The sequence below is a fragment of the Streptomyces sp. NPDC091416 genome (assembly GCF_044756845.1).
Lineage (GTDB): Bacteria > Actinomycetota > Actinomycetes > Streptomycetales > Streptomycetaceae > Streptomyces.
In genome coordinates, this window is record NZ_JBIVTU010000014.1 from 110,552 (window position 1) to 167,139 (window position 56,588).

Annotated in this window: 52 protein-coding genes (2 of these 52 running past the window's edge); 28 read left to right on the plus strand and 24 right to left on the minus strand. The window is 71.2% G+C overall.

All coding sequences use genetic code 11. From position 1 onward, the window contains the following. The 3 genes from ACIQMX_RS33325 to ACIQMX_RS33335 all read right to left on the minus strand — a co-directional run. Window positions 1–1,524, minus strand: partial view of an ABC transporter substrate-binding protein gene (locus ACIQMX_RS33325; protein ID WP_402483746.1) — the 5' portion only. It extends 42 nt beyond the left edge of the window; the window shows 1,524 of its 1,566 coding nt (coding positions 1–1,524); the start codon lies at window positions 1,522–1,524; the stop codon falls past the left edge of the window. Next, window positions 1,517–3,637: a hypothetical protein gene (locus ACIQMX_RS33330; protein WP_402483748.1), complete on the minus strand. Its 2,121-nt coding sequence runs from the start codon at window positions 3,635–3,637 to the stop codon at window positions 1,517–1,519. Before ACIQMX_RS33330 ends, ACIQMX_RS33325 begins: the two co-directional genes overlap by 8 nt. Window positions 3,638–3,762: 125 nt before the next feature. Beyond that, on the minus strand, window positions 3,763–4,158 hold the full coding sequence (locus tag ACIQMX_RS33335) for a PLD nuclease N-terminal domain-containing protein (protein ID WP_363068989.1): 396 nt from the start codon (window positions 4,156–4,158) through the stop codon (window positions 3,763–3,765). A 526-nt stretch (window positions 4,159–4,684) separates the two neighbouring features. On the opposite strand from ACIQMX_RS33335, the gene ACIQMX_RS33340 reads away from it, so the two are divergent. The 4 genes from ACIQMX_RS33340 (at window position 4,685) to ACIQMX_RS33355 (ending at window position 8,762) form a co-directional block, all read left to right on the plus strand. Beyond that, the gene (locus ACIQMX_RS33340; protein WP_363068991.1) at window positions 4,685–5,401 is read left to right on the plus strand and encodes a lytic polysaccharide monooxygenase; all 717 of its coding nucleotides are present in this window, start codon (window positions 4,685–4,687) and stop codon (window positions 5,399–5,401) included. Window positions 5,402–5,631: 230 nt separating this feature from the next. Beyond that, complete coding sequence (locus ACIQMX_RS33345) at window positions 5,632–7,089, plus strand: menaquinone biosynthesis decarboxylase (RefSeq protein WP_219573355.1); 1,458 nt, start codon at window positions 5,632–5,634, stop codon at window positions 7,087–7,089. Then, window positions 7,086–8,003, plus strand: coding sequence for a menaquinone biosynthesis prenyltransferase MqnP (gene mqnP / locus ACIQMX_RS33350; protein ID WP_363068993.1), 918 nt, complete (start codon window positions 7,086–7,088; stop codon window positions 8,001–8,003). Before ACIQMX_RS33345 ends, mqnP begins: the two co-directional genes overlap by 4 nt. Before the next feature lie 93 nt (window positions 8,004–8,096). Then, window positions 8,097–8,762: a UbiX family flavin prenyltransferase gene (locus ACIQMX_RS33355; RefSeq protein WP_363069198.1), complete on the plus strand. Its 666-nt coding sequence runs from the start codon at window positions 8,097–8,099 to the stop codon at window positions 8,760–8,762. 11 nt (window positions 8,763–8,773) lie between these two features. Here the strand turns inward: ACIQMX_RS33355 and ACIQMX_RS33360 are convergent, their stop codons facing one another. Continuing rightward, window positions 8,774–8,908, minus strand: a complete 135-nt coding sequence (locus ACIQMX_RS33360) for a hypothetical protein (RefSeq protein ID WP_264302832.1) — start codon at window positions 8,906–8,908, stop codon at window positions 8,774–8,776. Window positions 8,909–9,040: 132 nt separating this feature from the next. Between ACIQMX_RS33360 and ACIQMX_RS33365 the strand changes: the two genes are divergently transcribed. From ACIQMX_RS33365 to ACIQMX_RS33390, 6 genes are all read left to right on the plus strand, one after another. Continuing rightward, entirely contained in the window at window positions 9,041–9,496 is a 456-nt protein-coding gene (locus tag ACIQMX_RS33365) for an Lrp/AsnC family transcriptional regulator (protein WP_311311891.1), read from the plus strand. Window positions 9,497–9,658: 162 nt separating this feature from the next. Then, a complete protein-coding gene (gene mqnE, locus ACIQMX_RS33370) occupies window positions 9,659–10,822 on the plus strand; it encodes an aminofutalosine synthase MqnE (protein ID WP_148022104.1) in 1,164 nt (387 codons plus the stop codon). Window positions 10,823–10,946: 124 nt separating this feature from the next. Further along, a complete protein-coding gene (locus tag ACIQMX_RS33375) occupies window positions 10,947–11,471 on the plus strand; it encodes a GNAT family N-acetyltransferase (RefSeq protein WP_363068995.1) in 525 nt (174 codons plus the stop codon). A 146-nt stretch (window positions 11,472–11,617) separates the two neighbouring features. Beyond that, window positions 11,618–11,869, plus strand: a complete 252-nt coding sequence (locus ACIQMX_RS33380) for a DUF4229 domain-containing protein (RefSeq protein WP_363069201.1) — start codon at window positions 11,618–11,620, stop codon at window positions 11,867–11,869. Between the two features lie 509 nt (window positions 11,870–12,378). Then, window positions 12,379–13,719 (plus strand): dicarboxylate/amino acid:cation symporter, encoded by a 1,341-nt coding sequence (locus tag ACIQMX_RS33385; RefSeq protein WP_363068997.1) that lies wholly within the window; start codon window positions 12,379–12,381, stop codon window positions 13,717–13,719. A gap of 206 nt (window positions 13,720–13,925) precedes the next feature. After that, window positions 13,926–14,561, plus strand: a complete 636-nt coding sequence (locus ACIQMX_RS33390) for a TetR/AcrR family transcriptional regulator (protein ID WP_363069203.1) — start codon at window positions 13,926–13,928, stop codon at window positions 14,559–14,561. Here the strand turns inward: ACIQMX_RS33390 and ACIQMX_RS33395 are convergent. Together ACIQMX_RS33395 and ACIQMX_RS33400 are read right to left on the minus strand one after the other, a co-directional pair. Beyond that, window positions 14,509–15,354, minus strand: coding sequence for a MaoC/PaaZ C-terminal domain-containing protein (locus tag ACIQMX_RS33395; protein WP_402483753.1), 846 nt, complete (start codon window positions 15,352–15,354; stop codon window positions 14,509–14,511). The two genes, ACIQMX_RS33390 and ACIQMX_RS33395, sit on opposite strands and share 53 nt — an antisense overlap. Before the next feature lie 5 nt (window positions 15,355–15,359). Further along, window positions 15,360–16,679: a 3-oxoacyl-ACP reductase gene (locus tag ACIQMX_RS33400; RefSeq protein ID WP_363069001.1), complete on the minus strand. Its 1,320-nt coding sequence runs from the start codon at window positions 16,677–16,679 to the stop codon at window positions 15,360–15,362. A gap of 76 nt (window positions 16,680–16,755) precedes the next feature. Between ACIQMX_RS33400 and ACIQMX_RS33405 the strand changes: the two genes are divergently transcribed. From ACIQMX_RS33405 to ACIQMX_RS33450, 10 genes are all read left to right on the plus strand, one after another. Next, window positions 16,756–18,033, plus strand: coding sequence for an acetyl-CoA C-acetyltransferase (locus tag ACIQMX_RS33405; RefSeq protein ID WP_402483755.1), 1,278 nt, complete (start codon window positions 16,756–16,758; stop codon window positions 18,031–18,033). A gap of 136 nt (window positions 18,034–18,169) precedes the next feature. Next, window positions 18,170–20,083: an AMP-dependent synthetase/ligase gene (locus ACIQMX_RS33410; RefSeq protein ID WP_402483757.1), complete on the plus strand. Its 1,914-nt coding sequence runs from the start codon at window positions 18,170–18,172 to the stop codon at window positions 20,081–20,083. Window positions 20,084–20,179: 96 nt separating this feature from the next. After that, window positions 20,180–20,776 (plus strand): hypothetical protein, encoded by a 597-nt coding sequence (locus ACIQMX_RS33415; RefSeq protein ID WP_363069007.1) that lies wholly within the window; start codon window positions 20,180–20,182, stop codon window positions 20,774–20,776. A 305-nt stretch (window positions 20,777–21,081) separates the two neighbouring features. Beyond that, on the plus strand, window positions 21,082–22,035 hold the full coding sequence (locus tag ACIQMX_RS33420; protein ID WP_402483760.1) for an LLM class F420-dependent oxidoreductase: 954 nt from the start codon (window positions 21,082–21,084) through the stop codon (window positions 22,033–22,035). 10 nt (window positions 22,036–22,045) lie between these two features. After that, a complete protein-coding gene (locus ACIQMX_RS33425; RefSeq protein WP_402483762.1) occupies window positions 22,046–22,828 on the plus strand; it encodes an SDR family NAD(P)-dependent oxidoreductase in 783 nt (260 codons plus the stop codon). A gap of 123 nt (window positions 22,829–22,951) precedes the next feature. Continuing rightward, window positions 22,952–24,073, plus strand: a complete 1,122-nt coding sequence (locus tag ACIQMX_RS33430) for an LLM class flavin-dependent oxidoreductase (RefSeq protein WP_363069013.1) — start codon at window positions 22,952–22,954, stop codon at window positions 24,071–24,073. 166 nt (window positions 24,074–24,239) lie between these two features. Continuing rightward, window positions 24,240–25,979 carry an amidohydrolase family protein gene (locus ACIQMX_RS33435; RefSeq protein ID WP_402483764.1) on the plus strand — a complete coding sequence of 580 codons (1,740 nt, stop codon included), beginning with the start codon at window positions 24,240–24,242 and terminating at the stop codon, window positions 25,977–25,979. Beyond that, complete coding sequence (locus ACIQMX_RS33440; RefSeq protein WP_363069017.1) at window positions 25,976–27,439, plus strand: aldehyde dehydrogenase family protein; 1,464 nt, start codon at window positions 25,976–25,978, stop codon at window positions 27,437–27,439. Before ACIQMX_RS33435 ends, ACIQMX_RS33440 begins: the two co-directional genes overlap by 4 nt. Before the next feature lie 108 nt (window positions 27,440–27,547). Beyond that, on the plus strand, window positions 27,548–28,387 hold the full coding sequence (locus ACIQMX_RS33445) for a hypothetical protein (protein ID WP_402483766.1): 840 nt from the start codon (window positions 27,548–27,550) through the stop codon (window positions 28,385–28,387). 251 nt (window positions 28,388–28,638) lie between these two features. Then, window positions 28,639–29,754: a serine hydrolase domain-containing protein gene (locus ACIQMX_RS33450; RefSeq protein WP_402483768.1), complete on the plus strand. Its 1,116-nt coding sequence runs from the start codon at window positions 28,639–28,641 to the stop codon at window positions 29,752–29,754. Window positions 29,755–29,841: 87 nt separating this feature from the next. On the opposite strand, the gene ACIQMX_RS33455 is transcribed toward ACIQMX_RS33450, so the two are convergent. Next, a complete protein-coding gene (locus ACIQMX_RS33455; RefSeq protein WP_363069023.1) occupies window positions 29,842–30,201 on the minus strand; it encodes a hypothetical protein in 360 nt (119 codons plus the stop codon). Between the two features lie 97 nt (window positions 30,202–30,298). Between ACIQMX_RS33455 and ACIQMX_RS33460 the strand changes: the two genes are divergently transcribed. Beyond that, window positions 30,299–31,144: a TIGR03619 family F420-dependent LLM class oxidoreductase gene (locus ACIQMX_RS33460; RefSeq protein WP_363069025.1), complete on the plus strand. Its 846-nt coding sequence runs from the start codon at window positions 30,299–30,301 to the stop codon at window positions 31,142–31,144. Window positions 31,145–31,212: 68 nt separating this feature from the next. Here the strand turns inward: ACIQMX_RS33460 and ACIQMX_RS33465 are convergent, their stop codons facing one another. From ACIQMX_RS33465 to ACIQMX_RS33480, 4 genes are all read right to left on the minus strand, one after another. Beyond that, window positions 31,213–32,712 carry a hypothetical protein gene (locus tag ACIQMX_RS33465; protein WP_402483771.1) on the minus strand — a complete coding sequence of 500 codons (1,500 nt, stop codon included), beginning with the start codon at window positions 32,710–32,712 and terminating at the stop codon, window positions 31,213–31,215. Window positions 32,713–32,953: 241 nt separating this feature from the next. After that, window positions 32,954–34,441, minus strand: coding sequence for a M20/M25/M40 family metallo-hydrolase (locus tag ACIQMX_RS33470; protein ID WP_363069031.1), 1,488 nt, complete (start codon window positions 34,439–34,441; stop codon window positions 32,954–32,956). Next, on the minus strand, window positions 34,434–35,504 hold the full coding sequence (locus ACIQMX_RS33475; RefSeq protein WP_363069033.1) for a DUF917 family protein: 1,071 nt from the start codon (window positions 35,502–35,504) through the stop codon (window positions 34,434–34,436). Before ACIQMX_RS33475 ends, ACIQMX_RS33470 begins: the two co-directional genes overlap by 8 nt. An 86-nt stretch (window positions 35,505–35,590) precedes the next feature. After that, window positions 35,591–37,255, minus strand: coding sequence for an OPT/YSL family transporter (locus ACIQMX_RS33480; RefSeq protein WP_402483773.1), 1,665 nt, complete (start codon window positions 37,253–37,255; stop codon window positions 35,591–35,593). 182 nt (window positions 37,256–37,437) lie between these two features. Between ACIQMX_RS33480 and ACIQMX_RS33485 the strand changes: the two genes are divergently transcribed. From ACIQMX_RS33485 to ACIQMX_RS33495, 3 genes are all read left to right on the plus strand, one after another. Continuing rightward, complete coding sequence (locus ACIQMX_RS33485; protein ID WP_402483775.1) at window positions 37,438–38,205, plus strand: IclR family transcriptional regulator; 768 nt, start codon at window positions 37,438–37,440, stop codon at window positions 38,203–38,205. 327 nt (window positions 38,206–38,532) lie between these two features. After that, window positions 38,533–41,124, plus strand: coding sequence for a S8 family serine peptidase (locus ACIQMX_RS33490; RefSeq protein WP_402483777.1), 2,592 nt, complete (start codon window positions 38,533–38,535; stop codon window positions 41,122–41,124). After that, complete coding sequence (locus tag ACIQMX_RS33495) at window positions 41,124–44,078, plus strand: FG-GAP-like repeat-containing protein (RefSeq protein ID WP_402483779.1); 2,955 nt, start codon at window positions 41,124–41,126, stop codon at window positions 44,076–44,078. Before ACIQMX_RS33490 ends, ACIQMX_RS33495 begins: the two co-directional genes overlap by 1 nt. A gap of 461 nt (window positions 44,079–44,539) precedes the next feature. Here ACIQMX_RS33495 and ACIQMX_RS33500 read toward each other — a convergent pair whose 3' ends face one another. The 6 genes from ACIQMX_RS33500 to ACIQMX_RS33525 form a co-directional block, all read right to left on the minus strand. Next, on the minus strand, window positions 44,540–45,064 hold the full coding sequence (locus ACIQMX_RS33500; RefSeq protein WP_402483781.1) for a S1 RNA-binding domain-containing protein: 525 nt from the start codon (window positions 45,062–45,064) through the stop codon (window positions 44,540–44,542). 216 nt (window positions 45,065–45,280) lie between these two features. Continuing rightward, window positions 45,281–45,838 (minus strand): DinB family protein, encoded by a 558-nt coding sequence (locus ACIQMX_RS33505; RefSeq protein ID WP_402483783.1) that lies wholly within the window; start codon window positions 45,836–45,838, stop codon window positions 45,281–45,283. A 125-nt stretch (window positions 45,839–45,963) separates the two neighbouring features. Further along, window positions 45,964–46,539, minus strand: a complete 576-nt coding sequence (locus ACIQMX_RS33510) for a hypothetical protein (RefSeq protein WP_363069047.1) — start codon at window positions 46,537–46,539, stop codon at window positions 45,964–45,966. A gap of 8 nt (window positions 46,540–46,547) precedes the next feature. Continuing rightward, window positions 46,548–47,516 (minus strand): helix-turn-helix domain-containing protein, encoded by a 969-nt coding sequence (locus ACIQMX_RS33515; RefSeq protein WP_402483785.1) that lies wholly within the window; start codon window positions 47,514–47,516, stop codon window positions 46,548–46,550. A 306-nt stretch (window positions 47,517–47,822) separates the two neighbouring features. Continuing rightward, window positions 47,823–48,068 carry a DUF397 domain-containing protein gene (locus ACIQMX_RS33520; protein WP_402483787.1) on the minus strand — a complete coding sequence of 82 codons (246 nt, stop codon included), beginning with the start codon at window positions 48,066–48,068 and terminating at the stop codon, window positions 47,823–47,825. Continuing rightward, window positions 48,065–48,931: a Scr1 family TA system antitoxin-like transcriptional regulator gene (locus tag ACIQMX_RS33525; RefSeq protein ID WP_402483789.1), complete on the minus strand. Its 867-nt coding sequence runs from the start codon at window positions 48,929–48,931 to the stop codon at window positions 48,065–48,067. Before ACIQMX_RS33525 ends, ACIQMX_RS33520 begins: the two co-directional genes overlap by 4 nt. 136 nt (window positions 48,932–49,067) lie before the next feature. Here ACIQMX_RS33525 and ACIQMX_RS33530 point away from each other — a divergent pair, with 136 nt between their 5' ends. Beyond that, a complete protein-coding gene (locus ACIQMX_RS33530; RefSeq protein ID WP_402483791.1) occupies window positions 49,068–49,526 on the plus strand; it encodes an ATP-binding protein in 459 nt (152 codons plus the stop codon). A 31-nt stretch (window positions 49,527–49,557) separates the two neighbouring features. Next, window positions 49,558–50,178, plus strand: a complete 621-nt coding sequence (locus tag ACIQMX_RS33535; protein WP_402483793.1) for a DUF4333 domain-containing protein — start codon at window positions 49,558–49,560, stop codon at window positions 50,176–50,178. A 104-nt stretch (window positions 50,179–50,282) separates the two neighbouring features. Here the strand turns inward: ACIQMX_RS33535 and ACIQMX_RS33540 are convergent, their stop codons facing one another. Both ACIQMX_RS33540 and ACIQMX_RS33545 read right to left on the minus strand, forming a co-directional pair. Next, on the minus strand, window positions 50,283–50,705 hold the full coding sequence (locus ACIQMX_RS33540; RefSeq protein ID WP_402483795.1) for a PIN domain nuclease: 423 nt from the start codon (window positions 50,703–50,705) through the stop codon (window positions 50,283–50,285). Further along, window positions 50,702–50,917, minus strand: a complete 216-nt coding sequence (locus ACIQMX_RS33545; RefSeq protein ID WP_363069061.1) for a type II toxin-antitoxin system VapB family antitoxin — start codon at window positions 50,915–50,917, stop codon at window positions 50,702–50,704. Before ACIQMX_RS33545 ends, ACIQMX_RS33540 begins: the two co-directional genes overlap by 4 nt. Window positions 50,918–51,070: 153 nt before the next feature. On the opposite strand from ACIQMX_RS33545, the gene ACIQMX_RS33550 reads away from it, so the two are divergent. Then, window positions 51,071–52,273: a serine/threonine-protein kinase gene (locus ACIQMX_RS33550; protein WP_402483943.1), complete on the plus strand. Its 1,203-nt coding sequence runs from the start codon at window positions 51,071–51,073 to the stop codon at window positions 52,271–52,273. Here ACIQMX_RS33550 and ACIQMX_RS33555 read toward each other — a convergent pair. The 5 genes from ACIQMX_RS33555 to ACIQMX_RS33575 form a co-directional block, all read right to left on the minus strand. Next, window positions 52,266–52,676 carry a hypothetical protein gene (locus ACIQMX_RS33555; RefSeq protein ID WP_402483798.1) on the minus strand — a complete coding sequence of 137 codons (411 nt, stop codon included), beginning with the start codon at window positions 52,674–52,676 and terminating at the stop codon, window positions 52,266–52,268. The two genes, ACIQMX_RS33550 and ACIQMX_RS33555, sit on opposite strands and share 8 nt — an antisense overlap. Window positions 52,677–52,780: 104 nt before the next feature. Further along, window positions 52,781–53,605: a hypothetical protein gene (locus tag ACIQMX_RS33560; protein ID WP_402483800.1), complete on the minus strand. Its 825-nt coding sequence runs from the start codon at window positions 53,603–53,605 to the stop codon at window positions 52,781–52,783. 198 nt (window positions 53,606–53,803) lie between these two features. Next, window positions 53,804–55,006 (minus strand): alpha/beta hydrolase, encoded by a 1,203-nt coding sequence (locus tag ACIQMX_RS33565; protein WP_402483801.1) that lies wholly within the window; start codon window positions 55,004–55,006, stop codon window positions 53,804–53,806. An 86-nt stretch (window positions 55,007–55,092) separates the two neighbouring features. Next, on the minus strand, window positions 55,093–55,548 hold the full coding sequence (locus tag ACIQMX_RS33570) for a VOC family protein (RefSeq protein ID WP_402483803.1): 456 nt from the start codon (window positions 55,546–55,548) through the stop codon (window positions 55,093–55,095). Between the two features lie 76 nt (window positions 55,549–55,624). Beyond that, window positions 55,625–56,203, minus strand: coding sequence for a dienelactone hydrolase family protein (locus tag ACIQMX_RS33575; RefSeq protein WP_402483805.1), 579 nt, complete (start codon window positions 56,201–56,203; stop codon window positions 55,625–55,627). A 98-nt stretch (window positions 56,204–56,301) separates the two neighbouring features. Between ACIQMX_RS33575 and ACIQMX_RS33580 the strand changes: the two genes are divergently transcribed. Then, window positions 56,302–56,588, plus strand: partial view of an ArsR/SmtB family transcription factor gene (locus tag ACIQMX_RS33580; RefSeq protein ID WP_402483807.1) — the 5' end (the start) only. 304 nt of this gene lie beyond the right edge of the window; the window shows 287 of its 591 coding nt (coding positions 1–287); it begins with the start codon at window positions 56,302–56,304; the stop codon falls past the right edge of the window.

Consider the following 56,588-nt stretch of genomic DNA (forward strand, 5'->3'; position numbering starts at 1 on the left):
CGCCCCCTCGGGCCACGCCAGTGCCGAGAACCGCTGGTGCGGCGGGTCCGGTGCCAGCTCCACCACCGGGACGGCCTTGTTGTACGGGTTGCCGTGGTTGTCCAGGCAGATCCAGCCGCTGGCCCCCCGCACCCGCAGCGAGCCCTTCACGCGGGGCCACTGGCCGCCCACGTCCTCCATGTCCGGCAGTTCCTTCCCGTCCGTGGTCGCCCGCCGGATCCCGGCGACCGCCAGGGTCATCGCGTCATGGGCGATGATCAGCTGCCCGTCGGTCAGGTCGTCGTGCGCGGTCGGCCCGATCGGGCCGACCGGCTTCTTGCCCACCTCGGCCAGCAGATCGGTGAACGCCCGGTAGTCCTGCGCCGAACCGCCGGCCGGCTTCTTCTTCCCCGCCGCCACCGCGGGCCAGGCGTCCGGGTGCGCCAGCGAGGCGTAGCGGACCGTCACCTTGCGGCGCAGCGCGTTCCGGTCGAGCTTCGTGTCGTCGCCCAGGTAGGAGCCCTCGTCGCCGGTGAGGACGGTGAAGCGGCGGTTCTGGCAGCCGCGCGCGCCCAGCGCGTTGACGAACTGGCGCAGCTGCACATGGCGCCCGGCGAAGAACACCGTGTCCGCGTCCGTGTCGCAGATGAGGTGGGTGATCTGCTCGAACGTGTTGGCCGTGGTCCCCTCGTCGTACGGATCCTTCCGCGAGGTGAACAGCTGCGGCTCGTACTTCGAGCCCTTCAGCAGCGTGCTGAACGCCGACTTCAGGGTGTCCGTGTAGTGGTCGCCGCTGCGGGTGTCCTGCACCAGCAGCGCCTTGTCGGCCTTGACCTCACCGAAGGAGGCCAGGGCGCGGGCCTCGTCCCGGTTGGTGGGGGACACCCGGGCGAGGCCCGGGAACGGGTCGCCCGAGGGGCCGTTGGCGATGTCGTCGGCGGTGATCGTGGAGCCCACCACCGGAATCCCGGCGCCGGTCAGCTCCTTCACCGCCTCCTTGGCCTGCGTACTGCTGATCGCGACCCCGGACACCGCACGCAGCCGGTGCGGGGCTCCCGTCATCGTCAGCAGCCGGTCCACCACGGGCTGCCACAGCAGGCTGTTGCTCCCGGTGTTGGCGAGGACCAGCCGGATCTGCGGGACCTGGCCGTTCGCCCGGTGGTTGGACCGGTACTGCGCGGCGAACGCGCCCTGGAGCTCGTGCAGCACCTTCGTCCGCATGGACGCGTCGGTCGAGGTCAGCGGGAGCAGCAGCGCGACCGTCGCGTACCGGCCGGCCTTCAGGGTGCTGTTCTCCCGGCCGATGGCCGCGGCGACCTCGGTCAGCTGCGGCTGCCCGAAGTCGTAGCCGTCCCCGGACACCCCGACGCACTCGTCGCTGTCCTGCGGGCGGGAGACCCCCGTCGCGCAGGACCGGTCCTCGGGCTCGGTCAGCCGGTCCGCCCCGTACCAGCCGGCCGTGACCAGCAGGGCGGCCACGACGACCGAGGTGATGATCTTCTGCCGGGTGGTCCACCACAGCCGGTACCGCAGCGGGTTACGCATCCGGGCCACCGTTCCCCGGACCCGGCTGCCCGGCCCGGACGGGCACGGGCGCGCCGGGCGGCATGGACAGTGCCCGCCAGTCGCGCAGGTCGCGCGGCCAGTGCGTCGCCGCGTCCCAGAGCACCGAGTGCCCCGTGGGATGCCTGCCGGACAGCTGCCGCAGCTCGTGCGCCATCTTGTCGATCACCTCTTCGTCGGGCAGGGCCAGCGGATCGGACAGCAGCCACACGGCGTGCAGCAGCCGCCGCAGCTGCAACTGGAGTTCGGCGGCCCGTTCGTCGAGCCCGGCGAGCGCGTCCCGTTCCTCGTCGGAGGCGGCCGCCCGGCCCAGCGCGACGGCCCGCCGCGGATCGGGCCCGGTGCTGCCGGGCGGGCGGGGGCAGGGGGCCGAGGCGATGAAGCGCAGCGCGTCGAGCCAGCTCAGCACGTCGGGCCGGGCGAACCGCACTCGCAGATGCGTCACGCAGTCCTCCGCCGCGCCCAGTACCAGCTCCTGGTGCAGGCGGTGCGGTTCGCTCGGGCAGCTGCCCCCGGCGGCGTACGCCGAACGCAGCGTCTCGTGCACCGCGCGCCACACCGCGTAGTACGGCGGGTCGTCGTCCTGGAAGCGCAGCCGGTGCAGCAGCAGCGAGCGCAGCAGCGGATCGGCGACGAAGTGCTCCGGCCCCACCGGCCAGTCCTCGGCCCGCAGCGCGTCCCGTACCCGCAGCGCCACATCGCCGTCCAGGGACTCCCCGCGCAGCCGGGTCGCGGCCAGCAGCCGGGCCGACTCCTCGCCGTGCGCGGCGGCCAGCACGCCCAGCACCTCCGGGCGCTGACCGGGCAGCAGCCGTTCCAGCAGCTCGTCGGCGACCCGGACGGGCGGCCGGTCCTCCCGCAGCTCCACCGTGCGCTCCAGCAGCGCCCCCGGCACCAGGCCGCCCTGGTCCGGCGACTCGCCCGCAGCCTGCGCCAGCAGGGCCACCCCCAGCGGGCGGCCCCCGGTCAGCCGGTGGATCCCGCGCGCCAGCCCGGCCGGGGTACGGCCGCGCGGGTCGTGCCGGTCGAGCGCGGAGCGCACATGGGCGGCGTCCAGCGGGGTGAGGCCGACGGCCAGGATGCCGGACGTCACCTCCGTGCCCCGCGTCCAGTGCGAGGCGTGTGCCACCTCGGGCAGCCGCCGGCGCACCGCGTGGCTCAGCCCCGCGTGGTCGTGGACGCGCGAGGACGCGAACAGGGCGATCTGATCGCGCACGCCGCCCGCGCGCTGCCGGAGGAGGGGTTCGACGAGCTGCCGGCCCAGTGGGGTGTGGGCGTTGTCGAGGAGCAGGACGGGGCGGCCGCGCCGGGCGCCGCGCGCCATGCCGCGGTAGGCCCGCGTCAGGTCCGCGACCAGGGCCAGCACCAGGTGGTCCTCGGCGCGGCGGCGCAGATCGCCGCCGCGTTCGAAGTCGACGGCGAGCTGCCGCAGTCCGATGCGCCCGTTGCCGCCTGCCTGCGGATAGGTTCCGTACCACTGCGCCGAGCGCCGCTGGAACCGGCTGAACGTCTCCTCCAGCACCGTCTCCACGGTCGCCTCGGCGACCAGGCCCGCCATCGGCGCCATCGAGTCGAACGCCCCGGCCGCGAGCTTCGTCAGGACCTTGGTGACCCAGCCCGTCGCGGTGTCGGCCCGGGTGTCGAGCGTCGCCAGGACGGGCCCGAGCGACTGGAGGTCGCGCTGGGCCCGGGACTCGTCCTCCCGCCGCCAGGACACCGAGGCCACCGCCACGAGACCCAGGGCGAGGCGGGGGAACTGCACCGGGCGGGCCGCGTGCACCCGCGCCGTGAGCTGTGTGGCCAGTTCGGGCAGCACGGCCGTCACGGGTGTCCAGCCGGGGCCCGGGTCCGCGGGCGGCCGTACGGCCTCGCAGTCCACGAGTGCGACCGGTGTGATCTCCCGGTACAGGCTGCGCAGTTGTTTGAGCGCGGCCGTCTTGCCCATGCCCCGGCCGCCGGTCAGCACCACGACGGGCGGGTCGTCTCCGTGTTCGCAGGTGACCCGTCGCGCACCGTGCGGAGTGAGACCGGTCAGGCGCGCCGCGAGTCCGTCGTCACCGAAAATTGCCTCGCGCCCGTACAGGTCTCGCTCCACAGCACCCCCAGCGCCGCCGCCCCGCCCCGATCTGTTGGCCCGTCAACACCAGGATATCGACCGGGTGTTGGAGGAGGGTGAAGATTTTCGAACGATCGTGATCGAGCGCTGCGGCGTGTCCGGGATCAGGTGGCGGGCGGGGGCGTCTCCGGGCCGCTCTCCCGCCGCTTGAGCTCGTCCTCGCGGCGGCGCAGGTCCGCCTCCCAGTCCTTGAGGACGGCCTCGTCCTTCTCGTTCTCGTCCTTGAGCGACTTCAGGAAGTCGGGGTTGTCGTCGGGTGCCACCCACTGCCGGCGGTGGCCGCGGTGCCATTCGGAGGGTGTACGGCCTCCCTCGGGCACCTGGCGCAGCTTGCCCGCGGCCAGCCACACGATCGGGCCGACGATCCAGAACAGCAGGATGATGAAGACCCAGGCGACCTTCGGCAGGTGCTTGGCCTCGTCCTCCGGGGTGTTCAGGCAGTCGATGAACGCGTAGATCGTCAGCGCCAGGGGCAGGAGATAGATCAGGGCCCGGAGCATGGTGGAGAGGTCCCCCCGAGGAGAGTTGGCGGGGCGATGCACCGCCCCGGTGACGCGCCCAGAGTAGCGGGTGTCCGTTACGTCCTCGGGGGAGCGGGCCGGGGTTCGGGGCCCGGCCGGGCGTGACCGGGCGTCGGCTGTCCGGGGCTCCGAAGATTCCTCGCTCTTCTCCCCGAAAGGCCTCATGGCCCCCGCGCGGGGGCCGGCTTCGCCGCGTGCCGTCAACAGGCCTACGCGGAAGGGGCATTGACGGTGGAAGGCCGCGATCGGCGTGACGCGGTCGCGGGTGGTGCGTCCTCTTGACGGACGTCCCGCCCCGAGTATGGTCTAGACCTAAAGGTGAGCCCCGGTCGACAGTGCGTGACCGGCGGCGCGCGAAGGGTCTGCGGGGCGGCGCCCCCCTCGCCACCGGCCGCACCCGTGTGTTCACCGTGCCCGGTACGCATCACGCCACGGGACCACGCCGGTGCGGGCGCGTCCTGACGCTGCCGTTGCCTTCGGCAGCCCCTTCAGCGAAGGAGTTGGCATGAACGCCAAGCGAAGACTGGCCCTCGTGATCGGCGCGGGCATCGCCCCCCTCATCGCGGTGGCCCTGCCCGCCACCACCGCGAGTGCGCACGGATACGTCTCCTCACCTCCGAGCCGTCAGGCCCAGTGCGCCGCGGGCGTCGTCGACTGCGGTCAGATCAAGTACGAGCCGCAGAGCGTCGAGGGCCCCAAGGGCCTGACGAGCTGCAGCGGCGGCCACGCGGACTTCGCGGAGCTCGACGACGACAGCAAGAACTGGAAGGCCACACCGGTCGGCAGCTCGGCCGACTTCTCCTGGCAGCTGACCGCCCGGCACGCGACGAGCAGCTGGCAGTACTTCGTCGGCGGGACCAAGGTGGCGCAGTTCAACGACGGCGGCGCCCAGCCCGGAGCCACCGTCACCCACCGGGTCGACTTCGGCTCCCTCACCGGCCGGCAGAAGGTCCTCGCCGTCTGGAACATCTCCGACACGGCCAACGCCTTCTACGCCTGCGTCGACGTGCAGATCGGCGGCGGCACCGGCCCGGGCGACCCCGGCGGCCCGGGCGACCCGGGCGACTGCGCGGCGTCCGCCTGGGAGGCCGGCCGGATCTACAACGGCGGCGACACCGCGTCCCTGGGCGACCACACCTGGCGCGCCAAGTGGTGGACGCAGGGTGAGCAGCCCGGCAGCACCGGCGAATGGGGCGTCTGGGAGGACCTCGGCGCCTGCTGACGCCGCCGCACAGGCCCGGCCCACGGGGGGCACGCCCGCCCACCGGTCGGCCGGCCCCATAGGGCCGTGCACGCCGCACCGGCCCGGCCCGCAGGGCCACGCCCTCGCGCCGGCCGGGCCCCGCGGCGCGGCCGCTTCTCCGCGGGACACCGCATCCCGCGGAGAGGCGCGGCCCGCGACCCGGGGGAGCCCCGGCGGCCGACGGCGGGCGGGATGACAGACTGGACGGCATGGCTTACGACGATCTTCGTTCCCTCCTCCGGGCCCTGGAGCGCGAGGGCGAGCTCAAGCGCATCAAGGCCGAGGTCGACCCCTACCTGGAGGTCGGTGAGATCGTCGACCGGGTGAACAAGGCCGGTGGGCCCGCGCTGCTCTTCGAGAACGTCAAGGGGTCCTCGATGCCCCTCGCCATGAACGTGTTCGGCACCGACAAGCGCCTCCTCAAGGCCCTCGGGCTGAAGTCCTACGCCGACATCAGCGACAAGATCGGCGGACTGCTCAAGCCCGAACTGCCGCACGGCTTCGTCGGCGTACGGGAGGCCTTCGGCAAGCTCGGCACGATGGTGCACGTACCGCCGAAGAAGGTGAAGAGCGAGAACGCGCCCGTCCAGGAGGTCGTCCTCACCGGCGACGACGTGGACCTGGACCGGCTGCCCGCGCTGTTCACCTGGCCCAAGGACGGCGGCTCCTTCTTCAACCTGGGGCTCACCCACACCAAGCACCCCGAGACCGGCGTCCGCAACCTGGGGCTCTACCGCCTCCAGCGCCACGACCGCCGCACCATCGGCATGCACTGGCAGATCCACAAGGACAGCCGCAACCACTACCAGGTCGCCGCCAAGCGCGGCGAGCGGCTGCCCGTCGCCATCGCCTTCGGCGCGCCGCCCGCGGTCACGTACGCCTCCACCGCGCCGCTGCCCGGGGACATCGACGAGTACCTCTTCGCCGGGTTCATCCAGGGCAAGCGCATCGAGATGGTCGACTGCAAGACCGTGCCGCTCCAGGTCCCGGCCAACGCCGAAGTCGTCATCGAGGGCTGGCTGGAACCCGGGGAGATGCTTCCCGAGGGGCCTTTCGGCGACCACACCGGCTTCTACACGCCGCAGGAACCGTTCCCCGCACTGACCATCGACTGCGTGACCATGCGGAAGCGGCCGCTGCTCCAGTCCATCGTCGTGGGCCGGCCGCCGACCGAGGACGGTCCGCTGGGGCGGGCCACCGAACGGTTCTTCCTGCCGCTGCTCAAGATCATCGTGCCGGACATCGTGGACTACCACCTGCCCGAGTCCGGTGGTTTCCACAACTGTGCGATCGTCTCGATCGACAAGAAGTACCCCAAGCACGCCCAGAAGGTGATGAGCGCGATCTGGGGTGCGCACATGATGTCGCTGACGAAGCTGATCGTCGTCGTGGACTCCGACTGCGACGTCCACGATCTGCACGAGGTGTCCTGGCGGGCGCTCGGCAACACCGACTACGCGCGTGACCTCACCGTCGCCGAGGGACCGGTCGACCACCTCGACCACGCCTCGTACCAGCAGTTCTGGGGCGGCAAGGCGGGCATCGACGCGACGAAGAAGTGGCCCGAGGAGGGCTACACCCGGGACGGGGGCTGGCCGGACATGGTCGAGTCCGACCCGGACACGGCGGCGAAGGTCGACCGCCGCTGGAAGGAATACGGACTGTGAGCGCCGCCGAAGCGACCCTGGGCTCCGGCCCCGCACAACCGAACAGCAAGGTCAGGGCGTTCCTGCGGCTCGTGATGATCGAGCACTCGGTCTTCGCGCTGCCCTTCGCCTACATCGCCGCGCTGACCGCGATGTTCCTGGACGACGGGTCCGTCCAGTGGATGACGCTGCTGCTCGTCACCGTCGCGATGGTCGGCCTGCGCACGTTCGCGATGGCCGCGAACCGGATCATCGACCGCGAGATCGACGCCCGGAACCCGCGCACCGCCGGCCGTGAGCTGGTGACCGGCGCGGTGTCGGTGAAGTCGGCGTGGACGGGCGCGCTGGTCGCCGTCGTCGTGTTCCTCGGGGCGGCGGCCCTGCTCAACCCGCTCTGTCTGGCGCTGGCGCCGGTCGCCGTGATCCCGATGGTCGTCTACCCGTACGGCAAGCGGTTCACGAACTACCCGCACGCGATCCTCGGTATCGCCCAGGCCATGGGGCCGGTCGGCGCCTGGCTGGCCGTGACGGGCAGCTGGTCGTGGGACGCGGTCATCCTGGGTCTTGCCGTCGGTGTGTGGATCGGCGGCTTCGACCTGATCTTCGCCTGCCAGGACGTCCAGGCCGACCGCGCCCACGGAGTGCTGTCCGTCCCGGCGCGCTTCGGCGTGCCGGCGGCGCTGTGGGGCGCGCGGGTCTGCCACGTCGTGACGACGGGCCTGCTGGTCTGGTTCGGCCTGGCCACGGAGGCCGGGCTCTTCTACTGGGTGGGCATGGTGATCGTCGCCGTGGCCTTCGTGTACGAGCACCGGGTGGTGCGGCCGCACGATCTGTCGCGGCTGAACCGGGCGTTCTTCCAGGTCAACGGGTTCATCGGGATCGCGCTCTTCGCGTGCGCGCTGCTGGATCTGCTGGTGCGCGGCCTGACGGTGTAATGCCCGTGGGCCGCCCGGCACGGCCGTGAACTCCTGACACCTCGCCGGATCGGGGTCCCGGATAGGCTCGGGGGTGTGGATTCCGGGACTTCAGTGAGTCAGCAGCGGCGAAAGCCTTGGATTGTCGGGGTTTCAGGCGCTTCGGGCACCCCGTTCGCCGCTTCCGTGCTGCGTGGCCTGCTGGCCGCGGGGGAGAGCGTCGACCTGGTGGTGAGCCGGGCCTCGCGGCTGACGCTGCTGGACGAGACCGGGATCGCGTTCCGCGACGCGCACTGGCGGGAGGACCTGGCCGCCTGGCTGGCCCGCGGGGCGGACGGGAAGCCGCACACCTTCGACGTGGACGTGTCCGGTGTACGGCACTGGGCGGCCGGTGATCTGGCCGCGGGGCCGTCCTCGGGGTCGTATCCGGCGAAGGGGATGCTGATCGTGCCCGCGTCGACGGCCTGTGTGGCCGGGGTGGCGCTCGGGCTCTCGAAGGATCTGCTGCAACGGGCCGCGAGCGTGACGCTCAAGGAGCGGCGGAAGCTGGTCGTCGCCGTGCGCGAGACCCCGCTGAACGGGCAGACGCTGCGGCACATGGTGGCCCTGGACGAGGCGGGCGCGGTCGTGCTGCCCGCCTCTCCGGCGTTCTACGCGGGGGCGACACACATCCAGGATCTGGTGGACTTCGTCGCCGGGCGGGTGCTGGACGCGGCGGGGGTGCCGCACCAGCTGTACCGCCGCTGGGAGGGAGAGCTCGGTGGCGGCTCTCGTGGCTGATCCGGGCGGGGTCAGCGCTTCTTGGGGGCGCGCAGCCTGCGCGTCAGTCCGGCCCGGTGGGCCGTGGCGGGCTGGTGGGCACGCGAGCGGTTGGCCAGGTCCTGCAGCTCGCGCATCCGGGCGTAGGCCATCTCGATCGTGTACACGGTGTATCCACTCCTGAAGATTCGAAAGCGTTTTTGGGAAGTTCGGAAAGATTTGCAGGCCGTGGAGCCTGCATGCCTTAGATTCTACACATAGACTCGCGAAACTGCTGAACAATGGAAGGTTTCAGTCACATGGACGCGGTGGACAGGCAGCTCATTCAGGCCCTCAGGGAGAACGGCAGGGCCTCGTACGCCGAGCTGGGACGGCTCGTCGGGCTCTCCGGGCCCAGCGTCACCGACCGCATCAACCGGCTGGAAACCGCCGGTGTCATCACCGGATACCGCGCCACCGTCGACGCGGCCTCGCTCGGCCTCGGGGTCACGGCCCTGATCGGCATCTCGCTCTCGGACGCCGCCGACCACGAGGACGTGGCCCGCCGGCTGAAGGACCTCGCCGAGATCGAGGACGCCTGGTTCATCGCGGGCGACGACTCCTACATGCTCAAGGTCCGGGTCGGTGACGTGGACGGCCTGGAGAAGACCATCCGCCGGCTCAGCGGCACCAAGGGCGTCTCCCGTACGCGTACGACGATCGTGCTCTCCACCAAGTGGGAGAACCGGGTCGGAGACCTTCCCGAAGAGGGCTGAGGGCCGTCCCGCCAGGAACTGCGGGACAGCCCCCGGGGGTCTCTCGTCCGGACCGGGCCGGGCCCGCGGGGTCCGGCACGCTGACCCGCCCTGATCCGAACGGGAGACCCTAGGCGTACGGTGATCTGAGTCTGTTACGAAGAGGAAATGGGAGGCGCCCTAGTGGACGCGGGACTCAAGCGCGAGCTGGAGCAGAAGGTCCGGGACGGCGAACGACTGTCCCGCGAGGACGGGATCGCGCTCTACGAGTCCGACGACCTGGCCTGGCTGGGCGGACTGGCCCATGAGGTGCGTACGCGGAAGAACGGCGACGTCGTCCACTTCAACGTCAACCGCCACCTCAACATGACCAACGTGTGCACCGCCTCGTGCGCGTACTGCTCCTTCCAGCGCAAGCCGGGGGAGAAGGACGCGTACACGATGCGCATCGAGGAGGCCGTCCGGCTCGCGAAGGCGATGGAGGGCGAGAGCCTCACCGAGCTGCACATCGTCAACGGGCTGCACCCCACCCTGCCGTGGCGCTACTACCCGCGTTCGCTGAGCGCGCTGAAGGAAGCGCTGCCGCAGGTCTCCCTCAAGGCGTTCACCGCCACCGAGATCCACCACTTCGAGACCATCTCCGGGCTGTCCGCCTCCGAGATCCTCGACGAGCTCATCGAGGCCGGTCTGGAGTCGCTGACCGGCGGCGGCGCGGAGATCTTCGACTGGGAGGTCCGCCAGCACATCGTCGACCACGCCACCCACTGGGAGGACTGGTCGCGCATCCACCGGCTCGCGCACGAGAAGGGCCTCAAGACCCCGGCGACGATGCTGTACGGGCACATCGAGGAGCCCCGTCACCGCGTCGACCACGTGCTGCGGCTGCGTGAGCTCCAGGACGAGACCGGCGGCTTCCAGGTCTTCATCCCGCTGCGCTACCAGCACGACTTCGTGGACATGAAGGACGGCAAGGTCCGCAACAAGCTCCAGGCGCGCACGACGATGGCGACCGGCGCCGAGGCGCTGAAGACCTTCGCGGTCTCCCGGCTGCTGTTCGACAACGTCCCGCACGTCAAGGTCTTCTGGGTCATGCACGGCGTGCAGACCGCCCAGCTCGCCCTCCAGCACGGTGCGGACGACATGGACGGCTCGGTCGTCGAGTACAAGATCACGCACGACGCGGACAACTACGGCACGCCGAACAAGCTGGGCCGTGAGGATCTGCTGGACCTGATCCGCGACGCCGGCTTCCGGCCCGTGGAGCGCAACACCCGGTACGAGATCATCCGCGAGTACCCGGGCCCGGACGCCGGGCGGCGCGAGTCGCCGCAGCCGATGCGGGTCTGACCCGTCGCGCGCCCCGTCGCGCGCGCAGCGCTGTACGAAAGCTCCGGCCGCCGTCCCCGGCCGGAGCTTTCTCGCGTTCCGGACGGTGGTTGGGCAGACGGCGAGTAATGGTTAATCTGTACCTATGGCACTTACATTTGAACTGGACCCGAAGTTCGACCGGTCGGTCCGCGACGGCATAGCCGAACTCTGGTCCGATGTGTCCAACGCGGGCGGAGCGGTGGGCTTCGTGCCGCCCGTCACGGCGGAGGACGTACGGCCCGCACTGGTCAAGCACCTCGTGTCCATGGCCGAGGGCCGCACCCGGATCCTCGTCGGCTACGACGAGGAGGGCGCCATCGCCGCCACGGCCTTCCTCACCCACAACACGCACCGGCTGATGGCGCACTGGCTCTGGATCTACACCGTCATGGTCCATCCCCGCCACCAGGGCCGCGGCTACGGCCGCGACCTGATGGCCGCGGCCGCCGACGCCGCCCGTTCCATCGACGGCATCGAGGCCATCCGCCTCACCTGCCGCGGCGGCACGGGCGCCGACCGCTTCTACAGTGCCTGCGGATACAAGGAGGTCGGGCGGGTGCCGGGGGCGATCCGGGTGGCCGACGGCGACGACCGCGACGATGTCATCATGCTGCTGCCGCTCGGCTGATCCCGCCCCCGGCGGGGTGGTTGGCGCAGCCCTCCGAACTGATCGATTGTGGGGCATGCTTCACTGGTCGGGCAGGACTGTCGTACGTAGAGAGAAGGCCAGCTGTGTCCGCTGCCAAGCCGAGTGCAACCGTCCGGTACACCGCGATGCGTCTGAGCATCTTCGTCGGCTGCCTCGTCGTCGCCGCCATCGCCGTCAACTTCGGGCTCATCCCCGCCGGCGCGGGAGGATCCAACATCGTCTGGGTCGTCCTGCTCGCGCTGGTGCTCTCCGCGCCGCTCAGCTACGTACTCCTGCGCAAGCAGCGTGACGAGATGTCCGAGCAGATCGTGTCCTCGGTCGACCGCGCCAAGGCCCGCCTCGAGGCGAACCGCACCCGCGAGGACGTCGCCCAGTAGGGACCGGAACCCGGCAGGGACCGGAACCCGGTCGGGAGTGGAACCCGGCAGGGACCGGAACCCGGCAGGGGTCGGAACCCGGTCGGGCAGGTCCCCGTGGCGGCGGCGTGAGGGCCGCGTAAGGACTTTGTAAGCTTCCTCACACCCCTCGCCTTTCTTCTCGAAACCCCAGCACCGGAGCGAGCGCTCCTGTACTGGGGTTTCTCGCGTTCCCGGGGCCGGTGGGCGGGGCCCGGCCCATTCTCCGGGCCCAAAGAAGACCTTTGAGGTTCTCAAAGTTCAAGTGTTAACGTGTTCGACATGAAGACAGCTGTGCGCCTCCGACCTGCCACGAGCATCCCGCTCGTGGAGCGCCTGCATGTCGATCTCTGCCGCTGTATGTCCGCGGTCTGTTGCCGCAACGTCTGATACCGGCATCATGCAGCGGCGCCGCCCCCGACGCGGGCGCCGCACCCCCGTCCCCCGCACCGTCCCCGTGCGTCCCGATGCGTCACATCTGGAGTGTGTCCGTGTCCGCGAACCCCGCGTCCACCACCGCTGAGCCCTCCGGCTCCGGTTTCCGCATACCCAAGGTCCCGTTCTGGGTCCAGATCGTCGCCGGCCTCGTGCTCGGCGTCCTGCTCGGCTGGCTCGCCCGCAGCCAGGACATCGACTGGCTCTACACCACGCTCGACAAGGTCGGCCACATCTTCGTCCAGCTGCTGAAGCTGGCCGTCGCGCCCCTCGTCTTCTTCGCGATCCTGGTGTCGATCACCAACCTGCGCAAGGTCAACAACGCCGCCAGGCTGGCCACCCGCACCCTGCTCTGGTTCATGATCACCTCGCTCATCGCGGTCGCCATCGGCCTCGCGATCGGCCTGATCACCAACCCGGGCTCCGGTACCGGCCTCACGCCCAAGGACGGCAAGCTCCCCGAGCACTCCGGCTCCTGGCTCGACTTCCTGACCGGCATCATCCCGGACAACGTGATCACGCCGTTCACCGAGCTGAACGTCCTCCAGATCGTCTTCATGGCCGCCGTCGCCGGTATCGCCGCCCTTCAGCTCGGCGAGAAGGCCCAGCCGATCCTCACCCTCAGCGAGTCGGTCCTGGAGCTCCTCCAGAAGGCCCTGTGGTGGGTCATCCGCCTCGCCCCCCTCGGCACCGTCGGCCTCATCGGCTACGCCATCGCCGACTACGGCTGGGACCTGATCGGCAAGTACGCGACGTTCACCGCCGACGTCTACATCGGCTGCGCCCTGGTGATGTTCGGCGTCTACCCGCTGCTGCTCGCCACCGTCGCCAAGGTCAGCCCGCTCCAGTTCTTCAAGGGCGCCTGGCCCGCGATCCAGCTGGCCTTCGTCTCCCGCTCCTCCGTCGGCACGATGCCGGTCACCCAGAAGGTCACCGAGCGCCTCGGCGTCCCGAAGGAGTACGCCTCCTTCGCCGTCCCGTTCGGCGCGACCACCAAGATGGACGGCTGCGCCGCGATCTACCCGGCGCTCGCCGCGATCTTCATCGCGCAGATCTTCGACGTGCAGCTGGGTGTCGGTGACTACATCCTCATCGCGTTCGTCTCGGTGATCGGTTCGGCGGCCACCGCCGGTCTGACCGGCGCCACGGTCATGCTGACCCTCACCCTGTCCACGCTGGGCCTCCCGCTGGAGGGCGTCGGCCTGCTGATGGCCATCGACCCGATCCTGGACATGATGAGGACGGCGACGAACGTGGCCGGCCAGGCTCTGATTCCGGTGATCGTCTCGGCCCGCGAGAAGATCCTCGACCACGACGCGTACAACTCGGCCTCGGCCTCCCCGGTCGACGACGAGGTGCCGGCCGCCGAGCCGGAGCGCGTGCCGGTCGCCGCGTAACCGCACACGCACGACACTCTGGAGCGCCTCCGGTCCCGACGGGTCCGGGGGCGCTCCCGTGCGTCGTGGGGCGGCGGCTTCCGGCCCCGCGGGCCGGGGCGGGCCTGCTCCGTACGACGGTGAGGCGCCCCGCGCCGTACGCTTACCGCGGAGTGGCGCATCGGGGGCGGGAGGAAGTCGACGTGGGTGCTGTGAAGAGCAAACGGATGCCGCGCGCGGTGCGTGAGCAGCAGATGATGGACGCCGCGGTGCAGATCTTCGGGCAGCGGGGGTTCCGTGCCGCGTCGATGGACGAGATCGCCGAGCTGGCGGGCGTGTCCAAGCCGTTGGTCTATCTCTACCTGAACTCCAAGGACGAACTCTTCTCCGCCTGCATCAGGCGTGAGGCGAAAGCGCTGGTCGCAGCCGTGCAGGCGGGTGTGCAGCCGGGGCTGCCGGCGGACCGGCAACTCTGGGAGGGTCTGCGGGCGTTCTTCACGCACACCGCGGAGAACCCGGACGGCTGGGCGGTGCTGTTCCGGCAGGCGCGGACGCACGGGGAGCCGTTCGCCGGTGAGGTCAACGTGATGCGCGAGGAGATCGTTGCGTTCGTGACGGGTCTGATCGGGGCCGCGGCGCGCGAGGCGCATCACGATCCGGCGCTTCCCGACCGCGATGTGACGGGGCTGGCGCAGGCGTTGGTGGGCGCCGCGGAGGCGCTCGCCGGATGGGCGAACGAGACTCCGGGCGTCTCGGCCAGGGAGGCGGCGGCGACCTTGATGAACTTCTCCTGGGCCGGTCTGGAGAACCTCATGAACGGCCGTCCGTGGCAGCCTCCCGGGCAGTCCGCGCCGTCCCGGTGAGGTGGAGGCGGCCGTCGTGGCCGCGCAGCTGGAAGGCGGCGCCGTCCGAGGCGTAGGTGACGGTGCCGGGCAGCAGGACGGGGGCCCTGAAGTCGGCGCGTACCGAACGGATCAGATGGGGCTGCGGGGCTTCGGCGAGGCAGCGGGCGACGGTCCACATGCCGTGGGCGATGGCGCGGGGGAAGCCGAACAGCCGGGCGGTCAGCGGGTACAGGTGGATCGGGTTGCGGTCGCCGGAGGCGGCTCCGTAGCGGCGGCCGAGGCCGGCGGGCAGCTGCCACTCGGCGACGGCGGGGAGTGCCGGTTCGGGAGCGGCGGGGGCCGGGGGCGTGGTGGTGCGGGTCGCGTGACGGGACAGGTATCCGCTGCGGGACTCCCAGACGAGCTCGTCCGCGCGCCGGGCCTCCGTGACCACGGTGACCTCGGTGCCGCGCCGGTGCGGTGTCATCGCCTCGGCGCGCACGGTGAGTTCGAGCCGGTCGGCGGGGTGGAGCGTGCGGTGTGCGGTGATCTCGATCCAGGTGTGGACGAGTCCGGTGACCGGCAGCGGGAAGCGGCGTCCGGTCATCAGGCCCATGGCGAGCGGGAAGCCCAGGACGTGCGGGTAGGTGACCGGGAGGGGGCCGGTCTCCGGGAAGGCGCAGATCCTGCGGTACGCGGCCAGGGGGCCGGGGGCGGCGGGTGCGGCCGGGCGGTGGTGGTGGTCGGCCGGCAGGGTGGCGTCCGGCCTGCCCGCGCGCTTGAACGGGGAGGTGACGGCGCCGCGCGCCAGGGAGAGCGACAGGTTCGGCATCCGCGTCACGCTCCCAGCAGGCTCTGGCCGCAGACCCGGACGATCTGGCCGTTGACGGCGCTGGAGGCGGGCTGGGCGAACCAGGCGGTCGTCTCGGCGACGTCGACCGGGAGGCCGCCCTGCGAGAGGGAGTTCATGCGGCGGCCCGCCTCCCTGATGAAGAGCGGTACGGCCGCGGTCATCTTCGTCTCGATGAATCCGGGGGCCACCGCGTTGACCGTGACGCCGTGGTCGGCGGCGGCGCGCGGGGCGAGCGAGCGGACGAGGCCGATGATGCCGGCCTTGCTGGCCGCGTAGTTCGTCTGGCCGTTGTTGCCGGCGATGCCCGCGATGGAGGCGGTGGCGACGATCCGGCCGCCGCGGTTGACGGTTCCGGCCTTCAGCAGGGCGTCGGTGGTGCGCAGGACGCTGTCGAGGTTGACGTCGATGACCGAGGCCCAGCGGTCGGCCGGCATGTTGGCGAGGCGGCGGTCGCGGGTGATGCCGGCGTTGTGGACGAGGATGTCGAGGCCGTCCGGCGCTGCGGCGGCGATGCGTTCGGCCGCGTCGTCGGCGGTGATGTCCAGCGGCAGGGCGGTGGCGCCGAGCCGGTCGGCGGTGCGGACCAGGTCCTCCTGGGCCTGCGGGACGTCCAGGCAGATGACGTGGGCGCCGTCCCGGGCGAGGACGGAGGCGACCGAGGCGCCGATGCCGCGGGCGGCGCCGGTGACCAGCGCGGTGCGTCCGGTGAGCGGGGCGGCCCAGTCGGCGACGGGTTCGGGAGCGGCGTCGGTCACCTCGATGACCTGGCCGCTGATGTACGCGGACCGGGGCGAGAGCAGGAAGCGCAGGGTGGACCCGGCACCGGCGACGGCGCCGGGGGCGATGCGTACCAGCTGCACCGTGGCGCCCTTGCCGATCTCCTTGCCCAGGGAGCGTACGAAACCTTCGAGGGCCTGCTGGGCGGCGGCCTGGTGGTGGTCGTCGGGTGACGGGTGGGTGCCGAGGACGACGATGCGGCCGCCCGGCGCGAGCGAGCGGACGACGGGGTGCAGTGCGGCGTGTACGGCTCCGAGTCCGGCGGCGGTGTCGACGGCGGTCGCGTCCAGGACGATTCCGGCGGGCCGTTCGGCGTGGGGCAGGATCTCCGGGCCGCAGGCGGCCAGGACGGTGCGGAGTCCGTCGGTGACGGCGGAGTCGCCGGCGGTGAGGTGGAGGACCGGGCCGGGCAGCGTCGGTGTCTCCAGGGTCCAGCGGCGCAGCCGCGCGGGCTGGGGCAGGCCGAGTCTGCGGGTCAGAAATCGGCCGGTTGCCGTGCTGGTGAGGTGCAGATAGCGGTCGGCCATTGTCCAGACTCCCTGCTCGGTCTTAGATTTACTCTGGAGTAAGGTTACTCAAGAGTCAGGAGTTGGTCGAGATGAGTTGGTCGAGTTGATCCCCCTCGCACTCCCGCAGCCCCGCAGGGTCGCGGTCATCGGCGGCAGCCGTATCCCCTTTGCCCGCTCCGACGGGCCGTACGCGCAGGCATCCAACCAGCAGATGCTCACCGCCGCACTGGACGGACTGGTCGAGCGCTTCGGGCTGGACGGGCAGCAGGTCGGCGAGTTCGCCGCGGGCGCGGTCCTCAAGCACAGCCGGGACTTCAACCTGGCCCGGGAGACCGTGCTCGGCTCACGGCTCGACCCGCGCACCCCCGCCTACGACCTCCAGCAGGCGTGCGGCACCGGCCTCCAGGCGGTGATCGCCGCAGCCAACAAGATCATGCTCGGGGCGGTCGACTCGGCGATCGCGGGCGGCGCGGACACCACGAGCGACGCGCCGCTCGGAGTCAACGACGAACTGCGCCGCCTGCTGCTGACGGCCCGGCGCGCGAAGTCGACGGGCGCAAGGGCCAGGGCCCTTGCGGGCGTACGGCCCCGGCACCTCGTCCCGGACATCCCGCGCAACGCCGAACCCCGTACCGGCCTCTCGATGGGCGACCACGCGGCGGTCACCGCCCGGCAGTGGGACATCGGCCGCGCGGAACAGGACCTCCTTGCCGCGACCAGCCACCAGCGGCTCGCCGCCGCGTACGAGCGGGGCTTCCTGGACGACCTCGTCGTCCCGTACCTCGGCCTGGACCGCGACCAGAACCTGCGCCCGGGATCCACCGTGGAGAAACTCGCCACGCTGAAGCCGGTGTTCGGCACGGACCACCCGGACGCGACGATGACCGCGGGCAACTCGACGCCGCTCACGGACGGCGCCGCGACCGTACTGCTGGCGAGCGAGGAGTGGGCGGAGCGCCACGGTCTGGAACCGCAGGCGTACCTCTCCCTGTACGAGAGCGCCGCGGTCGACTACGTGGGCGGCGAGGACGGGCTGTTGATGGCGCCCGCGTACGCCGTGCCGCGGATGCTGGAGCGGGCCGGGCTCTCCATCGAGGACTTCGACCTCTTCGAGGTCCACGAGGCCTTCGCCTCCCAGGTACTCGCCACGCTGGCCGCCTGGGAGAAGCAGGGGCTCGCGCCCGTCGGCCGGGAGAAGCTCAACGTGGCGGGATCCTCCCTCGCCACCGGGCACCCGTTCGCGGCGACGGGCGCACGGATCGTCGCTACGCTCGCGGGGCTCCTCGCGGAGCGCGGCGCCCCGGGCCGCGGGCTGATCTCGATCTGCGCGGCGGGCGGCCAGGGAGTCACGGCGATCCTCGAACGCGTCTGACCCGAAAGGCAGTTGAGCAAGGTTCGGCGCACGCGTCCGACCGGTACAGAAGTTGAGCACGGTTCGGCGCAGGCAGCAGGGCCTGTCGCCGGACGGACCAGGTGAACCGCCCGCCCCCGATGCCGAGGAGCCGCACGTGTCCACGCGATCCGCCCCATCCACCGCCCCCGCCACCCCCGTCCTGGTCGAGCCGACGAAGGTCAGGGCCGCCGACGGCACCGTCCGGCAGGTGTCCGTCCCGGCGTTCGCCCGTCCCGTGCGCCGTGGCTCGCTCGCCGAGATCCCGTTCGACAACGCCCGCGAGGCGCCCTCGGACGCCGTACTCAGCCGCAAGCAGCAGGACGGCAGCTGGCAGGACGTGTCGGCGGCGGAGTTCGCGGCCGAGGTCCTCGCCGTCGCCAAGGGCCTGATCGCGGAGGGCCTGCGGGGCGGCGACCGCATCGCGATCATGGCGCGTACGACGTACGAGTGGACGCTGCTCGACTTCGCGTCCTGGGCCGCGGGCCTGGTCACCGTACCCATCTACCCGACCTCGTCCGCCTTCCAGGCCCGCTGGATCCTCCAGGACTCGGGCGCGGTCGCCTGCGCCGTCGAGACCGCCGAGCAGGGCCGCGTCATCAGCCAGGAACGCAAGCAGCTCGGCGACCTCACGCACCTGTGGCAGTTCGACACGGGTGCGCTGGGCCGGCTGAAGAAGCTCGGCAAGGACATCCCCGACGACGCCGTGACCGCCCGCCGCGCCACCCTGGAACCGGAGACCCCGGCCACCCTCATCTACACCTCGGGCACCACGGGCCGTCCCAAGGGCTGTGTCCTGACGCACGGCAACTTCTTCGCCGAGGTCGACAACGCCATCGAACTGCTGCACCCGGTCTTCAAATCCGTCAGCAAGTACCCCGCCTCGACCCTCCTGTTCCTGCCGCTCTCGCACGTCTTCGGCCGGATGGTCGCGATCGGCTGCCTGCGCGCCCGGGTCCGCCTCGGCCACGCTCCCTCGATCCGGACCGAGGACCTGCTCGCCGACCTGGCCGGGTTCAAGCCGTCGTTCCTGCTGGCGATCCCGTACGTCCTGGAGAAGGTCTACAACACCGGCCGGGCCACCGCCGAGAAGATGGGACGCGTCTCGTCCTTCGACCGGGCCGCCCGGATCGCCCAGCGCTACGGCCAGGCCGTCGAGGCCGCCGAACACGGCACGGGCCCGGGCCCCGGCCTCGGCCTGCGGGCGGCCCGCGCCCTCTACGACCCGCTGGTCTACCGCCGCATCCGCGCGGCGCTCGGCGGCCACGTCCGCTACGCGATCTGCGGCGGCTCCCCGCTGGGCCGCCGGCTCGCCGCCTTCTACGCGGGCGCCGGGATCGAGATCTTCGAGGGCTACGGCCTGACGGAGACCACGGCCGCCGCCACCGTCACCCCGCCGCTCAAGCCCCGCCTGGGCACGGTCGGCTGGCCGATGCCCGGTACCGCGGTGCGCATCGCGGAGGACGGCGAGGTGCTGCTCAGCGGCGGCCAGGTGTTCCAGGGCTACTGGGATGCCGCCCGCGGCGAGGCCGTCCCGGTCCTGGACGGCGGCTGGTTCGCCACCGGCGACCTGGGCGCGCTCGACGAGGACGGCTACCTCACGATCACCGGCCGCAAGAAGGACATCATCATCACGTCGGGCGGCAAGAACGTCACCCCGGCCCCGCTGGAGGACTGGCTGCGCGCACATCCGCTGGTCAGCCAGTGCATGGTGGTCGGCGACAACCGCTCGTTCATCACGGCGCTGATCACCCTGGAGCCGGACGGGCTGTCCCACTGGCGCCAGATGAAGAAGAAGCAGGACGTCCCGATGCGCGAGCTCGTCCACGACGAGGAACTGCGGACGGCGCTCCAGCGGGCCGTGGACGAGGCCAACCGGCTCGTCTCGCGGGCGGAGTCGATCCGCAAGTTCACGGTCCTGACGGGTGACTTCACGGAGGACGGCGGGCACCTGACGCCGTCGCTGAAGCTGAAGCGGGACGCGATCGCGCGGGACTTCGCGGCGGAGATCGAGGAGTTGTACCGCAAGTAGGCGTGCCGGCGGCCGGGGTGAGGAGGCGGCTTCTCTTCGAGAGGGCTCACCGCCCATGGAAGAATCCGCCTCCTCTGCTGTTCCTTCGGGGGGATCATGCGCCACCTCATCACCACGTCCACGCTCGCGGCCGTCTGCTGCCTGAGCCTGACGGCCTGCACCGGGGGCGGTGACGACCACGGCGACGGCCGCGGCGACGAGCGCAGCACGGCCCGGCCGAGCCCGCGCCCCACGCTCAGCCTGGGGCAGAGCGCGGAGACCACAGGTGCCGGTGGCCGGGGGGCTGCCCGGATCACCCCGGACACGGTCGTCTACGCCGACAGCACCGGCTTCGGGGCCCCGGAGCACGGCCTCTTCGTCGTCGTCACCTACCGGTCCAGTAACCGCACCACATCGCCCGTGACGACCACGGCCGGACAGGGCGGCCTGCGCTGGAGGACCGCGGACGGCCGCACCGTCACGGAGCGGAACAGCAAGGCCGCGAAAGGCGTGGCTCCCATCGGATTCAGCGAAGGAGGGCCGGTCCTCGCCCCCGAGGTGGGTCACCAGGACGTGGCGGTCTTCGACGTCGCCGGGGCCGAGCGGGGCGGCACCCTCATCTATGTCGACGGGGACGGCGCGGCCTTCCGCTGGAAGATCCCCGCGAGCGACTCCGGGTCCGCGGTTCCCGCGCTGAAGTTCGCCCTGGACTGAGAAGCCCTCTTCTTCGGACGGCTTCAGCCCCGCTCGTTCCCGAGCGCTCGCAGTCCGTGCGGATCCGGCGGGGTTCCCCGGTCCCGTCGGCCGGCGGGCGGACCGTGACGCCCCGAGCAGGCGGGGATGCCCGGGGCCGAGCCGGACGCGGGTCCGGAGGTCGGTGCGCCGTCGGCGATCCCCTGAGCTCCTTCTGCCCTGCCACCCCCTTGCCTGATGAAGCGTCAGGTACGACGATGACCCCGCTCGCAATATGACGAGGCGTCAGATTCGTTGAGGGTCACCCAGGGGAAGGAGGCCGTTCGGTGCCGATACTGCCCGCCGGACCGCTGTCGTACGGGATGCAGCTCCCGATCCAGTCGCAGAGCGCCATCTACGCAGAGCCGTGGGAGGCCGGAGCTACCCCGGCCGACCTCGCCGAGATCGCCCGCACCGCCGACCGGGCCGGGTTCGCGTACATCGCGAGCTGCGACCACGTCGCCATCCCGCGGCGGCTCGCGGCGGGTATGAGCACCGTCTGGTACGACCCGGTGGCCACGCTCGCCTTCCTCGCCGGGGTCACCGAGCGCGTGCTGCTCATGAGCCATGTCGCCGTCGTCGGGCTGCGGCACCCGCTGGCCACCGCCAAGCAGTACGCCACCCTCGACCACCTCAGCGGCGGGCGGCTGATCCTCGGGGTCGGGGCCGGGCATGTGCGGGAGGAGTTCGAGGCGCTCGGGGCGGACTTCGACGGGCGGGGCGGGGTGCTCGACGAGACCATCGACGCGCTCAAGGCCGCGCTCGGGCCCGAGGAGTACCCGGAGTTCGCCGGTGAGCGGTTCTCCTTCAGCGGGCTCGGGCAGCTGCCCCGGCCCGCCCAGGAGCGGGTGCCGGTCTGGGTGGGCGGGTCGTCGCCCGCGGCGGTGCGCCGGGCCGCCGTGCGGGGGGACGGGTGGCTGCCGCAGGGCGACCCGCGGGACAGGCTGCCCGCGCAGATCGGGCGGCTGTATGCGCTCCGCGAGGCGGCGGGCGTCACGGAGCCCGTCGTCGTCGGGGCCATCACCGAGCCGCTGTACGTGGGGGAGCCGGACTGGTCCGTGGGGCGGCGCACGCTCAGCGGGAAGCCGGAGGCCCTCGCGGAGTCGCTGCGGGAGTACGGCGCGATGGGGGTGCACCAGATCCAGGTGCGCTTCCGCAGCCGCAGCAGGAGTGAACTGACCGATCAGATGGCGGCGTTCGCCGCCGAAGTCGCACCTCACCTCGACAACATCGACAGGTAGGAGTCAGGCCATGGGCAAGCTCGACGGGCGGACCGTACTGATCAGCGGTGCGGCGCGCGGACAGGGTGAGCAGGAGGCGCGGCTCTTCGCCGCCGAGGGCGCGCGGGTGGTGATCGCCGATGTGCTCGACGAGCAGGGCGAGGCGCTCGCCAAGGAGCTCGGGGAGGCCGCCCTCTTCGTGCATCTGGATGTGAGCCGGGAGGAGGACTGGCAGGCAGCCGTCGCCGCAGCCAAGGGCGCCTTCGGGAAGATCGACGGGCTGGTCAACAACGCGGGGATCCTGCGCTTCAACGAGCTGGTGTCCACGCCTCTGGAGGAGTTCCAGCAGATCGTGCAGGTCAACCAGGTCGGGGCCTTCCTGGGGATCAGGAACGTCGCCCCGGAGATCGAGGCGGCCGGCGGCGGGACCATCGTCAACACCTCCTCGTACACCGGGCTCACCGGCATGGCGTTCGTCGGCGCGTACGCGGCGACCAAGCACGCCGTGCTGGGGCTGACCAGGGTGGCGGCCGTGGAGCTGGCCGCGAAGGGCATCCGGGTCAACGCCATGTGTCCCGGCGCCGTGGACACCCCGATGACCAACCCGGCGGCCCTGGACCCGGACGCCGATCCGGTGGAGACGGCCGAGGCCGTGGGGGCGCTGTACAAGAAGCTCGTGCCGCTCGGGCGGATCGGCCGGCCCGAGGAGGTGGCGGCGCTCGCGCTGTTCCTGACCTCGGACGACTCCTCGTACATCACCGGTCAGCCGTTCGTCATCGACGGCGGCTGGCTGGCGGGGGTCAGCCTGTTCTGAGCAGGTGCCCACTCGCCGCGTCTGACGAAGCATCAGGTATTGACGGGTCGGAGCGTCGGTGGAACAGTCGGACGCATCAGAATCTGACGGTGTGTCAGAAACGATTGAGGACGGTGAACCCCCTTGGAATTCGGGCTCTTTGTACAGGGGTACGTGCCCGCCGCGCGGGCCAAGGTCGACCCCGGGGCAGAGCACAAGGCGCTGATCGAGGAGACCGAGTACGTCATCCAGGCGGACAAGTCCGGCTTCAAGTACGCCTGGGCCTCCGAGCACCACTTCCTGGAGGAGTACTCGCATCTCTCGGCCAACGACGTGTACCTGGGCTATCTGGCACACGCCACGGACCGCATCCACCTCGGATCCGGCATCTTCAACCCGCTCGCCCCGGTCAACCACCCGGTGAAGGTGGCCGAGAAGGTCGCCATGATGGACCACCTCTCGGAGGGCCGCTTCGAGTTCGGCTCCGGCCGCGGGGCGGGCACCCACGAGATCCTAGGGTTCATGCCGGGCATCACCGACATGAACCACACCAAGGAACTCTGGGAAGAGACCATCGCCGAGTTCCCCAAGATGTGGCTCCAGGACGAGTACGTCGGCTTCCAGGGCAAGCACTGGTCGCTGCCGCCGCGCAAGATCCTGCCCAAGCCGTACGGGAAGTCGCACCCGGCGATGTGGTACGCGGCCGGCTCCCCGCCCTCGTACGCCATGGCCGGGAAGAAGGGCCTCGGCGTGCTGGGGTTCAGTGTGCAGAAGGTCTCCGACATGGAGTGGGTCGTCGAGTCCTACAAGAACGCCGTCAAGGACGCCGAGCCGGTCGGTGACTTCGTCAACGACAACGTCATGGTGACCTCGACCGCGATCTGCGCCGAGACCCACAAGAAGGCCGTCGAGATCGCGGTGGGAGGCGGGCTGAACTACCTCCAGTCGCTGCTGTTCCGCTACCACGACACGTTCCCCCGGCCGGAGGGCATCCCCGAGTGGCCGGAGCTGCTGCCGGAGTACTCCGAGGAGATCATCGAGCTCCTGATCGCCGAGGAGCTGATGATCTGCGGCGACCCGGACGAGGTCCTGACACAGTGCCGTCGCTGGGAGCAGGCGGGCGCGGACCAGCTGAGCTTCGGGCTGCCGATCGGAATCAGCCCCGAGGACACGATCAACTCGATCAAGCTGATCGGCGAGCACGTGATCCCGAAGATCGACACGGATCCGGTGCACCGGACCACGCGGTTCCGCGACGCGGCATGAGATCGAGCCCCTCCGGCGACTGAGGAGCAGGGGTCCGGGGGCAGGGTCCCCGGCCACACACGGGCGGCGTCTTCCCGGACCGCCGCTCCGCGAGCCGGGGTGCGTACCGCGGCCGTACGCACCCCGGCGCACACCCATGTTGGGACACCGAGGAAGGAACCCCGTCATGCTCGACCACCTCATCCGCGGAGCGACCGTCGTGGACGGCACCGGCGGGCCCTCCTACCGCGCGGACGTCGGCATCCGGGCCGGCCGGATCGCCGTCGTCGCGGAGCCCGGGACCGTCGCGGAGGAGGCGGTGACCTCGGAGGACGCCACCGGGCTCGTGCTCGCGCCCGGCTTCGTCGACCCGCACACCCACTACGACGCCCAGCTCTTCTGGGACCCGTACGCCACCCCGTCGATGAACCACGGCGTCACCACCGTCGCCGGCGGCAACTGCGGGTTCACCCTCGCCCCGCTCCACCCGGACCGGCCCGAGGACGCCGACTACACCCGGCGCATGATGTCGCGGGTCGAGGGCATGGCACTCAAGGCCCTGGAGGAAGGCGTCGACTGGAGCTGGTCCAGCTTCCGCGAGTACCTCGACGCGCTCGACGGGCGCATCGCCGTCAACGCCGGGTTCATGGTCGGGCACTGCGCCCTGCGCCGCCACGTCATGGGCGCCGACGCGGTCGGCGGCCGGCCCACGCCCGCCCAGCTCGACGCCATGCTCGCCCTCTTCCACGACGCGATGGACGCCGGGGCGTGGGGCCTGTCCACCACCCAGTCCTCCACCCACTCCGACGGCGACGGACAGCCGGTCGCCTCCCGGCACGCGCTCCCCGAGGAGCTTCTCGCGCTCTCCCGCGCCGTCGGCGAGCACGAGGGCACACAGATCGAGGCGATCGTCGCGGGCTGTCTCGACCAGTTCTCCGACGACGAGATCGACCTGCTCGTCGACATGAGCGCCGCCGCCGGACGCCCGCTCAACTGGAACGTCCTGACCATCGACGCCGCCGTCCCCGAACGCGTACCGCGCCAGCTGATCCCCAGCGAGCGCGCCCGTCGCGCGGGCGGCCGCATCGTGGCGCTGACGATGCCGATCCTCACCCCGATGAACATGTCGCTCGGCACGTTCTGCGCCCTCAACCTGATCCCCGGCTGGGGCGACATCCTCGCCCTCCCCGTCCCCGAACGCATCGAGCGGCTCCGGGACGCGGACACCCGAGCCGGGATGCTGCGCCGCGCCGACAGCAAGGAGGCGGGCGTCTTCCGCCGCCTCGCGAACTTCGGCCGGTACGTCATCGGCGACACGTACAGCGAGGCGAACGAGGGCCTCAGCGGGCGCGTCGTCAAGGACATCGCGGCCGAGCGCGGCCAGGACGCCTTCCACTGCCTGGTCGAGATCTGCGCCGCCGACGACCTGCGTACGGTCCTGTGGCCGATGCCCACCGACAACGACCCCGACTCCTGGGCGCTGCGGCAGCGCACCTGGGAGCACGAGGACGTCATGCTCGGCGGCTCCGACGCGGGCGCCCACCTGGACCGGATGTGCGGCGCCCCGTACACGACGCGCTTCCTCGGCGACTGTCTGCGCGGCCGCAGGCTCATGCCGCTGGAGCGGGCCGTGAAGATGCTGACCGACGACCCGGCCCGCCTCTTCGGCCTCCGCGACCGGGGACGCGTCGAGGAGGGCTTCCACGCCGACCTCGTGCTCTTCGACCCCGAACGCATCGACGCGGGCCCCGCCACCCTCGTCCACGACCTGCCCGGCGACAGTCCCCGGCTCGACTCCAAGGCCCTCGGCATCGTGTCGGTCCGCGTCAACGGGGTGGAGACCCTGCGCGACGACAAGGTGACCGGTGCGGTCCCCGGGACGGTACTCCGTTCCGGCCGCGACACCCGGACGGTGAGCACGGTATGACCACGACACCCCAACGCCTCTTCATCAACGGCGAGTGGACCGAACCCGCCGACGGCCACTACGAGGTGATCGACCCGGCCACCGAGGAGACCGTGGGCCTGGCCCCCGAGGCGAGCCGCGCCCAGGTGTACGAGGCGGCCTCCGCGGCCCGTGACGCCTTCGCCACCTGGTCCCGCACCCGCCCCGAGGACCGCGCCGCCATCCTCGACCGCGCCGCCGGCCTGATGCAGCGCGACTTCCTGGCCAACGCCGCACTCGCCCAGGCGGAGAGCGGCGCCACCACCGGGACGGCCCGCGGGATGCAGGTCGCCGTGGGCGCCGCCCGCTTCCGGCGGTACGCGAAGGGCGCGCTGGAACCGGTCGAGGAGGCGATCGGTCCGCAGATCAACGAGGCGGGCCCGATGGGCCGGGCCGGGATCTTCGGGGCCCTCGCCGTCCGCCAGCCGGTCGGCGTCGTCACCTGCATCACCTCGTACAACAACCCCTGGGCCAACCCGGCCGGCAAGATCGCGCCCGCGCTCGCGATGGGCAACACGGTCGTCGTGAAACCGGCCCCGCAGGACCCGCTCTCCGTCTACCGGATGGCCGAGGCCCTCGCGGAGGCGGGCGTACCGGCCGGGGTCGTCAACGTCGTCAGCGGTTCGGGCCCGGTCGTGGGCGAGGCCGCCGTGGACTCGCCCGACGTCGACATGGTCAGTTTCACCGGCTCCACGTCCGTCGGGCAGCGCATCGCCGAGGTCTGCGGCCGGTCCATGAAGCGCCAGCTGATGGAGCTGGGCGGGAAGGGCGCCGCCGTCGTCCTCGACGACGCGGACCTGGACTCGGCGGTCGCGGGCATCGGGACGACGTTCTCGTTCTACAGCGGACAGATCTGTACGGCTCCGACCCGCGTCCTGGTCCAACGGGCCGTCCACGACGCGCTGATCGAGAAGCTCACCGCGTACGCCGGGTATCTGACGGTCGGCGATCCGACGGCGAAGGGCACGGTCGTGGGCCCGGTCATCTCCGCCGCCCACCGCGACCGCGTCGAGGCGTACGTGGAACTGGGCCGGAAGGAAGGGGCCCGTGTCGTCACGGGCGGCGAGCGCCCCGACCCGACCGGCCGCGGTTTCTACGTCGCCCCGACCCTGCTGGCCGACTGCACCAACGACATGCGGGTGGTGCGGGAGGAGATCTTCGGCCCCGTCGTGGTCGTCGTCCCCTTCGACGACGAGGAGGAGGGCATCGCGCTGGCCAACGACAGCGACTACGGACTGATCGACTACGTCTGGTCCGGCGACGTGGCCCGCGCCTTCCGCGTCGCCCGCCGGCTGCGCGCGGGCGGGGTCGGCGTGAACACCATCGGCCGCAACATGGAGGCCCCGTTCGGCGGCTTCAAGCGGAGCGGCGTCGGACGGGACGTCGGCTCGTACGCGCTGCACGCGTACAGCGAACTGCAGTCGATCGTCTGGCCGGGCTGAGGGCGGCCGCGCGGCCCCGTCCCCGCATGCGTACCTCCGTGAGGCCGGCTCTAATCTGTGCCCACGCTCCCGCGCCGGACCCGGTGCGGGCGGTGAGGAGGAGGGGACATGCGAAGACATGTGCTGTGGGGCACGGTGGCCGCTTCGGTGGTCATGGGCGTGCTGGGGGCGTCACCGGCGCACGCCGAGGGGCGGGGAGACATCCGGGTCGTCAAGGCGGTGGCCAACAACGGGAAGAACGTCGTCGTCGGCATCGGCTCGGTGGTGACCTTCCCGGTCAAGCTGACGATCAGGGACAACTCGGGCGTCAAGGGGGTGGGGCGGGCTGACGCGAGCACCACTCAGAGCACCATCGGCGGCCCGTCCGAGACGGTCGGGATCACCTGCAAGAAGCTGAGCAGCACCACGTCGGACTGCACGGCGACGATCCGCATCGTGCCCGCCTGGTTCCCCGGTTACAGCGACCACAACGCCAACGAGGCGGCCGGCAACTGGGGCGTCTGGGGCATCGTCAACGCCAACGACCGGGACTACTGGATCTACGACGCGCTGGCCCCGTTCAAGCTGAAGCGAGCCGCGACGCTGAAGGTGTCCGCGACGCGGCCCAGCCTGTTCGGGACCAGCAGGCAGGTCAGGGTCACGGGCGCGCTGGCCCGCGCCGACTGGGAGGCGCTGAAGTACCGCGGCTACGGCGGCCAGAGCCTGAAGCTCCAGTTCAGGAAGGCCGGCGCCGCCTCGTACACGACGGTGAAGACGGTGACGACGAACAGCGCGGGCCAGGTCGGTACGACGGTGACCGCGCCCGGTGCGGGCAGTTGGCGCTGGTTCTACCCGGGCACGTCCACCACTGCGCAGACCGCCTCCGCGGGCGACAGCGTCTCCTTCGCGGCACCGGTCATGCGCTCCAGTGCGGCGATGCCTCCTCTGCACAACGTCTCGGCAGGGTGAGGGACCGAGCCCCTCGCCACCCGACCGGGCCCGGCGCGGGGCGCGCTGCGCCAGCAACCAAGGGCAGACCAAGGTGAGTTGATCCGAGCGGGCCGCCCCCCGGGGCAGGGTGGGGGAAGCCCCAGGGCGACTACGGTGACGAGCACCATCGCCCCGCCCCCACCCCGTCCAGCAGGCTTGTCGCATACCCGGAACGGGAGACCGGCTCCCGTTCGTCCGCCCCGGCGGACCACGATCGAGACGAGGCTGCGATGCGACGCATGAACCGGGCCCTGGTGACCCTGGCTACGGCCCTGGCGGTGGTCGCGGTCCCCGCCGCCGCCTCGGCCGCGCCCCGCCCGGCGCCCCACGACGGTCTCCAGGAACGCCTGGACGCCATCGTGTCCGCGGGCGCCGTCGGCGCCCTGGCGGAAGTGCGGGACGGGCGGGACGTGTGGCGCGGCACCAGCGGGGTCGCGGAACGGGGCACGAAGCGCGAGGTACCCGTCGACGGCAGGTTCCGGATGGGCAGCATCACCAAGACGTTCCTGGCCACCGTCGTCCTCCAACTCGCGGGCGAGGGGCGGCTGGAGCTGGACGACACGGTCGAGCGATGGCTGCCAGGAGTCGTCCCGGACGGCGACCGCGTCACCCTGAGGCACCTGCTCGACCACACGAGCGGGCTGTACGACTACAAGCGCACCCTGACGATGCCGCCGTCCCCCGCGTTCCTGGACGGCCGGCTGCGGACCTGGACCGCGTCCGAACTGGTGGCGCGGGCGGTGGCGCAGCCGCCGACGTTCACACCGCCGGGCTCGGGCTACGCGTACTCGAACACGGACTACGTCCTGCTCGGCCAGGTCATCGAGGAGGCGACCGGCCGGTCGTACGGCGAGGAGGTGACGGACCGGATCATCCGGCCGCTGCGGCTGCGCGACACGTCGGTGCCCGGCACGTCCCCGCGTATCCGCGGACCGCATCCGCACGGCTATGTGCCGGTCGTGCGGGCCGACGGGATGGAGCTGGTGGACTACACGGAGATGAACCCGTCGCTGATGGGGGCGAGCGGCGAGATGATCTCCACGACCCGCGACCTCGGCCGGTTCGTCACCGCACTGCTCGGCGGACGCCTCCTGCCGGATCGCCTCCTCGACGAGATGAAGACCCCGGGGGTGGCGGACGGAACCTACGGACTGGGGCTGTCCTGGCGGGACACCGCGTGCGGAGTCACGGTGTACGGCAACGACGGCGATGCCCTGGCGTACCAGTCCTGGTCCTTCGCGACCGAGGACGGGCACCGCCGGGTCACGGTGGCGCTCACGCCGGACTTCCGCGGCGACCCGGACGACGCCGTCGACGACCTCCTGGACGAGGCATTCTGCGGCTGACCCCGCGAGCGGCGGGGCGCCCGGCGCTAGTTGCGCCGGGCGCGCGAGACGAGCACCTGCTGCACCTCGCCGCGACACCGACGCCCGTCAGTTGCGCCGGGCGCGCGAGACGAGCACGAACGCGATGATGCCGACCACGATCACGGCCAGCACGATGCCGACGACGAGTCCGCCGCCGAAGCCGCCCGATCCGTGCTTGCGCCGCTTGCGGCTCTTGCTCTTGCTTTTGGTCTTGCTCGTGCTCCGGTACGTGTGCGCGGCGTCGCGCACCCCGGAGTGGGCGGCCCCCGCCGCGCTCGTGTGCCCCAGGCCCTGGACCGACGAAGCGGTACGGGCGGCCGCCACCGGCGCGGCCGCTGCGGCCGATGCCACGGCGGGCACGCCGCCGATGAGCACACCGGTGAGGAACAGCGCCGTGAGAGCGGTGCGGGTGCGTGTGGAATCCATGGTGTTCGACCTCCCCCGAAGTCGCCGAGGTCTCGGCTTTGCGCACGGTACGGCATACGTTTGAGCCGCCACCAGACAACGACGGAGGTGCTTTCGTATGCGGATCGCCACGACGATCTTCCTCACCGACGAAACGATCACACCGGTGCGGCTCGCGCACCAGCTTGAGCAGCGGGGATTCGCGGGGCTCTACCTTCCGGAGCACACGCACATCCCGGTGAGCAGGGAAACTCTTTACCCGGCGGGCGGCGACCTGCCGCCCGAGTACGGCCGCACGCTGGACCCGTTCGTCGCGCTCGCGCAGGCCGCCGCGGTGACCGAGCGGCTGGAGCTGGGCACCGGGATCACGTTGGTCACCCAGCACGACCCGATCGATCTGGCCAAGCAGATCGCGACCCTCGACCACGTCTCGGGCGGCCGCTTCACGCTGGGTCTCGGCTTCGGGTGGAACGTGGAGGAGGCGGCCGACCACGGGGTGACCTGGTCGACGCGCCGGGAGCTCGGCCGGGACCGGATGGCGCTGATGCGCGCGCTGTGGTCCGCCGAACCCACCGCGTACGAGGGCGAGTTCGGCTCGGTACGGGCGAGCCACGCCTACCCGAAGCCGGTCCAGGAGCCGCGCGGTCCGGTGGTGGGCCCGCGCACCCTGATCGGCGGTGCGGCGGGCCCGAAGCTGTTCGCGCACATCGCGGAGTACGCGGACGGCTGGCTGCCGATCGGCGGCCGGGGCCTGACGGAGTCGGTGCCCGCGCTCCGTGCGGTCTGGGAGTCGGCGGGCCGCGACCCGAAGGACCTCCAGGTGGTTCCGTACGCGGTCCTGCCGAGCCCGGGAAAGCTGGCGCACTACGCGGACCTGGGCATCGAGGAGGTCGTCCTCCAGCTGCCGCCCGCCGCCGAACCGGAGGTGCTGCGGACGCTGGACGCGTTCGCCGAGTACCTCTAGAGCCTCTCGTCCGGGTCATGCCGGGCTCGCGGGGGCCCGGCACGTCGCCACCTCGTCAGTCGCCCGCCCTAGGACTGCGCCTGCTCAGCCGCGGCGGTCAGCGCGTACATCGTCGCGACCGGCAGCGCCGGATTCGCGGCGGCCCACCGGGCGAGCTCCTGATCATCGAGCAGCGCCGCGATGCGGTCCCGCGGCAGCCGCGGATGGCGGGCCGCGTCCGCGCGGACCTGCGGGTCCGGGTCGCGGGTGAGCCGGTCGGCGACGTCCCCGGCCATCCCGGGGTCGAGCAGGGCCAGCCGTCGGACCGCCGGATCCCCGTCGCCGGCGAACCGGGCGAGGCCGGTGCGGGGGAAGTTGCCGTGCCCGGTCAGATGCCACCGGTCGCAGCCGGTGTACTCCAGGAAGCAGCGGAGCAGCAGCGCGGCCGGGGCGTCCGGGTGGTTCTGGCCGAGCAGGACCCGTACGCCGAGGTCGGGGTCGTCGGCGAGGATCGCCACCAGGTCGGCGGGAAGGTTGGGCAGGCGAGCGGCCCGCCGCCGCAGCAGCGGGTGGGCGGACAGCGCGAGAGGGCGGATGTCCTCGGGGCCGGGCAGCGACTCCGGGTCGTACACGGGACTGTGGCCGTACGACGTGTCCTGCCCCACCTCGTAGTCGATCGCCGCCCGTTCCGCCTCGGTCAGCGCCGGGTGCACGGAGACGGCGAGGCGTACCGCAGGTTCGGGGTCCACGGCGAGCGCGCCGCGCTCGGCCGGCCCCAGGTCGGGTCTGGCGGCGACGCGGGTGCGCACCTTCGGGTCGGGATGGGCGGCCAGCAGCGCCACGGTCTCCGGCGGCAGGCCGGCGTTGAGGGCGATCAGCCACGCGTGCCGTGGCAGCGCCGCCGCCACGACGTCCGGGGCGAGCGCTCCGTACATCAGCAGGTGGGTGTGCGCATGGCAGGGGTGCCCGGGCAGGGCCTCGCGCACCGCGGCCGGGTCGCGGAGCCGTTCGTACGAGTGTCGGGAAGCGGCGACCGCATCGCGGACGTCCGGGTCCGGATCGGCCGACAGGGCCTCCCGTGCCTCGGGTGTCAGCGAACCCCAGGAGGAGGCGTTGACCCCCATGATGCGGACCTTCGACGAGGAATGGGTGGGCATCGCGCGCCGCAGACCGGGTGAGACCAGCCGGTTGAGCTCCCACAGGAGGTCGCTCTCGTACGTCTCGATGATCCGGACGACGGTCGGGTCGGGCAGCGGGCGGGGCATGCACACGTCGTCGGTCCGCGGCTCGCCGGCCAGGCGCCCCCGTACGCGGTATTCCGGATCGTCCACCAGCCGTGCCCGCTGCTCCGGATCCGCGTACGGGTTCTCGGCGAAGGAGCCGCGCGTGCTCCCGTCCGGGTGGGCCACGATCGCGTCCACGACGGGACCGGGCAGCACCCGGTCCCGGGCCAGCGCCATCCGTACGGCGGGCGGCCCGTCCGCGAGCAGCCGCAGCAGGACGTCGACGGGCGCGGCCGGATTGAGGGCCACACCGACCAGCCGGCGTTCGGCCGGACCGGCGGACTCGGATATCGGTTCAGGGGCCACGACGGAATGGTCGCACGGCCTACTTGGCCCTCGCCCCGTCCCACGCCTCGCTCCCGAGGAAGTACGTGTCGTAGACCTCCTGCACCTCCAGCAGGCTCTCCGGAGGGACCTCTTCACGATCGACGGAGGAGGCTCCTGCCCCCGGTACGCCGCTTGACCGCCCCGGCCGCCGGCGTCGGGTGGAGTGCCCGGCGCCGACAGCGGTACGGCGGTGTGGCGGTGTGCGGGGATACGCGTTCGGTCAGGGTGCGGAGACCGTGCCGAGCGGGGAGCGCGCTGTCGCGTCCGGCTCGGCCTGCTCGCAGACCGAGGGAAGCACGGACGCCAGGGACGCCGTCAGCCGGTGCGTGTAGGGCAGATGGAGCGACTCGTTCGGCCCGTGCGCGTTCGTACCCGGCCCCTGGACGCCGCAGGCCAGGACATGGGCGCCCGGGTAGTGCCGTTGCAGGATGCCCATCAGCGGGATGGTGCCGCCCTGGCCGATCATCGCGAGGCCGGCGCCGTCGTAGTGGTCACGGCTGGCCCGGTCCAGCGCGTCGTGCAGCCAGGGCCGCATCTCGCCCGCGTTCCACCCGTCGGCGAGCACGGTGTCGGGCGTGAACCGCACCCGCGTGCCGTAGGGCGGGTCCGCCTCCAGCAGGCTCTGCAGATCGCGCACGGCGGCCGCGCTGGACACGGTCGGCGGCAGCCGCAGCGACAGCTTGACGTCGGTGCGCGACCGCAGCACGTTGCCCGCCCGGTCGATCGGCGGCAGCCCCTGCGCGCCGGTGACCGAGAGGCTGGGCCGCCACGCGCGGTTGAGCAGCAGCTCGACCGGGTCGTCGGTGACCGGGCCCGTCGTGCCGTGCCAGGAGAAGCGGTCGGCGATGCCCTGCCCGAGCACGGCGCCCGCCTGTACGGCCTGGGCCCGGCGGTCCGGCGGAGTCGGAACGCTGAACGACGACGGGACGAGGCTGCCGGTGGCACTGTCCTCCACGCGGTCCAGCAGGATGCGGAGCACCCGGAAGGACGACGGGACGACTCCGCCCGCATCGCCCGAGTGGGCGGCCTCGTCCAGCACTTGTACGTCCAGCCGGCCGCCGCAGTGCCCGCGCAGCGAGGTGACCAGCCACAACCGGTCGTAGTCACCGGCGCCCGAGTCCAGGCACATCAGCAGGTCCACCGGCCCGATGCGCGGCGCCAGTTCGGTGAGCCAGTGGTCGAGGTCCGGACTGCCGGACTCCTCGGCGGTCTCGAAGACGCCGATGCAGCGCGGCCTGGGGGCCGACTGGTCGTCCACGGCGAGCACCGCTGCCATCATCGCGTACGCGGCGTAGCCGTCGTCGGCGCCACCGCGGCCGAAGAGCCGGGTGCCGTCGAAGACCGGCTTCCACGGACCGAGTCCCTCGCCCCATCCCTCGCCTCCGGGCTGCTTGTCGAGGTGCCCGTAGAAGAGGGCGGTCCCGTCGCCGGTGCCGGGGACGTCGATGTACACCACGGGTGTGCGGCCGGGTGCCCGAAGGACCTCGGCCGTCAGTCCTTCGACCGGCATCGAACGGGCCCACCGGGCGAGGTCGGTGGCCGTCAGGTCGAGCAGGCCGCGCTGTTCCCAGTCGTGGTCGTACGCCGGGCTGAGGGCCGGGACCTCGATGAACGCGGACAGCTCCGCGAGGAGCGAGTCGTTCCACAGGTCGCGGCAGAAGGCGAGGGTCCGACGCGGATCGAGCCCGGTGTCACCCCGCTCAGGCATGGACGGGCTCCCCGGCGGCCGGTGCGAAGGAGAAGCCGATGGCCTTCTCCAGCGGCTCGTACAGATCGGGCATGAACATCGTCTTGGAGAGGATCAGGTTCTCCACCGGGGCCACCATGACGGTGATCCGGTCACCGGGACCGATCTCGCCGGACGTGACGGGACGGCCGTCCTCGGCGAAGGTCATGATCAGCTCGGGGAAGCGGGCGACGCGGGATCCGTCGTGGTCGAGGACCATGTACTCGTTGATGAAGTGGACGGTCGTCGCCCCGGCGTCGTCCAGCGACACGAGCCCGTGGTCGCGGCCGCCCGCCTGGACGCACCGGTAGTCCGTGACGGTGCCCTCGGTGACGATCCGGCCGCCGAGGTGCTCGGCGGTCGCCTCGACACCGCCTTCGATGTGGACCCGGCCCAGCTCGATCGCCTGGCTGATGGCGCCGGGGGCGCCGTTCTCCACCGCGTACTCGACGGTCACCGGGTTGCGGGCCACGCCGATCCAGCCGCCCGCGTGTTCCGACGCCTGGCGCACGAGCGCGGAGGTGCCTTCCAGGTTCCCGGTCAGCACGCCTTCGACGTAGCTCTCGGGGTGTCCGCCGGCGAAGGCCTGGAGCGACTGGTAGCCCTCGCGCAGGTGCAGGCCCATGCCGCCCATGACGCTGGTGGGCTGTGCGCGGCCGTTGCAGGCGAAGTCGATGACCGGCAGGCCGGTGAGGGCGGAGTGCAGCCAGCCGTTGAAGGTGGTGTAGGCGCCGTTCTCGTTGCAGTGCACGGCCGCCAGCTTCCGGCCGGCCGGAAGCTGTTCCCGCAGCAGTTCCAGGGTGCGCAGCATGTGCCGGGGCAGCACCATCGGGTCGGGCGCGGCCGGCGCGCCGACCAGGGCGATCGTGGCCGTGAGGTCGTCGGCGGCGAACTCGTCGGCGCTCCACAGCTGCGGGGTGCCGACCTCCATGGCCACGCGGACGGCGTCGCGGCCCGTCTCGACGATGCCGCCGCCGCCTCCTCCGAGGATCGCGCCGCCGATCAGGGCGGGCTCGACGTCTTCGATGGTCAGGTCGCGCTTCATGGTGTACCTCCGTCAGAGATGCGGATGATGGGTGTGCGGGGGAAGAAGGGCCGGAGATCCGGGTCCGGGCACCGCGCGGGGCGAGGTCAGGACTTCGTGGCGCGGTAGACGCCGTTCCCGAACGCGTAGAGCGCGTCGCCGGCGATGACGCCCCCGGCGAAGACCTCCACGTGTTCCTTGGCGTCCTTTCCGTAGCGGTGCGTCACCGCCAGCCGGACGGCGAGTCCTGCCAGGACCATCCAGCCGGCCCAGGGGGTGGAGATGAGGAGCCCGGTGGCGAACAGGACACCGAGCTGTCGGCGGGAGCCGCCGACGATCTGGAGCAGGGCGCCGGGGAGCGCCCACAGCAGCAGGTGCGTGGCGGTGCCCGACGACATGCCCGCCTTGATCGCGGCCACGTAGGCGGCGTTGATGGGCGCGACCTGCCCGCGGGCGAAGAACGCGTGGTACGACAGGGACACGACTGCGATCGCGACGACGAAGCCGATCATCCCGGCGATCAACTGCTGCCGTCGGCCTTCGAGTTCGAAGAGGGGGTCGGCGCCTTCCCCGCGGAGCAGATGTCCCGTCTTGAAGTCGTAGCCCATGTCCGCGAAGGCCGGGCCCGTGGCCGCCGTGAACCCGGCGAGGACGACCAGCGCCTCGGGCGGGAAGCCGATCAGGATGCCGATCAGCAGGGTGATCAGGGCGAGCGCGAACGCGGGGAACCACCCCGAGTGCATCGCCGCGATCCCGACGAGCAGCTCGTGGACCAGGGCCGCGACTCCGGCGTACAGCAGGAACCCGATCAGCATCGGCACGCTCATCCTGGCGACGATCCCGGTGCCGAACGCGAGTCCGACGGCGATGACCAGGTAGCCCAGGGCGCCGGTGCCGAGCGAACGGCCGAGCGAGCCCGCGCTGACCGCCGTGCCACGGCCGGCCCCGGACGCGTCGAGCGGGCGCGTCGACTCCCGTCGCACGCCAGCCGTGGCGGCGGAGCGCGCCGGCCGGCCCTCACGGCGTACCAGCGCACCGACCTGGACGAGGGCGACGAGTCCGGCGCCGATCATCATTCCGTGCGGTACGTAGTCGGAGGCCAGGTCCCATCCGCTCAGGTCCGGGAGGTACGCGAGGGTGAGGAGCCCGGCGCCGAACGCGATCATCGCCCCGATCCCGCCGATCATGGCGACGCCGAACGCCGACATCGGCAGGGCGAACAGCCACGCCCCCAGGACCCCGGTGAGGAGTCCGCCGCCGAGGACCATGGCCCGGCGGCCGCCCTGGTCGCCGGCCCTGATCGCCTCGGCCGCGGCGATGCCCACCGGCCAGGGGTTGGCCGCCGCGAACGCGGGGGTGTCGTACATCCGGTAGAGCAGCCAGGCGTCCCACAGCAGGGCGACGGAGACGCCGATCAGCATCGGGACGACCATGTCGTGCAACCCGAAGAGGTACGGGATGCCGATGGGCAGGAACAGGCTGTTCGCGGCACCGAAGGTGGCCGAGGAGATGCTCGTCTGCACGAGGTTCTGCACGTGCACCGAGCGGTAGCGGCGGAAGAACGCCAGGGGTATGCGTGCCAGGGTCATCGCGACGAGGGCGCCGATGAGCGAGGTGCTCGGCGTGATGCCGAGACTCGTCAGCACCTGGATGCCGACGACGGCGCCGAACAGGCTCACCCCCACGCACAGCACCAGGATGCTCGGTGCCAGAGCGCGTGGATGGCTCGCGGTGGATGGTTTCGGCAGCACGGGTGCCTGCTGGTCGGTCACTCGGTCCTCCCTCACGCCGATGACCGTTGTGGACGGCCACGCGAGTTGCATAAACTGCAACCGTGATCCAGTTCGTGCAACATTAGCCACCCGGGGTGGTGGCGGTGTCAAGAGTTGACTCCCGCTGCCGTTGCCGCGTATGAGCGTGTTGTGCAAGGCAATTGAGGGCGCCGGGAGGGCTTATGAGCAGCTTGGTCAAGGCAAAGGACGTTCTGCGGCTCATGTCGCGCATGCGTCGCGATCTGACCGTCATGGACATCGCCAACGGGCTCGGCCTGCCGAAGAGCTCGGTGTCCCGGACCCTGGCGCTGATGGCGGAGCACGACTTCCTGGAGCGGGATCCCGTGACGCGGGCCTACCGTCCGGGGGTCCTCGTGGTCGAGGCGGCCTACCATGTGCGCGCCTCCCGTTCGGCGCCGCAGCTCCTGGAGGAGGAGCTCGGGAAGCTGGTCGACGAGATCGGCTACACCGGGTACGTCGTCATGCTCGACGGCAGTGACTCGCTCGTGATCCACATGCGCACCGGCAAGGCGGGCACCCTTCAGGCGTACACGCCCGTCGGGACGCGAGCGCCCGCCTACGCCACCTCGATGGGGCGCGCGAAGCTGTCACGCCTGAGTGACGGCGAAGCGGCGGCGCGCGTCGGCAGCGTCCTCGACCCCATCGGCGAGGCGCCGCGCAGCCAGGCCGAGTTGCTCCGGCAACTGGCCCAGATCCGGAGCGCGGGCTGGGCCTTCTCGCACGACGAGTTCGTTCCCGACGTGGCCGGGACCGCCTCCGCGGTACGGGACCCCGGGAGCGGGCAGATCTTCGGGATCGGTCTGGCCTTTCCGGCCCGGGACCACGGTGACGCCCTGGTGGCCCGGTGCGGGACCGCCGTCCGCGATGCCGCCTCGCGGGTCGGCAAACACCTCGGCGATCCCTCGTGGCTCGCCTTCACGGGCTGCTGAGCGGGGTCGGCGCCGATCCGGGGCGGTGGGGGATGGGCGTCCCACCGGCCGTGCGGCGCAGGTGCTTTGCGTGGGTGACCTTCGCACCGGATGTGCAACGTGGCGAGTGAGGCCCGTACGCGGGTGGGGCGTCGGCCGCCATGGGCAACCAGGCTGCCAGGCAGCCGAGATGGGAAGCGAGTGGCCGAAGTCATCCTGGGCGGGCGCGTGTTGGGGGGTCACTCATATCGGGACGGACGCTACGAGATCAAGCGGTCTGTAATGGACGAGTAACGGCGGCCTCCTAGGGTCCGGGCACCCAACTGCCCTTCCCGGAGGAGTGCTTCGATGCACATGCCCCGATCGTCCAGGCGCAGACGCGCCGTGTGGGCGGCGACCTCGCTCACCGCGGCCGCCGCGCTGCTGTCCAGCCCGATACCCGCTCTCGCCGACTCCGCACCGCCGGTCCCGGTATCGGGCAAGATCGATGCCGGACTCGCGAGCGCTGTGCGCGATGGCGGTGACGCCCGCTTCTTCGTCGTCCTGAAGGACCAGGCCGACCTCACGGCCGCCAAGCGCAAGACGTCCCACGCCCAGGCGGCCGAGGCCGCCTACAAGGCGCTGCGTGACACCGCGGACAAGGGGCAGCGTTCGCTCACCGCCTTCCTCGACAAGAAGAAGCTGGGGCATCAGGACTACTGGATCGCCAACACGGTCCAGGTGACCGGCGACCAGGCGCTCGTGGACGAGCTGGCGAAGCGTTCCGACGTGGCCAGGATCGTCAAGGCGCGGACGTACCGGCTCGACGGCATGGAGACGTCGGACAGCAAGGTCACCGCGTCGCGCACCCGGGCCGGGGCCGACTCCTCCGCCACCGGCGACGACGCCCCGGAGTGGGGCGTCAAGGACATCGAGGCCGACCGGGTCTGGTCGCAGTACGACGACCGCGGCGAGGGCATCGTCATCGCCAACGTCGACTCGGGCGTGCAGTACAACCACCCGGACCTGGTACGGCAGTACCGGGGCAACAACGGCGACGGCAGCTTCACGCACGACTACAACTTCTACGACCCGACCGGGGTCTGCGGCGCCGACGGCGCACCGTGCGACAACAACGGCCACGGGACCCACACGATGGGAACGATGGTCGGCAGCAACGGCATCGGCGTCGCCCCGAACGCGAAGTGGATCGCGGCCAAGGGCTGCGAGTCCGCCCAGTGCACGGACGACTACCTCCTCAAGGCCGGTCAGTGGATCCTCGCCCCGACCGACCACAACGGGCAGAACCCGCGCCCGGACCTCGCCCCGAACATCGTCAACAACTCCTGGGGCAACAAGGACCAGCTGACGCCGTTCTACGAGGACATCATCGAGGCCTGGAACTCCGCGGGCATCTTCGAGGCGTTCGCCGCCGGCAACGACGGCAACGGCGTCACCTGCTCCACCACGCACCCGCCCGGCTCGCAGGCCGACACCTACGGCGTGGGCGCGTACGACTCCGCCGGCAAGATCTCCAAGTTCTCCGGCTTCGGCCCCTCCCCGATCGACGGTTCGGCCAAGCCGAACATCTCGGCCCCGGGCTCCAACGTCCAGTCGACGTGGCCCGGTTCCTCGTACAACACCATCAGCGGCACCTCGATGGCGACGCCGCACGTCGCGGGCGCGGTCGCGCTGCTGTGGTCGGCGGCCCCGTCGCTGATCGGCAAGATCGACGAGACGCGCGCACTGCTCAACCAGGGCGCCCGTGACGTCGAGGACACCCACTGTGGTGGCACCGCCGGCATGAACAACGTCTGGGGCGAGGGCAAGCTCGACATCTTCGCGTCCGTGGAGAAGGCCCCGCACACCGCGGTCACGGTGTCCGGCAAGGTCACGGACAGGACGACCGGCACCGCGCTGTCGGGCGTCACCGTCAAGGCCACGAGCGCCGCCACGACCCGCTCGGTGACCACCGCCGGTGACGGCTCCTACCGGCTGTCGCTGCTCCCGGGCACCTACAGCTTCTCGGCCGGCTCCTACGGCTACGCGACCGGCACGGTGCCCGGCGTCGAACTGACCACGGGCCAGCCCCTGACGCAGGACATCTCGCTCACCGCCGTGTCCACGCACAAGGTCTCCGGCTCCGTCCTCGACGTCACCGGCCGCCCGCTCGCGAAGGCAACCGTCTCCGTGACCGGCACCCCCGTCGAGGCGGTCACCACCAACAGCCAGGGCCTGTTCACCCTGCCGAAGGTCGCCGAGGGCGCCTACACGCTGACGGTCACCCCGGCCGCTCCGGTCGTGTGCAACGGCACCTACACCGGCGCGCTCAGGATCGACGGCGACGAGACGGCCGACGTACGCCTCCCCAACCGCACGGACGCGGGCGGTACCTACTCCTGCGCCCCCGTCGCCTCCTCCTGGGTCAAGGGTTCGAAGAGCGTCGACCTGACCGGTGACGAGGACTCCACGAAGATCAGCCTGCCGTTCCCGGTGCGCTACTACGGCGCGACCTACACCAGCGCCTCCGCCACCACCAACGGCCTGGTCGACTTCCTCCAGCCGCGCCTGGGCGACTACGTCAACAAGGCTCTGCCGGCGCCCGGTCAGCCCAACGGGGTCATCGCGGCCTTCTGGGACGACCTGACCCTGGACAGGACGTCGAGCGTCCAGACCGCCGTCACCGGCAAGACCGGCTCCCGGAAGTTCGCGATCGTGTGGAACAAGGCCGCCTTCGTCTCCGACCCCTCGGTGCGCGTCTCCTTCGAGGTCCTCTTCGACGAGGCCACCGGCGCCGTCACGCTCCAGTACCAGGGCATCGGCAACAACGTCTCGCAGCGCGGCGGTTCGGCCACCACCGGCATCGAGAACCAGGCCGGCACCGACGGTCTCGGCAGCTCGTTCAACGAGACCGTCCTGAGCGACGCCACCGCCCTCCGCTTCTCCCCGAAGGACATCTGATGAGAAACCGTCAACGACGGGCCCTGCGCCTGGCCTCCATGCTGGTCGCCTCCGGCCTCGCCCTGAGCGCCGCCCCGGCGGTCCACGCCGATGACGGCAACGGCCTGCTGAAGCTCACCGACAGCCAGGCCGCGCAGATGGCCGGCCGCCTCATGCCCGACGCCTACGGAGACGGGCGCGGCCTGGGCGACGCCCGGCAGGCTGCCCGGGCGGCCAAGGCGACCGCTGACAAGACCGCCTCCGCGGCGGGAACGGACGCCGCCGCGACGGACGGTGGCGCGTCGACCGACGCCACCAGCTCCTGGAAGCTGACCAGGAAGTCCGGCATCGAGGGCGCCCAGGGCATGGCCGCCACCTTCCCGGTCGGCGGCTCGAAGGGCGACTACTTCAGCGTCAACGGGCTCAGCCCGATCCAGCGCGTCAGCGCCGACGGCAAGCAGAAGTGGTCGCGCGACGCGATGTCCCTCGACGCGGACTGGCAGATCACCCCGACCCCCCGCGGCAGCAAGGAGCCCTACCCGCCCGCCGTGGTGATGGGCTTCAACGCGGTCAGCCCGTTCTCCATGTCCAGCGACGACGGCGTCACCACCGGCGACCTGACCGGCGACGGCGTGGACGACATCGTCTTCACCGCCGAGAACGGCGTGATGCCCTACCGCCCGTTCACCTCCCCGGGCTCCACGCTGCCCAACGGCACGTTCGTCACGGTCCTGGACGGCGCCACCGGCAAGACGCTGTGGTCGAAGCTCTACGCGGCCGCCTACAACGTCAAACTGGTCGGCAGGACGCTCGTCGTCGCCGACTCCGCGTTCTCCAACATGAACTCCCCGGCCGGCTCCAAGGCGACCCTGACCGGCATCCGCTTCGACTTCGCCGACGGCAAGCTGACCCCGAAGCAGACCTGGACGCACGACGCCGACGCCTACGCCGGCGTCCAGTGGGGCTCGCTCCAGCCGCTCGGCGACGGACTGCTCGCCGCCTCCTGGAACCAGGACCGCGACTACTCCGCCGACCAGACCCCCAACGGCCACACCCTGGTGATCGACACCAAGGACGGCAGCGTCAAGTGGGAGCAGGCCGGGCGGCTCTACGTACGGCAGCTGCGCCTGGACGCCCGGCGTGAGCGCGTCGTGGCGCTGGAGCAGTCGGACTACACGGAGGGCGTGAAGTACGAGATCGCCGCGTACGACCTCGCCGACGGCACCCGCACCACCCTCACCGAGCGGATCAACGCGCTTCCTCTCGCGCTGGAGATCGGCGACATCCAGGGCAGCTCCAAGCCGGAGTACACGGTCAGCGAGTCGACGCTCGCCGAATCCCCGTACAGCCCGATCCCCGACATGAACACCAACAGCGTCCGCGCGCTCGACGGCGACGACGCGAGCCTGCTCTGGGCCCGCACCGTCAAGCGGACCACCGACAGCGGCGACGTCGCCGCCGCCTGGGGTCTGAAGGCGGTTGACGGCAAGATCATCGCCTCCTACCTGGACGATACGGACCGCCAGGTCCCCGAGAACCGCGGCGCCTCCCACTACGCCAGGATCTCCGTCCTCAGCGGCGCCAAGGGCACCGTGAAGTGGGAGAAGAACGGCGTCGTCGGCTCGGTGATGTACGCCCAGCCGTTCAAGGACGGCGGCTGGCGGATGCGGACCGTCGACACCAACCAGAACGTACGTGTCTACAACCTCGGCAACGGCGCGCAGAAGTCCCTCTCGCCGCTGGAAGGCGTTCCCACCACCGCCGCCACCACGGACATCAACGGCGACAAGAAGAACGACGTCGTCCTCGGCGGCTCGTCCAACGGCCTGTTCGCCTACGACGGAACGTCGATGGTGACCGGGAAGCCGAAGCGGCTGTGGACGGCGACGCTGCCCGGCCGGGTGGTCCAGATCATCAAGGCCGACACCACCGGCGACGGCCGCGATGAGCTGATCGTCGCCGCGAGCTCGGCGACCGCCATCGTCGACGCCCGGACCGGCAAGGTCCGCACCGTCATCAACGCGGGCGCCGGCGAGTACGTCCGTAACGTCGTCGCCGCAGACCTGGACCGGGACGGCGCCGCCGAAATCGCCGTGGCGACCGACAAGGTCCGCGCCTACGACGGCGACGGCTCCCTGAAGTGGCAGTACGCGGTCCCGGCGGAGATCGGCACCCCGGCGTTCGCCGACCTCTCCGCGGCCGACGGCAGGATCTACGCCCAGTACCAGACCCGCGGAATGAACCCGGGGACCGCGGTCCCCGTGGGCGGCGTGGCGCTGAACGGCAAGGACGGCAGGGCCGTCTGGTCGTCCACCCCGAAGGCGCCCAGCAGCAGCCAGGGCAGCGTGCTCGGGATTCCGCTGCGGGCCGGCACGTTCGCCTCGTCCGGCATCCCCTACGCCGACGGTCACGCGGTGGTCTTCACCTACGTGGTGCGCGGCAACGCCGATCAGCTGCCGCCCAACCAGCTGACCAACATGGTCCAGATCCGCGACGGCCGTACCGGCGAGCTCCTGCACGAGGCCGAGGCGGGCGGCTACGCCACTCTCGCCAACTGGATGACGGGCCCCGAGGGCCTGGTGGAGAACAGCCTCGCCTCGCTCCGCACCTACGGTGCAGGCGGCCTGGACGGCCAGGCCCGGGCCATCGCCGAAATCCGCGGCGGTTCCTTCGCCACGGGCCCCGACGGCGCCCGCATCCTGGTCCGCAGCGGCTCGACGTTCGTCGCGCTCTACAAGCCCGAGGTCCTGCTGGCCGACATCGAACCCCACCAGATGGCCGTCACCGGCTTCGACGCCTGGGGCGCCCGCGAGCACTTCGTGGCCGACCTCGACGGTGACGGGAAGGACGAGATCGTCACCCTGCCCTTCGACGAATACGACGCGGACCGCACGGCCGGCCTCGTCGGCAACGGTGTCTCGGGCTCCTACACCGCCATCCGTTCGGCGATCACCCTGACCATCGACAACGCCTGACATCCCCGAACCCCCTGAGCCGGCGGACCCGCACCACTGCGGGTCCGCCGGCTCAGGCATGCACGCGAAGCCCCGGCCGGGGTGTAACGCGTCAGTAACGGCCCCTGCATACGGTTCCGGAGATCCCTGCGCCTCGCCCGGCTCCTCTGGGGATACCGGGGATCCGCCGACCGAAGGTGCACAGAGAGGGCGAGGCGCGGGGATCGCTCATCCGGACCGGTCCACGGGCGCAGGCTGTGCCGGGAAGCAGCATCTTCCGCGCCTCCGCCGCCGCCGCCTTCCTCGCGGCGCCGATGATCTCTCTGAGCACGGTCCGCGTCGCCGATCCGGCGGCCAGTGCAGCCGGCCGGGAGACCTGCATCGAGGTCACGTCCCTGAACACGGCTTTTGACGAGAGCCGCTGTGCGGGCAGTTCGGTTATGGGGGACAACGGTCCCTGCGGTCGGAGTTGTCAGGGGATCTCACGGGCGAAGGGACAGCAGAATCCGACGATGCACAAGGTTGATGGCGACTACCTTCACGGCGACCTCGTCGCCGACCTGCAAGGCGTACTCCTCCGGATGGGACATGTGGTCTGCGAGCTCGGGCCACGGGACCAGCCCCGCGTAGTGCTGGTCGACTTGCACGAACGCGCCGATCTCCACCACCTTCTTCACACGACCTGTGACGACACGACCGAAGTGCGTGCGCGCGAACTCTGGGAGTGGGTCGGGACGGAGCGCGTTGAGTGACAGGGCGCACCGCTCCCGGTGCAGATCAACGCCCAGGACGACGACCGTCACCTCCTGCCCGATCTCAACGATGTCCGACATCGCCTCGTAAGGAGTCCAGCTCAACTCGGTTGCGTTCACCATGCCGTCCAGGCCCCCGATGTCGACGAACACGCCGAACGGTTCGATCCCTGAAACGACGCCTGTGCAGACCTCGCCCGCCTCCAACCCCTCCAGCTTGGCCCGGCGCACTTGCGCCTTGGACATCTCCGCCATCTCCGCCCCTTCCGAAGTCGCCCAGACTCTCACCGCAGACCCGGCAGGAGAAGGCGCGGGCCGGGGCGGCGACGGCGGAGCCGGGTTCGACCGCCACGGCAGCGGAGGCGTGGGCGAGGGCGGGAAGCGCGGCGAAGGCGGCCGTCCCAGGCACGGCGACAGGCCGAACGGGACCGATGGACCGCCGGAGCCGGGGCGAGAGGGGCGAAAGGAGGCCTAGAAGGCGAAGTCCTTGGGCGCGTCCTCGCCGACGCGGCCGTCCACTGCCTCGCGGAGGATGTCCGCGTGGCCCGTGTGCCGCGCGTACTCCTCGATCATGTCCAGGAGCATGTCCCGGACGCTGGGCGTGCGACAGCTCGGCGAGGTGAAGGACGACGGCCCGTCGAGCCCGCGCTCCTTGATGACTTCGGCGACGATCTCGCGCGAGCGCTCGACCGCGTCCCGCCACACGGTGTAGACGTCGTCCGGGGAGTCCTGGGCCCCGGTGCGCCATTCCCAGTCGGGGTCGGCGTCGAAGTCCACGGCGTCCCAGGGGGCGCCGTACTCGCGCCCCGCCAGCTTCACGGCCAGCCAGTCCGCCTCGACCAGGGCCACATGCTTGACGAGGCCGCCGAGCGTCATCGAACTGGCAGCCGTCGTCGCGCGCAACGCCTTCTCGTCGAGCCCTGCCGTCTTCCAGGCGAAGGTCCGTCGGTTGCGTTCGAGAACCGAGCGCAGGGATTCTGCCTCGGCCAGGCCGGCAGACGGATCAGGAAGGGCAGTTGACTCGCTCATGATCAGGAGCCTAGCGGGATGCGGTCCTCGGCCACCGCTCTTTGAACTGATGGGCGGCGGGACTGCCGGAGGACGGCCCTCGCCATGCCGGGCGGAGGACGGCCCTCGTCATGCGGGTCCGCTCCTCAGGGACGCAAGGCATCGAGTTCGGCGGCGCGGCGGAGATCCTTGGGGCGGCCGAGTGCGCGCCTCATGCGGATCAGATCATCCAAGTCGGCGTACCTGATGGTGAATCCCTCCGGGTCACGGGTGCTCACGGCCCGGGCAAGGCAGGGCGCGACATCCATGTCGCCCCAGGGAAGAGCCGGAGTGCACAGGTCGCCGCTGACGCCGGTCGCCCGGTACTCGACCTGCGGCCGGTCCAGCGTGGGCAGAGCCGCGCAGCCCGTGGCGGCCAGGGCCTCGTGCAGGGCGCGTCCCTGTTCCGGCGAACCGTCCCACAGCAGGTCGAGGTCACCCGTCAGATCGGCCGAGCCGTGCATGATCCCGGCGACCTGACCGATGACCACCGCGCCGGACCCGGCCTCGTGCAGAGCCCGCAGCAGGGGCAGCGGGTCGAATCCGAGCGCACCGTCCGTGGAGAACGTACCGGCGACGTCATCGGCCTCCTCCGGGCCGCGCCCCGTGGCGACCCGCTCACGGGTGGCCTCATGAGTACGACGGACGGCCTGACGGAGGCGGAGCGCTGCGGTCTCGTTCACCGGCCCATTCAACCGCAGCTGTCCAGCGGGTTCGCCTGCGCAGCCCCGCTGCACTCGTCGCAGTGGCCCGGCTCCGGCGCCCTGAACGCGCGGTCGCAGCCGTCGCAGTTCTGCATCGGCACGGGCCGGTACGCGGCAGGCAGGGAGCGCCCGGACGGCAGGGACACCGTGAGCCGGTGCCTCAGCAGCTGCGCCGGGAACCGCACGGGCCGGGGCAGATCCTCGGTGAGCGCCTTGCGTAGGGCGGCGGGCGAGGCGTCCCGCTCGAACCACGCCGCCACGCCCGGCGTGAGGAAGTCGATCTGCTCCTCGGTCAGGACGAGTTCGGCGTCCTGCTTCTGGAGCCCGACGAGCAGGAGCGCGGCAGCCTGGAGCAGCTGCGGCCGGGGATTGACCGGCTGGGGCAGCGGAGGGCGCGGGGACTTCCTGGCGGTGGGCGCGGGGACGCGGGGGAGGGGCGCGGGCTCGGGTTCGGGCTGTGCGGGGTGCGGCGGCGGGGGCGGGGGCGGGGGCGGTGCGGGGGTGGGCCTTGGGGCCGGGGCCGAGGCCGGGCGGGGGATGCGCGGCTTGATCGCCTTTGCCTTCGTCCTCGTCCGCGTCTTCGTCCGTGTCTGCGCCTTGTCGAGGGCGGCCGGGTCCGGGTGGTTGTACGACACCGTGCGCGTGTAGACCTTGCCTTCCGGCGAACGTACCCGGGTGCGCTTCAGGTAGCCGTGCTCCTCCAGCTCCCGCAGGGCCTCGGCGATGCGGTGCTCGCTGTCAGAGGGCAGACGGGCGGCGAGGACCTTGATGCCGACCTTGGCGCCGGGCGGCAGCGACTGGATGTGAAGGGCGAGACCCCGTGCGGCAAGCGAGAGTTCGGGGTGCTGACTGAGGTGGTTGCCCACGACGGTGAAGCGCTCGGTGTGGCGAACGTTGACATGTTCGACACCAGAGGGCGGGACGTAGGGGCCCGCGATAACCTGCGAGGTAGCCATCAGGAAGGTGTTCTCTTCCGCGTTGGTCAGGCCCCCGTTTTGGGATTGCTGTCCCGGCGGGGGCCGTCAGAGGTCTGAAGTTTGGTGCGGCGAGCATATGCCACGCAACCGGGTGCAAATCCAGCTCAGTTGGCTGATCTCACCCGTGCGGGTGACGAGGACGCCAGGCGGGTTGGGTGGGTTTTCAGTTCTCTTCCAACAGCCTTTAAAAGCTTTTACGTCGCGGCTCACCGGGACGCGGAAATCCACGACGTGGGTACCGCATCGTGGATTTCCGCGACCCGGTGGCGTGCGATCCGATCGGGGTCAGCCCCGGCAGGCGTAGGCGACGAAGGCGGACCAGGCGGCGGGGGCCACGTCGACGTGGGGGGCCTGGAGGTTCTTGGAGTCGCGGATGTGGATGGTGGCGGGGGAGGTGGCCACCTCGATGCAGTTACCGCCCTCACCGTCGCTGTAGCTGGACTTGCGCCAGTCGTAGGCGACCTCGATGCAGGCTCCGCCTTCGCCGCTGCTGTAGCTGCTCTTGAACCAGTGCAGTTGCTCGGTGCTCATGCCTCTCCCAGCATCTTCTCGATCAGCGTCAGGGACTCCCTCGGGGTGAGAGCCTGCGCTCGGATGATCCCATAGCGTTCCGCGAACACACTGACCTCATCAGGGTCAGTGACCAGTCTTGGGTAGCCCTGTACTTCCATGTATGCGACCTGCTGACGCCCTTTGGGGGTCAGCAGGGTGAAGGAGCCCCCCAGGCTCGGGTGTTCCTCGCAGTCGGTCGGCATCACTTGCAACTGGACGGTCCGCATGAGGCCAACCTGGCGAATCCGCAGTAACTGTTGCCGCTGCACTCGCCGCCCTCCGACGGGACGCTGCAACGCTGACTCTTCGAGTACGTAGCTGAAGGTGGGAGCAGGCCAGCGCTCGAAGATCTGCTGGCGCGCAATTCTGTCGGCCACCCGCTTTTCAATGGTGACCTCGTCCAAAAGCGGACGCCGCTGAGTGAAGACGGCACGGGCGTAGTCCTCAGTCTGAAGCAGTCCGGGAACTGCCTGACTGCTGTACTCGTGAAGGACGACCGCCTCCGCTTCCGTTCGCGCATAGTCCCGGAACCAAGCTGGATGCCGCGTCCGCGACCGCGCCAACGCCTCCCGCACCTCGTCCGCAGCCGCCGCCAGCACCCCGCCCGCGTCGAGCACCTGGTCCACCCGCTCAAGGAAGTCCGGCTGAGGCGTCCGTACGCCCCGCTCCACCGCCGACACCAGGTCCTCCCCGCAGTGGGCGGCAAGTCCCAGCTCCCGCTGGCTCATGCCCGCGCGTTCGCGCAGGACCTTGATCTGTCTGCCCAGCGCCCTGAACAGGTGCGCCGTACCGTCCGACTCGGCCGGCCGCTCCGGCCGTTCCTCGCGCTCCGCGTTCGCCATCCGTCCCGTACCGCCTCTGCTATGTACCCGGTCACGGCCGACAGCCCGTACAGCCGCCGGGGAGGACCCGTACAGCTTCACGGCGTCGTGGTGTCACTCCTGGTCAGCGTACGAGTACGCGGACACGCTGAGTCACATGAACGCCGAAATCACCCTTGCGGGAACCGAGTTCGTCCAACGCTTCAGCGCCACCCGCCGTGGCGCCCGGCTGGCACGCCGGCTCGCGGTGCATCAGCTGGACGCGTGGGGTGTTCCGTACGGGAGCGAGCTGTCCGACGACGTGGCGGTGATCGTGGCCGAGCTGGCGGCGAACGCGGTGGTGCACGGGTACGTGCCGGGGCGGGACTTCGAGCTGCGGCTCAAGACGCTCGGCGCGGACGGGGTCCGGATCGAGGTCTCGGACGCGCGCTCGGAACGGCGGCCGGAGATGCGCGAGGAGCAGGCCGGCGCGGAGGCGGGTCACGGACTCCGGCTGGTCGAGGCGCTGGCGGCGAAGTGGGGCGTGGCCGAGCGGGTGGTCGGCAAGACGGTGTGGGCGGAGGCCGGGGCGGGTGCGGGGAACCGGGGCGGCGACTTTGCGCGTCCCGGTGCATGACGTGAACATTCCTTGACCTAGGGGGAGCCGCATGCGGCAGTCAACCGGAAGCCGGATCGTCGTGCGCGCAGCAGGGGCGCTGCTGGCGGTGGCGTTCGCGGCGGGTTGTTCGGCGAGCGTGGGGTCGAAGGAAGTGAAGAAGGACGAGGTCGCCAAGCAGGCCTCGGCGGCCCTGGGCAAGAAGGTCGGCCGGGAGCCCGACGACGTGACCTGCGAGGACGACCTCAAGGCCGAGGTGGGCGCGAGCATACGGTGCGAGCTCACCGACGGCGGCAAGAAGCAGGGCATGACGGCCACCGTGAAATCGGTCGACGGCGACAAGGTCAACCTGGACTTCAAGGTCGACGAGGCCGCGGGCGCCGGAGACTCCGCGGAGCCGACCGACGCCGCGAGTACCGGTACCGACGCCGGGGGCCAGGCCGTGAACAGGGCCGAGGTCGCCCGGCAGGGCAAGGCCGCGCTGACGGCCCAGGTCGGCAAGGCGCCCGACGCCTTCTCCTGCTCCGAGGACCTTCCGGCCCGGGTGGGTGCCACCATCCGCTGCCAACTGGCCTCGGAGGGCAAGCAGTACGGCGTGACGGTGACGGCGAAGTCGGTCCTGAACGGCAAGGTCAGCATGGACTTCAAGGTCGACGACACCGCGGGCGGCTGAGGCCGGCCGCACTGCACCCTCGGTTGGCCGGACCAGCGGCTAAGGGTTCGCTGGAGCGCGATGTACGCGTGGGCACGAGGCCAGGACCGCGACCGGGGATGCCTTCATTTACCGGCCTGCGGGCCGTACCACTGTATTGCCTGGCCAGTGATGGCGGCGATGCATTCGAAGTCGTGATCGCGGTGCAGGAGGGTCAGCCCCTGAAGTTCCGCGGTGGCGGCAACGACAAGGTCCACAGCTCCCGCACTGCGGTGCTGACCGCGCCGGGTCAGTAGATCCTGGACCTGCCAGGCGCGATCGTATGCGCGGTCATCGACGGGCACCCAGCCGAACAGCATGCGCATGTCGTCGATGCCGCGTGCACGGTCTGCGACGGAGCGGACGCTGTAGAAGAACTCCAGCTCGGTAATGGGGCACGTGGCGATGAGCCCTGCTGTGGCGGCCTGATCCCATCCGTACTGTTCGGCATCGGCGCGGAAGAAGCGAGCGAGCGCGCTGGTGTCGATCAGGAACTGTGCCGCGCTCACCGCCGGTAGTCCCTCTTGTCCTCGAAGGCATCAAGATCGAAGCCGCCCTCGTCCGCTGCGGCTCGCAGCCGAGTGAGAGCGAGAGCCCGCCGGCGATTCTCCAGCACCTCGCGCAGAGCGGTGTTGACCGTCTCCTTTTTGGTGCCGGTCCCCAGGGCCTGAGCCACATCGGCCAGCAGTTCGTCGTCGAGGTCGATCACTGTGCGACTCATCAAGCACCTCCGGTGATATCGGCTCGTACGTCGAGTATACCTCTCTGGATATATCCATGGCAGAGCGAGACGAGAGCCTGCGCGGCAGCCGGTACCTTCCGCCCACCCCTCCTGCGTCATACTGGCCGCCGGAATACAGGGGGCGTGCGGCGCATGGGGTACGGGGCGGACGGTTCGGGGCTGCCGGAGAGTGTCGGCGGGTACGCCGTGGAGCGGCAGTTGGGCGCCGGCGGGATGGGCGTCGTCTATCTGGCGCGGTCGCGCGGCGGGCGTGCGGTGGCCGTGAAGGTGGCGCGCTCCGAGCTCGCGACCGACCCGCACTTCCGGGAGCGGTTCCGCGCCGAGGTCGAGGCCGCGCGCAGCGTGGGCGGCTTCCACACGGCGCCCGTGGTGGACGCGGACCCGGCAGCGGCGGCGCCCTGGCTGGCCACGGCGTACATCCCCGGGCCCACGCTCGGCGCGCTGATCGAGGCCGAGGGCCCGATGGGCGAGCCGCGGCTGCGGCAGCTGGGTGCGGCGCTCGCCGAGGCGCTGGCGGCGATCCACCGCTGCGGGCTGGTGCACCGCGACCTGAAGCCCGGCAACATCATCATGGCCTCGGACGGGCCGAGGGTCCTGGACTTCGGCATCGCGCGGGCGCTGGAGTCGACCCGCCTGACGGCCACCGGAATGGCCTTCGGGACCCCCGGTTTCCTGGCGCCCGAGCAGGCACAGGGACTCGAAGTCGGGGGAGCCGCGGATGTGTTCGCGCTCGGGGCCGTGCTCGTCGCGGCGGCGGGCGGAGCGGCGTTCGGGGCGGGTACGCCGATGGGGCTGATGTACCGGTCGGTGCACGAGGCGCCGGATCTGGCCGTGGTGCCGGAGGGCCTGAGGCCGATCGTGGCCTCGTGCCTGGCCAAGGAGCCCGGCGAACGGCCCACGCCGGAGCGGCTGTTGGACCTGTTCGTGCCGGGCGGCCCGACGCACACCCCCACGGTGGCGGTGCCCCCGCCGCCCTCGTACGCACCGGCGGCCGCCGCCGCAGTCCCGCTCCACAAGGCGCCGCCAGGATTCGGGCCGCCGAACTACGTGGAGCCCGACGCCGGGTCCGACATGGACTTCATGGCGGTCAGCGCGGACAGCTTCCTTCTGGTCCATGCGGCGGGGGTCGACCTCGGAACGCCGCTCGGTGAGGTGCGCTTCACCTGGGCGGACATCAGCACGGTCGAGTACGCGGCCACGAGCCCGAAGCATCTGGGGGTGACCGTCCGCCTGCGCAACGGTGCCGCCTACCCGTGCGTGATCGCCGCCCGGAAGCGGGCCCGCCTGCGGGCGTGGCTGGAGGACCTGCCGCTGGTCCTGGAGTACTTCAGGTAGGGCGGAGCGTCTCGGTCACGTACCGCATGTGCTCGGGAGCGCAGGCGATCAGGATGTCGGCCTGTCCGTCACGGCATTCGGCGAGCTGCCAGTACGAGTGGATGGTGCGCGGGTCCGTCCGTGCCCGGTTCCGTATCCGCTGTACGGCGATCCGCTCGGCCGGCAGCGCGCTGCGCCGGAGCTCCTTCACCTCGGTGGGCGACACGTGCAGCGCGGTCCGGGAGGCGGAGAGGAAGACGGGTACCGGGCGGCAGTACGGACGGTCGCCCAGGACGTACGCCTCGAAGGTCACCTCACCGCCGTCCGCGAAGGCGCGTTCCTGCGCCCGCTCGCGGCGTCGCCGCCCTGGAGGCCCCGGGGTCAGGAGCTGGTCGACGACGAAGGAAATCAGGAACGTGATCATTTCTTCGAGGCCTCCAACGGCGGTGGGCGGTCACGTCCGGCCCTGCGTGACGGTGACCGAGCGTGCTGCCCGGCCGGGCCCGGCCCAGGAGCACGCTCGGAGTTCTACATCGCGTGCATCACCCGTGGGAACGCCGAGTGCAGCACGCGGGGTTGGGTGGCGACAGTGTCCCCGCCCGACGACGAAGCCCCGGAGACGGAGTTGCCGTAGTACGTCCACCGCCACGTCCCCGGCCCGGTGGCCTTCACCGTGGTCCTGAGGGACCCCGTCGCACTGGACACCGCAGTCCTGACGGTCTTGTACGACGAGGCGCCCGTCGCCTTGAACTGAAGGCTGACAGTTCGGCCCCCGTACCCCTGGTACGTGTGGGTGTCCCAGTTGGCCCGTGTGAGACGGCCGGACACGGTGATCGTCCTGCCGATCGCGACCGGCTCCGGCGAGGCGTCGACAGTGAGGCGCGTGGCCCGCTTGACCTGCAACGGGACATTGACGTCGTCAATGTCCTGGGAGTCGCCGGGGAGAAAGACCCGCGCGGCGGTCCGCCAGGTGCCTGCGTCCTCGTTCCCGAAGTCGAGGTCCCGCGGGTCGATGTACAGCGACTCCTCGAAGTCGCAGATTCCCTTCGCCCTGTCCACGACCTTGCAGTCGCTGCTTTCGATGACGTTCCACAGGGTCTCCGGGTTCTCCGTCGTCCCCCGGTAGGGGAACACCGTCGGCCCGCTGTCGTGTCGGAGTGTGGTCGTCATCCGGAAGGTCGCATGCACTTCGACCATTTCCTTGACCCCGATCACGATCGGCTTCCCGCCGTTCACGGAGACCCTGCTGAAGGCGACCCCACCCTCCGCCGCCCCGGCCGGAGCCGCCGCCACGCCGGTGAACACCAGCGCGGCTCCACCGGCGATCACGGCTTTCCACATCGTCCTGGCCATCTTCGAGCCCGACCCTTCCCCAGCAGCCTTGACCGGGCGCGCAGCGCACCGGCCGGAGGCATGTCCTCTCGGCTTACTGTGGGACAACAGAGGGCTGTGAGCGGTTGTACGCGGCGCGGCAACGATTCGATCACCACGGCATCAACGGGACGCCGCCGTCGGCTCGCAGGAGTCCGCTCACCACGGCCCGTCACGGGATCAGTAGTCCGACAGGTCCTGGCGGGTGGCGTCCGGTGCGGGCTGCCGCGCGCCCAGGGTCCAGGCGGCGAACGCTTCGACGCCGTCCACGACGGCGTCGAAGCGCGCGGAGTGAAAGATGTCGAACGCATGCTGTCCACCCGGTAGTTCGGCGTAGACCACTGCGCTGCCCGAGGTCCGGCGCAGTTGCGCCGCGAAGTTCCGGGCGCCCTCCACGGTCCCGAGCGCGTCCTTCGTGCCGTGCGCGATGAGGAACGGCGGAGCGCCGGGGTGGACGTAGCCCTGCGGCTGGGGCGGGGGCGGCGGCTCGTCCGGCTGGGTGCCGAAGTAGTGGCCGTAGTAGCCGTAGAGGGAGATCGCGGCGGTGACGGAGGTGTCCGCCGACTCGAAGCCGGGCTGGAACGACGGGTCGTTCGGCGTGAGCGCGCACAGGGAGGCCATGTTGGCTCCGGCGGAGCTGCCCGCCACGAACAGTTTCGACGGGTCGGCGCCGTACGCGGAGCCGTGCTCGCGGACCCAGGCGATGACCTTCTTGGCGTCGATCTGATGGCCGGGGAAGCTGGTCTGCGGCCGCAGCCGGTAGTTGGCGCTGACGCACATCCAGCCCTGGGCGGCGAGGTGGTACAGCAGAGGGCGGGCCTCGCGGTTCTTCGCGCCGCCGCTGTAGTGACCGCCGTGGAAGTAGATGAGGACCGGTGCGTCCCGCGGTGCATCGCGGCGGAGGTAGACGTCGAGAAGGTTCCGGCGTCCGGCGTCCCCGTAGCTGATGTTGGGGATCCGCTGCACGCCTCGCCGCCGCATCATGCCGGGCAGCAGCACGATGCGGACCCAGGGCCGGTGGCGGCGCAGCGGTATGCGGACCCGGTCCCGCCACTCCGTCCCCAGCCCTTCGTCCAGGGCCCGGGCCACGGCCTGATCCGTGCGCAGGCCCCGCCACGCGGATGCCGCCAGGCCGACGGCGGCGGCCGCGGCCACCGCCACCGTCGCCCTGGCGCCCGTCGAACCCAGGTCGCCCTGGGCTGCGGCCAGGGCCGTGGAGGCGGCCAGGACGATGATGCCCAGGAACGGCACCTCGTTGAGGACCATGCCGAACAGGAAGCTCAGGTGCGCCAGCGGCCGGGGCCGGCGCGGTGCGATGACGGCGAAGAACGTGCACCACGCGATGAGCGCCGTCGACGCCGCGTATCCGATCGGAAAGGCCACGCCGGTTCCCCTTCATCAACTCCGCCGACGCGGACCGCCCGGCGGGCGGTACCGCCCAGGCCGCGACCGTACCGCCCCAACAGCCCTCAGACCACGTCGAATTCGTTGCCCTCGGGGTCCTGCATGGCCGCGGCGAACAGCCCCGTGTCCGGCTCTTCCCTGATCTCCAGCACGGTGGCACCGGCCGCGACCAGCCTCTCCGTCGTGGCCCTGACCCGCTGGGCGCGGACGTCCAGCGGGACGGCGCGGCCCCCGCCGACCTTCAGGTCGAAGTGCCAGCGGTTCTTGGCGGCCTTCGGCTCCGGAACCTGCTGGAACCACACCCTCGGGCCCTGCCCCGCAGGATCGATGATCGACTCCGGGACGTCCCCGGCACCGGCCGGCAACTCCTCCTCGGGCACCCCCATCGACGCCCAGTACGCACGCCACGTGGCGTGCCCGGACGGCGGAGGCTCGGGGACGTAGCCCAGGGCCTCGGCCCAGAAGGCCACCATCCTCTGCGGATCGGAGCAGTCGATCGTCAGTTGCACGGTCATCTCCATGCCCGGAGCATCCCAGGCGGGTCTGACACCGGCGGTGCCGCCGCACGTGCGACCCGGCCGAGACGGAGCTTCCCCGCTACCGCAGGCCGTTCAGGAACGCGATGGCCCGCCCGGTCAGCAGCTCCGCCGCGCTCCGGTCGTAGGACGACAGCGAGGAGTCCGCGAACAGGTGGTTCTTGCCGGGGTAGAGGAACAGCTCGGCCCCGTCGGTGGCGGCGGTCAGCTCCCTCGCGGCGTCGAGGTCTCCCTCGTCGGCGAAGAACGGGTCCCCGTCCATCCCGTGCACCTGCACCGGGACGCCGGCCGGCCACGCCTCGCCGAACTCGGACACGGGCATGCAGGCATCGACGAGCAGAGCGCCCCTGGCGCCGGGACGGGTCTGGGCCAGGCGCTGGGCCGGCATGACGCCGAGGGAGAAGCCCGCGTAGACCACGTCCTCGCCGAGCGCCCGGGCGGCGGCGATGCCGCGCTCCATGACGGTGCCGAACCCCGTCCGGCTCGCATGGCCGATGCCCTGCTCCAGGGTCTCGAACGTGTGCCCCTCGTAGAGGTCCGGCACGTGGACGGTGTGGCCGGCCCGGCGGAGTTCGGCCGCGAAGGCCTCGACCCCGGGGGTCAGTCCCTGCGCGTGATGGAACAGCACAACCTCGGCCATCGTCTGCCCGCCTTCATCTCGCTGAGTTCATCCTGCTGAGTTCATCTCTGAACGATCCAAAAGTTTGGAACAATCGGCGATGCTAGTCTATTCGAATTATGCCGAGCAATACTCCGGACTACGAACTCGACGAGACGATCGAGCTCACCACCGCTGAGCAGGTGCGGGCCATCGGCGACCCCCTGCGCACGACCCTCCTCGGGCTGCTGCACGAGCGCGCCGCGACGGTGACCGAGCTCGCCGCCGCGGTCAAGCGGCCCAAGAGCACCGTCGCGCACCATGTCGCGGTCCTGACCAAGGCCGGTCTGCTGCGCGTGGTGCGGACCCGCAGGGTCCGGGCGATCGAGGAGCGCTACTACGGCCGTACCGCGCGGATGTTCTTCGT

Coding starts and splice junctions, on each gene's coding strand:
- ACIQMX_RS33335 (WP_363068989.1), bottom strand. CDS start 4,158: ATGCTCCGGGCCCTGATCTATCTCCTGCCCCTGGCGCTGACGATCTAC.
- ACIQMX_RS33340 (WP_363068991.1), top strand. CDS start 4,685: ATGAACGCCAAGCGAAGACTGGCCCTCGTGATCGGCGCGGGCATCGCC.
- ACIQMX_RS33345 (WP_219573355.1), top strand. CDS start 5,632: ATGGCTTACGACGATCTTCGTTCCCTCCTCCGGGCCCTGGAGCGCGAG.
- ACIQMX_RS33365 (WP_311311891.1), top strand. CDS start 9,041: ATGGACGCGGTGGACAGGCAGCTCATTCAGGCCCTCAGGGAGAACGGC.
- ACIQMX_RS33375 (WP_363068995.1), top strand. CDS start 10,947: ATGGCACTTACATTTGAACTGGACCCGAAGTTCGACCGGTCGGTCCGC.
- ACIQMX_RS33380 (WP_363069201.1), top strand. CDS start 11,618: ATGCGTCTGAGCATCTTCGTCGGCTGCCTCGTCGTCGCCGCCATCGCC.
- ACIQMX_RS33390 (WP_363069203.1), top strand. CDS start 13,926: ATGCCGCGCGCGGTGCGTGAGCAGCAGATGATGGACGCCGCGGTGCAG.
- ACIQMX_RS33395 (WP_402483753.1), bottom strand. CDS start 15,354: ATGCCGAACCTGTCGCTCTCCCTGGCGCGCGGCGCCGTCACCTCCCCG.
- ACIQMX_RS33400 (WP_363069001.1), bottom strand. CDS start 16,679: ATGGCCGACCGCTATCTGCACCTCACCAGCACGGCAACCGGCCGATTT.
- ACIQMX_RS33415 (WP_363069007.1), top strand. CDS start 20,180: ATGCGCCACCTCATCACCACGTCCACGCTCGCGGCCGTCTGCTGCCTG.
- ACIQMX_RS33425 (WP_402483762.1), top strand. CDS start 22,046: ATGGGCAAGCTCGACGGGCGGACCGTACTGATCAGCGGTGCGGCGCGC.
- ACIQMX_RS33435 (WP_402483764.1), top strand. CDS start 24,240: ATGCTCGACCACCTCATCCGCGGAGCGACCGTCGTGGACGGCACCGGC.
- ACIQMX_RS33440 (WP_363069017.1), top strand. CDS start 25,976: ATGACCACGACACCCCAACGCCTCTTCATCAACGGCGAGTGGACCGAA.
- ACIQMX_RS33445 (WP_402483766.1), top strand. CDS start 27,548: ATGCGAAGACATGTGCTGTGGGGCACGGTGGCCGCTTCGGTGGTCATG.
- ACIQMX_RS33450 (WP_402483768.1), top strand. CDS start 28,639: ATGCGACGCATGAACCGGGCCCTGGTGACCCTGGCTACGGCCCTGGCG.
- ACIQMX_RS33455 (WP_363069023.1), bottom strand. CDS start 30,201: ATGGATTCCACACGCACCCGCACCGCTCTCACGGCGCTGTTCCTCACC.
- ACIQMX_RS33460 (WP_363069025.1), top strand. CDS start 30,299: ATGCGGATCGCCACGACGATCTTCCTCACCGACGAAACGATCACACCG.
- ACIQMX_RS33470 (WP_363069031.1), bottom strand. CDS start 34,441: ATGCCTGAGCGGGGTGACACCGGGCTCGATCCGCGTCGGACCCTCGCC.
- ACIQMX_RS33475 (WP_363069033.1), bottom strand. CDS start 35,504: ATGAAGCGCGACCTGACCATCGAAGACGTCGAGCCCGCCCTGATCGGC.
- ACIQMX_RS33485 (WP_402483775.1), top strand. CDS start 37,438: ATGAGCAGCTTGGTCAAGGCAAAGGACGTTCTGCGGCTCATGTCGCGC.
- ACIQMX_RS33490 (WP_402483777.1), top strand. CDS start 38,533: ATGCACATGCCCCGATCGTCCAGGCGCAGACGCGCCGTGTGGGCGGCG.
- ACIQMX_RS33495 (WP_402483779.1), top strand. CDS start 41,124: ATGAGAAACCGTCAACGACGGGCCCTGCGCCTGGCCTCCATGCTGGTC.
- ACIQMX_RS33500 (WP_402483781.1), bottom strand. CDS start 45,064: ATGGCGGAGATGTCCAAGGCGCAAGTGCGCCGGGCCAAGCTGGAGGGG.
- ACIQMX_RS33505 (WP_402483783.1), bottom strand. CDS start 45,838: ATGAGCGAGTCAACTGCCCTTCCTGATCCGTCTGCCGGCCTGGCCGAG.
- ACIQMX_RS33515 (WP_402483785.1), bottom strand. CDS start 47,516: ATGGCTACCTCGCAGGTTATCGCGGGCCCCTACGTCCCGCCCTCTGGT.
- ACIQMX_RS33520 (WP_402483787.1), bottom strand. CDS start 48,068: ATGAGCACCGAGCAACTGCACTGGTTCAAGAGCAGCTACAGCAGCGGC.
- ACIQMX_RS33525 (WP_402483789.1), bottom strand. CDS start 48,931: ATGGCGAACGCGGAGCGCGAGGAACGGCCGGAGCGGCCGGCCGAGTCG.
- ACIQMX_RS33530 (WP_402483791.1), top strand. CDS start 49,068: ATGAACGCCGAAATCACCCTTGCGGGAACCGAGTTCGTCCAACGCTTC.
- ACIQMX_RS33535 (WP_402483793.1), top strand. CDS start 49,558: ATGCGGCAGTCAACCGGAAGCCGGATCGTCGTGCGCGCAGCAGGGGCG.
- ACIQMX_RS33545 (WP_363069061.1), bottom strand. CDS start 50,917: ATGAGTCGCACAGTGATCGACCTCGACGACGAACTGCTGGCCGATGTG.
- ACIQMX_RS33550 (WP_402483943.1), top strand. CDS start 51,071: ATGGGGTACGGGGCGGACGGTTCGGGGCTGCCGGAGAGTGTCGGCGGG.
- ACIQMX_RS33555 (WP_402483798.1), bottom strand. CDS start 52,676: ATGATCACGTTCCTGATTTCCTTCGTCGTCGACCAGCTCCTGACCCCG.
- ACIQMX_RS33560 (WP_402483800.1), bottom strand. CDS start 53,605: ATGGCCAGGACGATGTGGAAAGCCGTGATCGCCGGTGGAGCCGCGCTG.
- ACIQMX_RS33570 (WP_402483803.1), bottom strand. CDS start 55,548: ATGGAGATGACCGTGCAACTGACGATCGACTGCTCCGATCCGCAGAGG.
- ACIQMX_RS33575 (WP_402483805.1), bottom strand. CDS start 56,203: ATGGCCGAGGTTGTGCTGTTCCATCACGCGCAGGGACTGACCCCCGGG.